Source organism: Acinetobacter sp. 226, assembly GCF_048147925.1.
Classification (GTDB): Bacteria; Pseudomonadota; Gammaproteobacteria; order Pseudomonadales; family Moraxellaceae; genus Acinetobacter; species Acinetobacter pecorum.
The window spans coordinates 1-56,858 of record NZ_JAYWYX010000024.1 but is presented as its reverse complement, the minus strand read 5'-3'; the positions used below and the strand labels follow the sequence as shown (position 1 = coordinate 56,858).

Genomic DNA, 56,858 nt, shown 5'->3' with positions numbered 1-56,858 from the left:
TTCTATTGGGGATGTACAGGTTGGTATTTTAATAATAAACAGGTTCGTTTATGTGAATATCGTGAAAATTTATCTCAGCAAGACTTAGCTTTAATGACAGATACATCCGCACCTGAATTTAGTCTTTCAGCTCAAGACTTTAATATTATTCTTCAGGATCAGAGTACTTCAGAAAGTATTATAGAGCGTATGGATGATTTACAATCTGATCTAAGAAATAAAAAGCAAGGTATTAACATTGTTTGTTGTCCAATTCATGCCGAACCGATGACTTTGCAAAAGAAAAAGAATGGTATTGGGTTACTGGATCAATATTATCTAAGATGTCCACATTGGGCACCTAATGACCAAGGTTGCCCTTATACAGAGAAGCTAAAATCAGGTTCACAATTGGCAGCTTTATTAAAGCATCAGACAGGTACAGGTATACTCTAACAATTCATGGAAATTTATCTAAGAGTTAATTTTCTGAGGTGTCCATGTAAAATAAGAACGGGTGTTCAGCTTCAAATAAGAATATCTGTCCATTTAATAAGAATATGCAATTAATGCAATTTTGAAAAATCTAATTATAAAAGCCAATTATTTCAGCGAGATAATTGGCTTAAGTAAAGAGTCGTATTATTTGGTTATCCGCTGATCATCCCAATAACACGGTACTACAATCAAATTGTTTTCATGTAATCGTGACCATAATCGGATACCTAAATCTCGCTGCATATTTTGGACTGTGAAATTGGAAATCAGAAGGGTAGATTTCATGTTGTCATAACGACTATACAAAACCTTATGTACCATCTCCAGGCGTTTTTCATGCCGGTCATGCAGGCCATATTCATCAATCACTAATAAATCAAAGCTGGAGAAATGGTCGATGACTTCCTTTTCAGAGCGTGAAGCATCTGACCAAGTGTCCATCATTTTTTGAGCAATTTCTGCACTGGTATAGTAGCGTGCAGATTTTGTACTGTTATGCAGAATGTTACGAATAATTGATGCACTCAGATGGGTTTTACCTGTACCTGGTGTACCAATCATCAACATGTTCGGGTTGTGGTCAGAAATAATCTGCTGTGCAAAGGCCTGACATAGTTTGATGGTATTGTTTTGTGCAGGGCATGCAACTACATAATTCTTGAAGCCCCGATCCAGGTAGCGTTTATTGAGCCCTGAATTTTTAATTTTCTGTTTTAGCAATCGCTGTTGCAGTTCATTCTCATAGGCTGCATGTGAGTGTTGGACGGTTTCTTTGGCACACAATTTACAGAGCCTGTGACCGGCGATTTCCATCAGGGGTATATGATGGGTAGGGCAAAGTGTTTCCGTTGTTTCTGCGCGAAACTGGAGCGTTTTAAGCATGGTATTCATGATTATTCTCCTAAATCCATTTGGAATTTTCTAAAAAATCCTCATTTTTTTCTTCAAAATTTGAAGATGAAGATGAAGATGAAGATGAAGATGAAGATGAAGATGAAGATGAAGATGAAGATGAAGATGAAGATGAAGGGCATGGTTCAAGCATGGCTTGAGTAATACTCGAGCTCTTCTCAGGAGCTGCTTGAGCATTTACTTTTCGTTGCTTGGTTGATGCTTGAGCATTACTAGCAGATTTCCCCCAACGTGCTTGAGCTGCATTTTTAGCTTTATCAGATTTCATTTGCTGATTTTGTAATGCCTGGCTTTTTAAACTGCTTAAGAAATTTGAATGAATCTGCTCAGACTCGACTTCAAACAATTCCAGGGCTATCAGCGTATTTAACAAAGTTTTAGCCTTGGTGTGCTGCGGTAATTTCGTAATGCTACATAAAGTAGCTAGGTCATGAGGAATGGCACCATTTTTCCAGAAATCCATCATTAACAGCAGTGCCGCACCAATTTGTTCTGCTGTCATTCGTGCAAATTTTGCCTGTAGGTCGCCAATATAGAGTGGCATCCAAATTGAAATATCTTTATGCATGTGTTCACCTTTTTATAGGTATAGAGGGGCTAAGGTCATCGATTTGATGACCTTTTATGTTTGTTTTATTAGTGAGCTAGGCTCATTAAGCGGAGACGGGCCTGTTGAGCCAAGTCATCGTAATGAGCTTGTCCTTCATCCAGCATTCGCTGTAGCCAGAGTCTTAATGCTTGGTGATCATCGAAGCATTTATTGATTTCCAGCAAAAAGGCCAGATTGTGCAGTTTGGGAATATGTAACTCGTGAATGAGTTCACGCGCGACCATATCTGCTTCTGGACTAACGACTACGCCGCCAAAGAAAGCTTTACTGTTCATGGGCAAGCTCCTCTGTATTAAGTCTCTCCAGCATGGCTTCAAAAGCGCTACCATCGCGACGTGTAACATTCGGAATGTAGCGGCTATAGACCCTAAACAGCATTTCAGTGGTTGAATGTCCCAGCTGGCGTGCGATCCATTCCGGATTCTCGCCTGCCGACAACCATAGTGTTGCTGCGGTATGACGTGTTTGATAAGCACGACGGGGCTTTAGCCCTAAAAAGCGTAGCAGGGGATGCCAGACACGCTTGTTTACCAGACGATAATCGAGAGGTCCACCATCACGATTGCAGAATACAAACTCTGATTTACCATTATTTAAGCTTTTCTGTTGCAGAAAGGCCTGATAAACCCGATCACTCATTTGGATGGTACGGTCAGAACCATAAGTTTTGGTTCCACCCAAAACACCATTCACTAACGCTTCTCTGATATGGATTTCACGACGTTGTAAGTCGATATTTTCCCATTGCAGGCCATCGATCTCACTGGTGCGCATACCTGTAAAAAAGCGAACAGTGTAATAAGGCTTAAAATCATCACGAACAGTGGTAAGAATTTTATGTACCTCTTCCAGAGAAAAGGGAGTGACTTCAATCTTACTTTCTTTCAGATTGTTAATATTTTTATAAGGCGACTCAAACTCGTATCGTTCAGCCGCATCATTGAGTATCATACGTAAAGGCGTCATGATTTGATTGATTCTCGATGCTTTCAGACTTGTCTGATCTTTTCCGTGTGTCACTTTGGCGAGAGAGGCACGGAAGTTCAGCAAGTCTGACTTCTTGATTTTCGAGAGAACCTGATTACCAAAAGCAGGAATCAAGTAATTTTTGATAATAATTGAAACCTTGTGTTGATAGGATGTTCTCCACTCAATCTGTTTCTGTTTAAACCACAGTGCAGTAAACTCTTTAAAAAGAGGTACTTTGGTTTGTACAGCAATTTGCTGACTTCTTTTTTCCTTAAACTCCTCAACACGGTTACTTTTTGGAAAGTACTTTTCGTATTCAAAAGTTCCCAAAGTAATTTCAGCTTCAAGCTGCTCGAGACGTTTTTTCAAAATGCGTCGGTTATAAGCATTGTCTTCAAGATTGGTTGTTTCTCTGCAACGGATGCCCATGTAGCGAAAGTCTGCAATCAGTTTGCCACTTCGTTCCCGGATGGTAGCCATGAGTTAAACCTCCTAAGCCTTATTGCAAGGCATCCATGCTTAAACCAGTGAATTTAAGCATTTCAGTTTCAATGCGTTCCCAAACAAAAAGAATTTTGCGACCACCGAAAGGACGGATGTAGTGAACACCTTCGATAAAGACACTGTCCTTTAGCTGGTTGCGAATAGTACGAGCGTCGTACTGGATTTTTTCAGCCAGTTGCTGGGCTGTGAGATAGGTATATGACATAATTGTATTCCTAGCGTAATTCATCGGATGCAATGAATTTTTCATCCTTAGATCTAAAATAACCTCAAATTTAATTAAATGCAATTAAATTTTCATTGTATTAGAGGAAAAATTAATGGTTATTTGTAAACTACCAATATTGTTGGCTGAAAGAAAAATGCGTGTAGCTGACTTAATTCGTGGCACAGGCATTAACAAGACAACTTTGCATAAGCTTTATAATGGCGAATTGACTCGAATTGATTTAGAGACTATCGATCGTATTTGCGATTATTTGGATGTGCAGGTAGGAGATTTATTTGTTTTTGAAAAAGACAATAAAGAACAATATGTTAATGAATAGTTTGGTCACAAATGGTCACACCAAAAAGTGAAATGGTCACAAATTATTGAACGATTGGTAAAAAACACTGTACTTTGAAAAGAGTTTGGTGTTTTTTTTACAGCCAAAAAAGCTCTGAGGGGGGCTAAAAAGTAGTGATGAAATGAGAGCATTTGAGATCAATTAAGACCATTTTTATTGTCGTGGGCACGCCATGGTCACATCTTGGTCACAAAATACAAATTACATTAAGAATATTTTTTATTGAATTGAATTACAAAGGAAGGCGGAATTTTAAAAAATATAATAAAATCAACAAGAAAAAAGCCCTACTCTTTCGACCAGGGCCTTTTAAATTTGGAGCGGGAAACGAGACTCGAACTCGCGACCCCAACCTTGGCAAGGTTATGCTCTACCAACTGAGCTATTCCCGCGGAGTCTATAAAGTTTTTTAAATGAAAAAACTAAATGAAAAAATTTTGAGCGGGAAAGGAGACTCGAACTCCCGACCCCAACCTTGGCAAGGTTATGCTCTACCAACTGAGCTATTCCCGCATGCCGTGTATAATACAGCATGCAAAAATCAGGTCAACACCTTTGTTAAAAATCTTGCATCAATTGAATAAAATAAACTCAAAATCCTTTAGATTAGACATTAAATAGCCAATATTCATCTGGTAGTTTATAAAACTTAGCTACATTCAACGGATTGCACCCATATAGACTGCCAAAATACTTCGCAGAACAAGGTATACTGAAACCATATTTTTCAAAATTGGAGTCCGGCCATGAGCTTGGAACAACAACTGAAAGACCGTTTGGCACAATTATCCCCAACCCATCTGGAAGTAGTCAATGAGTCCTCGGGCCATGGCGGTTATTTCCCGGGAAAAGAATCGCATTTTAAAACCGTCATTGTCAGTCAGGCTTTTGCCGGTTTGCGCCCCGTCCAGCGTCATCAGAAAGTTTATGCTGCTGCGGGTGATCTGCTGTCGAAAGACAAGATTCATGCGCTGGCGATTCATGCATTTTTACCTGAAGAATGGACAGGACAGGATACGAGCAGTCCTGCTTGTGCCCATGCACCAAAAAACTAAGAGGAAATGATGGAAACCCAACTTTTAGTCAAGATTATCCATATGTCGGTAGCAGGACTGGCAATTGTCGCCATTCTTGCCCGTGCCTTGACCTTGTTTGTCGGCACACAGGGAAATATGCCTAATCCGGTAGCACGCACCGTGTTAGTGGCTTTGCAGCATTTCGCCATCACGGTGATTGTACTGACCGGTATCGTGTCGCTTTTCCTTAAAGATTTTGATGTGCAGCCCTGGTTCTATGCCAAAGTTATTTTATTTTTGGTACTGGTGTCCTCGCTAGGCAAAGCCTATAAAAAAGATGATTCGATTTTGCTGGTACAGCGTCGGGCTGGCTTATTTATTGCTGTGGTTTCATTGGTGTCTATTCTGGCTCTGGTGATGATCAAGCCGAATTTTGGCTAAAAACAGACTGGCTATGACGATCAGCATAGCCATTACATCTGAATAATTAAAAAGTACAAATGTAGTAAAAGTAATTAAAAATTGACAGGAGGGGACATGCGTACACGTGTGGTATTTAATCAAAAAGGTGGGGTAGGCAAGTCGAGTATTACCGTCAATCTGGCAGCGATCAGCGCACATCAGGGCTTAAGAACCTTGTTGATCGACCTGGATCCGCAGGCTAACTCCAGCCAGTATGTGCTAGGCGATGATGCGACGTATTCCAGTGACAAGCCTGCACTCGAACCGAATATCGAAAACTATTTTGAAGATGTACTCGGCAATCAGCAAAGTAAGGGGCTGCTCGGCAATGCCATTGGCTCGATTTTAAAAAGTCGTAGCAAAGGTCTGGAAAGCTATGTGCATCAATCCTCTTTTAAGCATCTGGATGTTATTCCGGCCAGCCCGACACTTGGGACATTGGCTCATGCCCTGGAATCCAAGCACAAGATTTACAAGTTAAGAGATGCCTTGCAACAACTGTCGGGACATTATGACCGGGTGTTTATTGATACACCGCCTGCATTCAATTTCTTTACCCTCTCCGCACTCATTGCAGCAGATCGCGTGCTGATTCCTTTCGACTGTGACGTATTTTCTAAACGCGCCCTGCAGACCCTGATTGAAAATGTGATTGAAACCCAAGATGACCATAATGAAAATTTGGAAATTGAAGGCATTGTCGTCAACCAGTTTCAGGCACAGGCCAAATTACCGCGTGAAGTGGTACAGCAGCTCAAAGATGAAGGCTTACCGGTGCTTGACAGTATGTTGCCACCGTCGATCTTGATGAAAGAATCTCATCATAAAAATCTGCCTTTGATTCATTTGGCTACTGATCATAAATTGACTCAGGCCTATCAATCGTTGTTCAATGAGATAGAACAGAATTAAGATCGAGTTAGCTATGAAACTTGTGAAAATCGGCCTGAGTATTGCTGCACTTGCATTACTCAGTGCTTGTGCAACGACGGTAAAACCGACTTATGTGTCGCCAACCCTGTATCAGACTTTGGGTTGCTCGCAACTACAGGGTGAATATAACCGTATTCAGCAGTATATTGATAATGGTGTCGAACCACCGAAACGTACTGGCATGGGTGTAGGTGTGGGTCTTGGCGGTGGTTGGGGCAGTCACGGTGGTTGGGGTATTGGTCCGAGTATCTCAGTCAATATGGGACAGTCATCTGATACCAAAAGAACCGAACTGGCACGACTTTTAGGCGAGCAGGAAGCGATTGTCCAGGCTGCACGTTATAAGAACTGCCCGATGATCGTGCGGCAGGCGATACCTAAATAAATCATTCTATATTAAAAGGATGAATGCTGACTTCGGGTCGGCATTTTTTATTGCTTTCACCAAGAATAGAGCGGTTTAAATTAAGATAAAACTCACGTGAAATTGACCGGCCTGTATAGAAGTCTGAAATTTTTAAGCTTGTCATGATATTCGCATATTGATTAAGCTAGAACATAGGCCCGGAATAGTTCATCGCGATGATTGAAAATTGGTTATTTGTTTTAGGACTTATTGCTGTGCTGATGGTTCCAGGGCCGGCCAATGCCCTGGTGGCCAGTTCCGCTTATCAGCAGGGACGGCCCAAAACCAGTCTTTATCTTCCTGCCATTCTGATGGGCTATTTTTATGCCATTAATGTCTGGGCTTTGTTGATTCATCTGGCTTCACCGATCTGGCCAAATTTTAAAGGTGTGGTCTATGTACTGAGTACCATCTGTGTGGGCTGGATGACCTTGCATTTATATAAGGCCCAACAGTTAGAGCGCTATAATAAGAACCATCCTCAGATTCGTCCTTGGCAAATGTTTAGGGCCACCTTAAAAAATCCTAAAGCAGCCCTGTTGGCCTCAGGAATTTTACCCATGGAAACCTGGCAAAGTCCGACCAACTTCGTGCTGGTTTTTGCTGCCTTTAGCTTGAGTACCATTCCTGTAGGGGTTTTCTGGATGATTTTTGGTCAGGCAATTTTGAGCAGTCATTCTGAAAAAATAAAAGCCGGCCTCATTTATAAAGGCGCGGCTCTGTTTGTCCTGCTTTGTCTGATCCCACTCCTGATCAAGCTGTGGGATTAAATGCGCAGGCTATAAAAAATATTAAGCTGTTGTGCTTTTTTTAAGCTTTTGTTGAATAAAGCCAATCACACCTGGCAATACACTTAAAATAATGATGCCGAAAATCAGATAGGTAAAATTGTCTTTAACAATCGGCATATTGCCAAACATATAACCCAAGATTACAAATGAGCTAATCCAGGCAAATGCCCCGACCACATTATAGGTCAGGAAATATTTGTAATTCATGCTGCCAGCACCGGCTACAAAGGGTGCAAAGGTACGGGCAAAAGGAATAAAACGCGCAAAAATAATGGTTTTACCCCCATGTCTGGCAAAGAATTGCTGAGTCGCCAATAAATGTTTTTGATTGATAAAGCGTGATTCAATCTCGAACACCCGAGGTCCAATATATTTACCAATGTGATAATTCAGGGTATCACCCAGCACTGCCGCAACAAATAGGAGCGGAATCAGCACCCAGGGATCCATCGCACCTGTAGACGCTGCCAAAGCACCTGCTGCAAATAACAAGCTGTCACCAGGCAGGAACGGCATGACCACCAAACCTGTTTCCACAAAGATAATCAGGAAAAGAATGGCATAAATCCAGATCCCGTAATTGGTGATAAATTCAAGCAAGTGATCATCAACATGCAAGATAAAATCAATCAGTTCCATGAGCCCAGTACAAGCAAAAGTGTGCTCAAATCCTAACAGCGATCACCTCTAAAGTCAGTAATAAAAGTCGACTATTTTGCGGCTTATTTTTCTGCTTTCAGGCTAATCCTGTCATTTTAAAAATGGATGTATCAGCGTATTTACAGATTTTTATTGGAGCTTTCTGAGCAGACTACACAAGGTCATCATGGTGTTACATAACTTCTGCAGCGTCTGCTCCAGATTTCTGTTTAGATCATGGAATCATCATAAAAATAGCAGGTCAAAACATATGAAAAAATATATTCTTGTGATACTAGTTCTGGCAGCTGTCAGTCCGGCACTTTGGGCTAAATCCGATCAGGCTGTTCTGGCAGAAGCCAAAAAGAATGTAGTCAGTATTGCTCAGGCACACAAAATGAAAGATGAAACCGGCGTGACCTTAACAGGCCAGATCGTCAAACAGCGTGCAGGGCAAAGTGATGAATTTGAATTAAAAGATAAAACCGGCAGCATCATGATTGATGTGGATGATGACCACTGGAAAAGATTAAAACTCAAAGCAGGCGACCGGGTGAAAGTCTGGGGCGAGGTCGATACGCACCGCAATAAACCCACCGATATTGAAGTGATTCAGATTGAACACCTGAAATAAACCATTCATTTGGCTGGTTCACAGGAAAGCAGCGGAAGTCTGCTCTCCTGTGAACCAGCCAAAAATGAAGCCACTAATTTCTATAATTTCTTAACTGTTTAATATTTAAACGCTTTGGAATAGTGTGCTTAAATGCAAGAAAAATGCTAGAATACGGCGCTTATCTTTCGTTTGCCTTTCATAGTTGTTCGTCATGACTACCAATACTCAAATTACTGAAGATCGTATCCTGATTCTGGATTTCGGTTCTCAATATAGTCAGCTCATCGCACGTCGTGTTCGTGAAGCTGGTGTATATTCTGAAATGTATGCCTATGATATGTCTGAAGAAGACATTCGTGCATTTAATCCAAACGGGATCATCTTGTCTGGTGGACCTGAGAGTGTTCACCTTGAAGGCAGCCCACGTGCGCCGCAAGTGGTATTCGAACTGGGTGTGCCGGTATTGGGTATTTGTTATGGCCTGCAAACCATGTGCGAACAGCTTGGCGGTAAAGTTGAGCCGGGTCATGTACACGAATTTGGCTATGCAGAAGTAGATATTGTCGTACGTGACAAGCTGATCGGTAATTTACAGGACCGTGAAAACCAGTTGCATGTCTGGATGAGCCATGGTGACAAGGTTGCCCGTATTCCAGAAGGCTTCCAGATCACTGCACAAACTCCAAGCTGTCCAATTGCGATGGTTTCTGACGAAACTCGCGGTTTCTATGGCATTCAGTTCCATCCTGAAGTAACACATACTTCTAAAGGCGCAGAATTACTGTCGAACTTCGTTCATCAAATTTGTGGTTGTCGCGGTCTGTGGACGCCAGAACACATTATTGATCTACGTGTAGAACAGCTTCGCCAACAGATTGGTGATGAAAAAGTATTACTTGGTCTTTCTGGCGGTGTGGATTCATCTGTAGTGGCAGCACTGTTGCATAAAGCAATTGGTGATCAGCTGACTTGTGTGTTTGTAGATAATGGTCTGCTTCGTTTGAACGAAGGCGATCAAGTGATGCAAATGTTTGCAGATAACATGGGTATCCGCGTGATTCGTGCTGATGCAGAGGAACGTTTCCTGACTGCACTGGCTGGCGAAGTTGATCCAGAGAAAAAACGTAAGATTATTGGCCGTGAATTTATTGCAGTCTTCGCTGAAGAAGCCCGTAAATTAGATGGCGTAAAATTCCTGGCTCAAGGTACGATTTATCCGGACGTGATTGAATCTGCCGCAAGCAAGCAGGGCAAGGCGCATGTGATTAAATCGCATCACAATGTGGGTGGGTTGCCGGCAGACCTGGCGTTTGAACTGGTTGAACCGTTACGTGACCTGTTTAAAGATGAAGTACGTAAATTGGGTACGACTTTAGGTTTGCCACACAGCATGATCTATCGTCATCCATTCCCGGGCCCAGGTCTTGGTGTGCGTATCCTGGGTGAAGTGAAAAAAGAATATGCAGACATTTTACGTCTTGCGGATGACATTTTCATGCAGGAATTGCGTGCCAGCGGTTGGTATGATAAAACGGCTCAAGCCTTTGCAGTATTCCAGCCAGTGAAATCGGTGGGTGTAGTCGGTGATGGCCGTCGTTATGCATGGGTGATTGCACTGCGTGCGGTAGAAACCGTGGACTTTATGACGGCTCGTTTCGCGCATCTTCCTTATGATTTAGTCGATAAAATCTCGACCCGTATCATGAACGAAATTGCTGAAGTTTCTCGTGTTGTGTATGACGTATCGTCTAAACCACCTGCAACGATTGAATGGGAGTAATTTAGGGGTTTCGGACAGCACTGCTGTCCGTCTAAATTACGCCAAGCGCTATGCTCGCGGCAGTTTAGGAATCTAAACTTTCCAAATTAAAGAAGAGTGCTTAGGCGCTCTTTTTTATACTTTTTTAAATAGATAAGAGACTTAAGTCGGCTTAACCTGCCAGTTTTGCAGCTCTCCATCTAAACTCTGATCTGGATCATAAGCCTCAACCCGATTCCGACCATTGGCTTTAGCCTGATATAAGGCGATATCAGCCTGTTTAATCAGGGTCAGTAAATCGGTTTCACAGCTTTCCAGAATGGCAGCACCAATAGAAATACTAAAACTGAAACGATGTTGACTGTCTAGGTCGATCACGATATTTTCAATTTTATGCCTTAAACGTTCAGCAATTTTTAAAGCATCATCGAGAGAAGTTTCAGGTAAAAAAGCAATAAATTCCTCGCCTCCATAGCGCGCCAGAATATCATGCTGCCGCATTTCACTATGGGTGCTTAGTGCTATCGTTTGTAAGACCTGATCTCCAATATCATGCCCATAACGGTCATTAATCTGCTTGAAATGATCAACATCAAATACCAGTAAGCTCATGGGTGCAGGTCGCGCAAGATTCTGCTGTACCAGCTGTTGGGCCAGATATTCAAAACATCGACGGTTGTTCAGGCCAGTGAGTGAGTCAGTATGTGCCATATTTTCAAAGGCCTGACGATTATATTCATTCAGGGTATATTGCAGGAATACAATGCGTGATTTTAAGGTCGAGTTCCAGCTGATATAAAGACTGAAGGTTAATACCGGCAGATAAATCAAGGAAAATAAAAATATCTGATACGGGTCAGCATGGGTATTGAAATATACACCAAGATAAATAACCAGAGTAATCAGGCCTGAAGTAATCAAAGACGGCCAGAAACGGATCTGTACACACAAATTGGCCAACACAATAAAGACCAGGGATGCATATTGATAAATAAGGACAGAGGCACTTTCGGACTGATTCAGGTTAAAGAACCAGATGGCACTTGCACCAATAACTGAAGTGGGCAAGAGCAGATCAAAGACAGGCAGATTGCGGTAAGAATGATACATCCAGATCGTCACCATGACGATCAGAAGGGTATAGCTGATTTTGGTCAAAATGAGCAAAGTAAGGATATCGTTGAGTACCACAATATCGGCAAGGGTATAGGATGCATAGGCCAGCTGTGCAAATAAATTAACCTGTAATAGGTATTTTAAAGTAAGTTGTTTTTGATGAGCATAATAAGCTGGTTTTAAGGGTGCAGGAATACGAACAAGCGGCTCTTGAAGAGCCTCCTGAATCAAGCTACGAGATTCTTTTTCATAATCATGAGGCATGCAGCCTTCCCAACTTAAAATTTATAAAAATGAATAAGATGAAATTTATATATAGTTGTATAAAAAATATTCTATTCTTTTGTTAAATTTTTTAAAAGTGAAGAAACAAATTTATTTGATCAGGTGAAAATATCTGATTAATACTTCTCAGGATGAGCTTGGCTTGTTATAACAAACCAATCTGGGTTCAACTTTAATTTGTGGCTGATTGAACTGGCTGAGTGCTCGATTTAAATACATTCCAGGGATTGTCTGTTGCAGGCTTGGCCTGATCCAGTATGTCAGGATGATAGACTTCAATCCGGTTGCGTCCAGTTTTTTTGGCCTGATATAAAGCAATATCCGCTTGTTTGATCAGGTCTTCCAGAGTTTGGGTATGTGATTCCAGTTCTGCTATCCCGATCGAAATAGTAAATCGGATGGCATGATTAGGTTTGACATAAATGTACTGCTTTTGAATAGCACAACGAATTCGCTCTGCAATCACCAGGCTGTCTTGTAGCTGAGTATCCTCCAGAAGGGCGATAAATTCTTCCCCGCCAAAACGTGCCAGTACATCGCTATGTCGCATTTCTTTACGGGTCACTTCAGCAATGAGTTGCAATACCCGATCACCAACATCATGTCCATAGCTATCATTAATATTCTTAAAATGATCAACATCAAACATCAGCAGGCAGCTACTGGCATGTCTAGGCCATTGATGAATTGAACGTTCAGCCATATCGACAAAATGGCGACGGTTATATAGCTGGGTCAAATCATCGGTATGTGCGAGATTTTTTAAGGTTTGATAGTTCCATTCGTCAAGTAGGGAACGCAGAAACGAACGCCGAACATTTAGAATATTATTCCAGTTAATATAGATACTAAAAAACCAGAGAGGACTAAAAACTACTGCAAAAATAAAAGCTTGAGATGTACTCATTAACTGGTTGGCCCCCAGCATGATAAACAGGGCAATCAAGATGGAACAATAGACCGCGACTTTAAACTGGGTCTGTATACAGAGATTGGCGACAAGAATAAAAATCGCAGAGGCATAAATATAGGTGGCCACATGAGGACTACTTGAAAGTACCAGTAAGCCAATCCAGGCCGCTGCGGCCACAGTCGTACCTATAGGCACGATTCTATCCAGAACCTGAATGTTTTTATATTTTTTAAACAGGTAATAACAGCAAAACAGTGCGCCCAGAACCAGAACCACACGTATCAGCCCGGACATAAAAAACATGTCCGGAATAATCAGGATATCAGCAAAAAAATACAGAAGAAATGCTATTTGTGCCAGATAGTTAATTTGACGCAAATTTTGATGACTATGGGTATAGACGTAATCATAAAAATATTGCTGAAACGGAGCAGGAATACGGGCATGCGGATCTGTCAGCGCCTGTTCAATCAGCTGACGGTTTTTCAGATCACATTCAGATAGTTTTAGTGATTTATCAGTCGTCGAATTTTGAAAAGATATATTCGTCGTTGAATATATATTCTCATTCTTAGCAGACATGTCCTGGTCCAGTATTATTTTTATAGGTGCCTATTATGCCGTGATTGAATAAAAAATAACCTCCTAAAAATTGGGTATCCGGAAGGATTTTGCATTTAAAACGTAACAAAATTTGTGTTTTCAATTATGGAAGTAGTTGAAATACATGAAAAATCATCTTATTTTCCAAAATTTTAAAATACTATTCATTCGTTTCACGTGAAACATGGCTGCTCAATACTTCTTTGTATACACCCCATATCATCTCCTTAAGCCAGGTAGCTGCATCAAAAATTTTTAAGCTAACTCAAGTATTTGTATTTACAATACAAATCGTATCAGCTGTTCAGATTTTAAATAGGGTAGCCATTAGAATACTTAATACGTATCTAAATATTTCTAGAGATAGATTTTGAATCTAGACCCTGTACATTGTCCTGAGCAAGGGGCATTTTGGATCAGTCTAATGTGAATGTCTCACCCACTCCGGAACTAGAATGAAAATGCCGAGGTAAACTCAGCCATGTCGACCAATAGTGATATTGAACTGTCCAATTCTGATGATTGTGAAAAGTATGTAAACCGGTTTATTCAGGAATCTCCTTTACGCCGCGCAGAAATCGGGCAGGGTACCGTGATTAAACGTGCCTTGCCAAGCAGACACAAGCGCATGATAGGTGCCTGGTGTTTTCTCGATCACGCCGGTCCTGCCATTTTCCCGCAAGGAGATGGCCTAGATATCGGACCACATCCGCATATCGGGCTGCAGACTTTTACCTGGATGATCGAAGGCAGCATGATGCACAATGACAGTCTGGGAAATCAGCAATTGATTCGTCCCAAGCAGGTCAATCTGATGACCTCGGGCTATGGTATCTCACATACTGAAGTCTCTCCGGAAAGTGAGACCCATATGCATGCAGCACAGTTGTGGATTGCCTTGCCGGATGACAAGATCAATATGGCACCGGGGTTTGACCATTATCCTGAATTACCGGTGGTCAATGAGCAGGGTATCGAGTTTACCGTGCTGGTTGGAGAGTATTTAAATACCAGATCACCGGTTAAAGTGCATAGTGAATTGCTGGGCGTGGATCTGTATGCAGATGAAAGTAGCAGTATGCGTTTGCCACTGAATCCGAAATTTGAATATGGCTTTATGGTACTTGAAGGTACGGCCAGTATAAATGGACATGAACTGACAGAGGATAATATGCTGATCCTGGAGCCGGGGTTGCAACAGGTCAATGCTGAAATTCATGCCAGAAGCCGGGTGTTATTGATTGGAGGAGAGCCATTTGAAAGCCCGATTTTATTATGGTGGAATCTGGTCGGGCGTACGGTAGAGGACCTTAAAATTGCACGGGAACAATGGATAGAAGGGCATGAACGTTTTGGTTCTATTCCAGCCTATGATGGGCTACGTTTAGAAGCTCCTGCATTTCCAGAGCGGATGCGTGCTTCACGATAAATGCTAAAATGATGGGAATATAAAGCGCTGGCTGAATTGAACTCAAAGAGTGAATCTGCAACATGGGATACATATCATTACAGTCATCAAAAAATGAGCTGGAGTCGGCTGCTTTTTGCTATGCTCAATGAGCAAGAACAATAAAATCATGAGTCTAATATGCGTGTTTTACATCATCTCGAACAATCACGGTCATTTCGTATCCTGTGGGCCATGGAAGAGTTAGGACTGGATTACGAGGTTAAATACTATAAGCGTCAGCCCAATCTTTCTGCGCCACCGGCCTTAAAACAGATCCATCCATTGGGCAAAGCTCCGATTCTGGTCGATCAGGGTCAGGTACTGGCGGAATCTGCAGCGATCCTGGAATATTTACAGGAAACCTATGACGAACAGCAGCAGTTTCGTCCCGAAGATCCTGCCGACAAGGCCCAGTACCGTTACTGGATGCATTATGCGGAAGGTTCGTTAATGCCGCTGCTGGTGATGCAACTGGTGATGACCACTGTACCAAAACATACCCCGTTGCTGATTCGGCCTGTAGCCAAGAAAATCTGTGATGGAGTGAAGAAACAGTTTGTACAGAGCCGCTTAAAAGATCATATCCAGTTTCTGGAAAGCTATTTGAGCGAGCATGATTATTTTGCCGGACATTTCAGTTTTGCCGATATTCAGATGAGTTTTCCGTTGGAAGCGATGCAGAGCCGGACAGGCCAAAGTTATCCGGCCATTCAGGCCTATCTGAAACGGGTCTCGCAACGTGCAGCCTATGCGCGTGCACTGAGCAGGGAAAAACAGATCAGCTCTTAAATGCTTAAAAGAAAAGGTGCCGATGGCACCTTTTTGATTTTGTGAGATTAGTCCGGGAAGCTGAGACGTTCTTTGGGGAAAACCACCTTAAACGTGGAACCTTGGTTTTCTTTGGACTCGATTTCCAGATGTGCCTGATGCTGCATCAATACATGTTTGACGATGGCAAGTCCCAAACCGGTACCACCAGTACGGCGACTGCGGTCTGAATCGATTCGGTAAAAACGCTCGGTCAGACGTGGCAGATGCTTGGGATCAATGCCGATACCGTTATCTTGCACCACAAAATAGGCCGATTCACCATCATCATGCCAGCCGATAGTGATGGTGCCGCCTTTAGGCGTATATTTGATGGCATTGGTGATCAGATTGCTAAAAGCGCTGGCCAGTTCCATGTCTGAACCGATCAGATCGCAATGGCTGTCAATGTCCAGATTCAGGGTATGACCATAATCCATATTATAGGCCTGGGCATCATCGAACAGCTGGTTCATCAGACTCGGCATTTCAATGATCTGATTTTTGGCAATATTCTTGTCATTTTCCAGACGCGATAGTAACAGCAGGTCATTGACCAGTGCATTCATGCGTCGGGTCTGCGACTGCATCTGATCAAAGGCACGTTTCCAGCGTGGATTGATGTCTTCCTGATCGGTAAAGGTTTCAATATAGCCACTGAGTACGGTCAACGGGGTTCGCAGCTCGTGCGAAATATTATCGACGAAATCTTTACGCATCTGTTCCAGATTATGCATCCGGGTTACATCATAAGCGACCAGTACTCGGCTTTCTCCGCCAAAACGTGTCATTTTGACCTGTACATAGTGGTCTTCAAACAGTGAAGAGCGCATTTTCAGGCCGTCCGGAGATTCATCAATATGATGATAGTATTCAATAAAATTCGGTTGGCGCAGCAAGGTCAGGATATTACGGCCACGGTCATCACTCGAGATTCCGAGCAGACGTTCCGCAGCAGGATTCCACCATTCAATCTGCTGGTTTTCATCAATTAAAACGACAGCTTCTTGCAAGGCTACCAGAGAAGACTGTGCACGATCGATCAGTTCAACCATTTCTGCCTGAACAATCCGTTCCTGACGCTGGGCGCGGTAAACATTGAAAAGCAGTGCACCCCAAATTCCGCCAATATTGGGCGGAACATCATAGGGGCGGTTGGAAATCCATTCATTGACCAGGTATAAAGAACGCATCTGGGTCGCAAAGAACGCCACGAAGGCGATTACGATACAAATCCAGAAATACCCAATCCCAAAACCGATAAAGCTGGCGATAATCAGAAAAAAAGCCAGCAGGCGTAAATCCTGTTTGGCAAAATCCCATAAACTGCTGTAACGGATTCTTTTATGCTCGCGTGCCAGTTCGGGGACAGGGTAGGGTTCATACATAAAACAAGATTTACCTTAAATGATATTTAACCTAAAGCGACATCGGAACGGGTCGAGAAACGATAACCTGTACCACGTACGGTCTGTACATAACGGTCCACGCCATAGGGTTCCAGCACCTTGCGCAGGCGACGGATATGCACATCAATGGTCCGGTCTTCAATATAGACGTTACCGCCCCACACCTGATCCAGCAATTGCGCACGGGTATAGGCACGTTCCGGATGGGTCATGAAGAATGCCAGCAAACGGTATTCGGTGGGTCCCATTTCCAGAATATTATTGCCAAAATTCACCCGCTGGCTGACCGGATCCAGAATCAGGCCATTGGCATCAATGGTTTTTTCACCGCTCAGGGCATTGGCACGGCGCAGTACCGCCTTAATCCGGGAAACCAGTTCCCGGGTCGAGAACGGTTTGGTCATGTAGTCATCGGCACCGGCATCCAGACCTTGTACCTTGTGGTCTTCTTCACCGCGTGCTGTCAGCATGATCACCGGGATTTCAGACAGGCTTTCATCACGTTTCAGACGACGACATAAGTCCACACCGCTGACACCACCTGGCATCATCCAGTCCAGCAAAATCAGTGCCGGACGTTGATCCACAATCATCTGATGCGCCTGCTTGGCATCTTCTGCCTGCAAGCACTGAAAACCGGCCATATCCAGAGAGGTATGGATCATTTCCCGAATCGGGAGCTCGTCATCGACGATTAATATGTAGTCATCTTTCACAACGCAATACCCTATTTCATGTAAACGGTGAGCCGTTTTATATTTATGACAGGCTTATTACAAAGACTAATTATGACAGTATCATTGCAGAAAGGGAAAAACTGCTGAAATTCACAAAGATTTGTGACAAATATAGCGCATAAAATTGTTAAAAAATCATAAATTAATTTTACCTGTTTCCAAGATAAAGCATAAATTCACAACTACACTGGAAAGCTCATAATACCTTTTTAACAAAAGGATTTAACAGCTATTTTTTCTCGGAAAATGACTCTAATAGTGCTAAAAAAACCACACTGCAAGATGATAAAACTTCTTCAAGCGAATGCTTAAAACCGCTCATCACCCAACGAATGGCAATTTGGGTGACATAACCATTTAAACCGGTCGAAACCAGGGAAATTTCCTGCTCGCTACGATTTAACTGCGGCATCATTAACATGACAAAAGCATGAATCATACGGTCAAAACGCGACATGGTTTCATGAATGGTGGCCTGATTATGCAGTTCCTGTACCAGCATGGCATCAATATAAATGATCCTGGCCATACGTGGATTGTCACGCAAGGTGGTGAGTAGGGCTGTCAAACCGGCTTCGATCATTTTTTTCGGATCACTCGATGCCTGCATCATGGCCTGCATCACATTCTGTTGCAGTTCATCAATCAGTTTCAAAAAAATGGTCTGAAACAGATCTTCGCTTTTCTTGAAAGATTCATAAAAATAACGTTCAGTCAGTTTGGCTTCATTGCAGATATCTTTGACCGTGACTGAAAAAAAGCCGTAACTGCCATAGGCTTCAATTCCAGCTTCGATCAACTTTTCACGACGTGCCTGCTGCCGCTCCGCCATCGACAGGCCTTTAAACTGACGTTGTCTGGTTTTGGCGGCTCGTGGTTTCACTGCTGAGTCGATTGAATCGGTCATAAGGCCTGAGTGCTCATCTGTATAAAGATTTTGAATATCTTAGCAATAAATCACGCTTAGACCTACATGAGAAATTCTGTCCCGAAAGTTGGCCTCTAAGGATATGGGATAATTATTGACAATCTGTATTGTCAAAACTATATTGAGGATCTGTGCTAGCTCCTGAAACAACAGAACAAGATCCTGCTGTCATGGAATGGCAGTAGTTTACATAAGGAAATTAAATGAAAAATTTTAACAATAAAGTTGCCGCGATTACCGGGGCCGGTTCAGGTATTGGCCAGCAACTGGCGGTACTACTGGCCCAGCAGGGTTGTCATCTGGCACTGAGTGATATCAATGAACAGGGTCTGGCGCAAACGCTCGAATTGCTCAAAGAGAGTGATGTCCGTGTCACCATTCAGAAAGTAAACGTGGCTGACCTGGACCAGGTGCGTAACTGGGCGGCGCAGGTTGAACAGGATCATGGTAGTGTCAATATGATCTTTAACAATGCCGGTGTTGCACTGGGTTCAACAGTGGAAGGGGCATCTTATGAAGAACTGGAATGGATCGTCGGAATCAATTTCTGGGGTGTGGTGTATGGCACCAAAGAATTTCTGCCACTGATCAAGAAAACTGGCGATGGCTATATTATCAATATTTCCAGCCTGTTTGGTTTAACGGCTCAACCGACCCAGTCTGCTTATAATGCGACCAAGTTTGCAGTACGTGGCTTTACTGAATCCCTGCGTCAGGAACTGGACATGGAAAATTGCGGAGTCAGTGCGCTCTGTGTGCATCCGGGCGGGATCCGTACCAATATTGCCAATGCAGCAAAAATGAATAACAGCCTGCTGACTTTAGGTATGAATCCGGAAAAATCGGCCCGTAATTTTAATAAATTATTGCGTTGTCCACCTGCAGAAGCTGCTCGTCAAATTCTGGAGGCGGTACAAAAAGACAAGCGCCGTCTACTCATCGGCAATGATGCCAAAGCGATAGACCTGATTCAGCGAATCTTGCCGACCGGTTATCAGCATATCACTGCATTGGCGACCCAATTTGGTAAAAGAAAGAAAAAGTCTGCTTAAGAAATTATAAAACAGACCCGCGAAAGCGGGTTTTCTTTTATGGCGATAATCCTAATTTGACTCTTTAGCAGGTCAGTATTTGAGGTGGTGTATGGCTTTTGAGTTATAAAATTTTTATCTATATCAAGGTCTCAATGGTCTTTTTCTTCCAGACAAACTGATAATACAGTCCCTGCAAAATACACATGCTGACAAAGGCCAATGCATAGGCATACCAGATACCTTCCAGGCCCCACCACCGGCTAAACAGATAAGCGGCGGGAACTTCAATACATAGAATGGCGAAAATATTAATCAGCATTGGCATGGTCACCGTACCACTTGAACGCATGATCGAAGCAAAAATGGCACTGGCGCCAAAAAACAGAATTGCCCACAAAACAATGAACAGCAGTTTTTGACCGAGTACCACCACCTGGGGATCGGTAATAAACAGCGCCATCAGATATTTGGAAAACAGGTAAGCCAGAATCACCAGACCACCGGTGAACAGGATATTCATAATGAGTGCAGTACGGGTAACTTTATTCAGCAAATCCGATTTGCCTGCACCAATGGCTTGAGCAGCAAATACAGATGCAGCTATCGCAATCGATAAGGCGGGGAACTGAATATAATTTAAGACCTGATTGACTGCGCCATAAGCGGCTGTTGCTTCTGCACCATAACGGTTAACCAGTCCGACAATTACCAGTCCGGCCAGGGATGTGGTGACCATCTGTACCCCGGTCGGAACCCCCAGCCTGAGGATCATTTTACTCAACTGTGGCTGATGACGAATATTTTTTAATAAAGCCCAGTCGAGCTTGAGCGGATGCTGCTTGCGCTTCAGATACAAAATCAAAAATACCAGAACTGCGAGATTTCCCAGAATGGTAGCAAGTGCCGGTGAAATAATGCCCATTTTAGGAAAGCCAAAATAACCACCAATCAGGACCGGTGTCACCACCAGACCCACCCCAATGGTGATAACGGAAGCAAATAGGGGTGTGGTACTGTCTCCGACACCACGCAGAATAGAGGTATAAACAATATAGATAAAAATTAAGGGGCTACCCACCAGCATCCACTGCACATAAGGCAGGGACAAATGCATCACATCAGGATCTGTGCCGAGTGCCAAGAGAATATTTTCAGCAAAAATCACCCCAAAAAGTGCAATCAAACTGCCGCCAATCAAGGTCATAAATAAAGTTGAACCAACCACACAGCGGACTTTTTCTATATTTTTCCCGCCCCAGGCCTGGCCAATCAGTACGGTAGAACCGGCGGATAAGCCAATCACAAAAGCCATCAGGCAAAACAGGATTGGAAAAAATACTGCAACAGCAGCAATGGCGTTAACGCCTAGCATTTGTCCCACAAATATTGTATTGACCGTGCCAGAAAGACTTTGCAGGATATTCGTCACAATCAATGGCACCAGAAAAACCAGAAAGGCTTTCCATAAATTCTCTTGGTGAATCAATGCTTGCTGTGCCATGCGACATCCTGTGATTGGATTATTATCTACTTATTTATTGCTGTAACTATTATTGGCTAGAGTATAGAAAAAAGCCTTAGCTTTTAGGTAACTAAGGTACTTATTTTATAAGGTTTTTAGTTAAAAGATGAGTTAAACCTTTGAAAGGATTTGACCTGCCTGGATCAGAGTTTGTTCTTTTTTTGCAAAGCAGAACCTGAGTAGACGTAAATCGGCAGGAGGGTGCTGGTAGAACGCGGAGACTGGAATCGCGACAATCCCATGTTGTTCTGCCAGAAAATGGCACATGGACAAATCATCGAGCTCAGGCCGAATCTCTGAATAATCTAAGTTCTGGAAATAAGTTCCTTGAGAGGGTGTCCACTTAAAGCGTGACATTTCAATGGATGAGTTAAATAAATCCCGTTTGTTTTGATAGAAAGAGGATAGTTCAGGTATATGCTCAGGATGCAGTTGCATATATTCCGCCAAGGCAACCTGAACGGGCGTCACACCGCAGAAACTGGCAAACTGATAAATCTGTCTGAACATTTTCATGAGTGCCGGTGCAGCAATACAAAATCCGGTTTTCCAGCCCGTGACATGGAAGGTTTTACCAAAAGAACCAATCACGAAGCTACGCTCGCGAAGTTCTGGAAATGACCACGCCGAATGGTGCTGAACGCCGTCAAAAACCAGATGTTCATAGACTTCATCGGACAGCACCACAATATTGCGCTCGCGAATCAGCTCGATCAGTTGCTGCCAGTCTGCCTTGGACCAGACACTCCCACTCGGATTATGCGGAGTATTCACCACAATCATGCGGGTACGATCATTAATGGCATCTTTGACCTGATTCCAGTCCACAGAAAAATCAGGATGCTGCAAAGCAATATGCACTGGTTTTGCCCCGACCAGTTGTACCGCAGGTCCATAACTGTCGTAGCTTGGATCGAAAATAATTACTTCTTCCCCGGCGCGTACCGTGGCTTGAATGGCACAAAAAATCGCAATCGTGGCCCCAGGCGTAATCGTGATTTCCTCGACAGGATCAATAATCAGTTGATCACGCTGCTGATAGAGATCTGCCACCAGACTTCGCAAGACTGGCAGACCATCTCCCGGAGCGTACTGGTTAAATCCATTCTGGCTAGCCCGATTTAAAGCTTCAATCAAGGCAGGAGGCGCTGCAAAGTCCGGAAATCCTTGAGAAAGATTCAAGGCCCCGAGTTTTTGTGCCAAGGCCGACATGGTACTAAAAATGGTCACGCCCAAATCAGGTAATTTAGAAGGGAGTTCCAGCATGTCCTTGGCCTTGAAGAATGAGATCTGAATAAGTGTAGCAGCAAGTTCCGTATTGGATAATCAGAAAAATATGGAATGTTGGGCAATAGTTTAAATTAAGATGTACCACATGCGATTTAAGATTTTTAATTGAAGGTCCATAAATTAAAGGCCTAATTATGTGAAATGCATCGTAAACTGGACGAAATAGATAACTTTTCCTAAAATCTGCCGCACAATAATAAAGCTTAAAATGATAACTATAAAATGCCAAAACCTATCCATATGCTGCTGGAGCAGCTCGGGCTTAAGCGACAGCATCGTGCGCTACATTTACAGTTTTCACATCCTCCTTTAAATCATCAGGTTTTGATTCAGCGGATTGAGGGTCAGCATCAGATCAATCAAGGCTTGCAGGCTGAACTGATCTGTCTTTCCACTCATGCTCATATTGCCTTGAAACAGTTTATCGGCTGTCGGGTGGCCATTGATCAGGTCACAGACCGGGGTGAACTTTTCCGGACTACGGGCATTATTACTGCAGCCAGCCAAGGACAAGATGATGGAGCTTTGACCCTGTATAAATTGACGCTAAATGACCCGACTGCACTCTGGCAGAAGCGCCGTAACAGTCGGGTTTTTATGAACAAGACGGTGCGCGAGATCAGTGAAATCCTGTTCAGTGAATGGCAAAACAGAAGTGCATTATTCGCTGCCAGTCTCAGCCTGGATTTGACAGGACTCAGCCGAGACTATGATGTCCGGCCTTTTGTGATGCAGTCGAATGAATCGGATTATGATTTTCTGACCCGTTTATGGCGTAGCGAAGGAATTAACTGGCTGATTGATGAAAAGCAATTAACTGTGCCTGTATCAGCCAGCGAGATTCAAGCTCAGCTTTTAAAACTGGTAGATCATTCCCAATATTTTTCAGCTTTAAAACGCCGCTCCATCCGGTTTCATCGCAGTCATGCCACCGAACAGCTCGACACGCTGAACAGTCTGATTGCGGTACGTCAGCTCAATCCGAATAGTACCCAGACCCAGCGTTGGCATGCCCAGCAACTTGCCCAGGATCAAAGCCAGCCTTTATTCAGTAATCATCAGCAAAGTGATATCCATGCAAATGCCACTCTTCAGCTTGAAGATGCGTGGAACATCAGTCCGGCCTGGACCGGCGACTTAAATCATGAGGATCAGGTGACAGCATCTGGTATAGCCCAACTGGATCGACTCAATCAGCAGCTCATTGACTATCATGCTTTGCAGTCCAAATATTTTAAAGCCAGTAGCAGCGTACGAGATGCTCAGGTTGGATACTGGTTTGAACTGCAACAGCATCCTGAAATTGATCAGCATCCTGCCCATCAACGTGAATTTCTGATTTTGGCTAAGCAGTTTTATAACCAGAACAATTTACCCAAAGATATCTTATCTCAGCTGGACAGTTTGCTTGAGAAGAGTGGTTGGCAGATGACACAGGAGGAACGACAGGCTAATGAACTACAGATTGTGCGCCGCGAAATCCCGGTTGTTCCTGAGTATCAGCCTTTTATTCATCGGCCTGCTGCATATCCGCAACGGGCTCGAGTGGTCGGACCTGAAGGTGAAACTATTCATGTCGATGCATGGGGACGGGTGAAAGTTCGTTTTCTATTTACCCGGAGTGAGGATCATCAGCATGATGGCGGTGCAGGCAGCAATGACAATGATAGCGATTCTGCCTGGGTGGATGTTTTGACCCCTTGGGCGGGTGAAGGCTATGGCATCAGGTTGCATCCGCGAATTGGCGAAATTGTGGTGATTGATTTCTTTGAAGGTGATATCGACCGGCCCTTTGTGGTGGGGAGAATTCATGAAGCAGAGCGGCATCCGACCATGTTTGATGCGAAGGGAGAACTACCTGCGACCAAAAAACTCAGTGGCATCCGTTCTCAGGAGGTCGATGGTGAGGGCTTTAACCAGTTGCGTTTCGATGATACTCATGAACAGATTAGTGTGCAGCTGCAAAGTAGTCATGCAGCCAGCCAGCTCAATCTGGGAAATCTAAGTCACCCCAAAGAAAGTGAAAGCAGTGAAGGGCGAGGAGAAGGGTTTGAACTAAGGACGGACCATTGGGGTGCCATACGTGCAGGGAAAGGCTTGCTGATTTCCACTTATCGGCAAGAGTCAGCCGCAGGCAATCACTTGGAGGCTGACTCAGCCAAAGAACAGCTTGAATCGAATCTCAATCATAGTAAAGCCTTGAGTGATATTGCTGAACAACAGCAGACTGATCCGCTGCAATTTTTTGATAGTTTAAAACAGTTTCTGAATCAGATTGAAGCTGAAGATCAAGCCAAGGCTGCCGCATTTAAACAGGCGGTGATGCTGTTAACTGCCCCCCAATCGATTGCACTGAGTACAAAGGAAAATATCCATTTATCCGCTGATCAGCAAATCAATCAGAGTGCCGGGGACAATATTCATTTTTCAACCCAGAAATCTTTAGTTGCTCATGCACAGGACAAGATCAGTTTATTTGCTGCTCAAGAGGGTGCAAGTCTCTATGCTGCTAAAGGCAAAATTGAGCTACAAGCCCAAGATGATGCAATTGAAGCGATCGCCCGCAAGGTAATCAAACTTATTTCGACTGAAGACAAGATCGAAATCACCAGTCCGAAGGAGATCGTACTGACCGCTGGAGGGTCTCAAATTAAGATCAATGGTGGTGGAGTAGTGGTCACAACTGGTGGGAAATTTGAGTGTAAGGCAGGGCAGCATAGTTTTATGGAAGGGGCTAAAGTCTCTTATGAAATACCTCAGCTTCCGAATAATGCTTTATATAGCAATAGGCTGGATATATATGATCTATTTTGGCAGTCCGATTTCAGTTCAATAAATTATAAAGCTTTTATTCCTGATACTAATTCGTATATTTCAGGTCAGCTTGATACGCATGGTCGTACTGGAAAAATTACTACAGTTGATCCCTCTAAAGTAGAAATTTTGGTAGGGCTCAATGATGAATGGGGATTAAGTGTCCAAGGTTATGATGTTGATGACCTGATTGAGCAGAATAATAAATAGGATATAAAAATAAAAATGAAAAATAAGTCTTTAGCAACCATACAAATTCTAGATTTGTTAGGTAATCCAATTCCTAAAGTTCAATATGAAGTCAAAAATAGTAAGACAGGTCAACATGTAGTACAGGGTTCCACCAATTCCAAGGGGTGCCTTTATGAAATTCAAAGAGACAAAGGAACGGTTTTAGATATATATGTCAAAAGCCTTTTGGGTGGAGATATGAAAAAAGTTCAGACCTTCATAATGGTAAAAGACCGTATGCTGGTTACGGTTATAAGTCCTAAAATTCTCTTGGATTTAAAAACAGTAGAAAATAATGGAAATAAAGGAAGTTATAAACGTAAAACACATAAAGTTAAAAAAGGTGAAACTTTATCATCTATTGCACAACAGTATCACACCACAATCCGAGTGCTCGAAAGGCTGAATGGGATAAAAGATGTCAATAAAATCAGCATAGGACAAGTAATTAAACTTCCAATTAATATGCCTGCTACAGGAAATAATACAAGTATTGATAGAAAGCCAAACCCTCAAAAAAACGCTTCTCAAAATAATAATTCTCAATCAGCAGAGAAAAGTAAAAAAGAGACTAAACAGGCTGATAAAGGAATTGTGAATATAGTTGAAGAGTATGAGAAGAAAGCATTAGAGCAGCTTAATGAATGGTATGAGGAAGGTAAGAAAGCTTTATCGGATGCAATAAAAATTGATATGAAAGAGGTTCGCAGTCAGGATGGCGGAACACCGAAAACTGATACTTCCAATTTATGTAAAACTAATCCTCAATGTATATCTCAAGGCAAAAGTGAACTTATTAGAGAGGTTAATATCAGGCTAGCAGGCTTTGGTGGCGCATTACCTACAGATGAATTTACTCCTTTAACAGAGGAATGTATAAAACAATTTCAACGGGATTATATGGGGGTTCCTGAAACTGGAAAAATATGCGGAAGTTTTTTAGCAGCTTTAGATAAGTTTTATTATGAATATCCAATTGAAAATTTTATGACTAAAGCTAGTTGTCCCTGTGGTCAGTGTTCAGGTTATGGTAATAATAGAAGAGGTATTAAATCTGGTTTGAATGCTGCTAATGAATATCCAGGGTTGCATAGATCTTTAATATGGATATTAAAAGCATTAAATTTTTATTTAAAAAATGAATTTAAATATAAAGGTCTTGAAGTGGCTTATATAGAATCTGCTTATAGATGTATAGATGATAATAAGAAAAAAGGCAGAACTACAGTAAATCATATGGGTTTAGCATTAGATATACATATTAATAAAAATGGGAAGAGGACTAAGGTTATAGAAGATATAGATTTTATTAGAAAAAAAATTATGACTATAAAAATGAGAGCAAGTGAAGAAAGGGCTTCTGATAAAATATATTTAGAACCAAAAAAATTTAAGAGTGGAGCAAATGGAGCAACTACTTGGGTTCATTTTGATGTGACAAGATTCTCGAGTATTTACTTTAATGATGAATACTTCAAAAAAGAAATTAAAGATCTCAATGGAAATCCGGTAGTTGAGATTATTAAATCACTAAATATGAATTCTATTTTAAATTGTGCAGGAATAATCGTAAATACTTACACTATTTCTAAAATACCAGATCAAACTATTGATGATCTGGTAAAAGAATTAGGGGATGCGATTGCTAGTGGTGAAGGTAGCTATGAAGCTTGGAATGCAGGAGCTCCAGAAGGAAAAAGAGTTAAATACGGAAAAATGAATGACTTGCCAGGTACAATCACTGGAAAAACTATTGATGAAATTTTAGACGCTGCGAAAAAATATAGATGGGATGACAATAGAAGAAGATTTGCCACTGGAAAATATCAAACAATTCCTTCTACTTTAGCAGCAGCTAAAGCGAGACTAAATTTGAGTGGTAATGAATTATATGATCCTTCTATGCAAGAAAGAGTCTTTAAGGAGTATTTATTAAGAGGTCGTTCATCTATCTACAGTTTGATTATTAAAGGTGATAAAACTGTAGAGCAGGCCATGGTTGATGCTTCGAAAGAGTGGGCTTCAATTGCTTTACCGAAGGGAGAAAAGAATAAATATGGAATTATTTCTGATGGTAGTATCGGTTATCATGAATCTAACACAAATAAAGCAAATAAACATTCTACCGAAAAAGTTAAAGTTATATTTGAAAAAATACATGCTTATCATTCAAATAAATAGGTTTTAAATATGAAATCCAAATTAATTTTATTATTGTTTTTTAATGGTTTATTATTTTCAAGTTGTACATACCCAAAAGAAAATATATTAATAACCTCAAATAATGTGTCAAGATGTTATTTTGAAAGTGAAGTTGTTGATTTTTGTTCTAAGGATAAGATTGAAATCTATAATCAACATATTAAAGATTTACCTAATTTTTCAAATGATAAAATATTATTAATTTTAAATCATAATAGAAATACAGGCAAAGGTGAAAGTAGAGTTGTTAAACTGATAGTTATATTAGATCCTCTAGCAAAAAAAGTAATTCCTATGCCGCAGATGGTAGGTAATTTTGTTGATGATAATTTAAGAGAAATTAGTGATGATCCTGCTATTATAAAATATAATAAAAAAGATAATAAAATTTGTTTATCAGGAACTACCTTTTTTTTAAAAAACAATAATATTAATATTGAAAATGAATGTTATAAGTTTGAGAAAGGGCGTGTAAATAAAATAGAGGGCTTAATATTAAATGGCATTGAAGAATTTTCTAAATTGCCCTATTCATCTGATATTCATTTTAAGTGTATAAATAATATTAGGTTAAATCAATGTAATAACTTGAGATTAATGTCTTCTCAAAAAATATTAAATAAGTATAATTTTATTAACCCTCAAGATGGAATGAGTATTTTTCTGAAAGGAGAAAAAGATTTCTTTTTAATAGTATCTCCGTTTTTTGATGAAGAGGGAGCTAATTTAAGGATTATGAAAGTTAAAAATTTTAATTTAATTTCAGAAAAATATATTTATGCAGGAAAAAATGTAAATATTGATAGGAATTTAAACATAAAATATTTTGAAGGAAATAATAAAAAAGAATTCTCATTCTAAGAATAATTAATTTAAAAAGCCGACTCACGCCGGCTTTTTTATTCTTACCCTTCCAAAACCTCTTCCAGCAACTCCTCACTCGGTGCAAAGTAATAGGCACCATCCAGAGGTGTTACGAAATGCAGTAGACGGTCATGAATCCCATCGCCAGAGGTACCGAACATACGTTCTAACATAGCATCAATAATTTTCAGGTCTTTGGTGTAGGCAATAAAGAATAGCCCCTGGTCACCACGTCCGTCTCCATAAGGCAGAGAATGACGCAGGATTTCCATTTCTTCGCCTTCTTCATCTTCAACTACAGTACGTGCCACGTGCGCATTTTCAGGTTTGACCTCATCATCCAATTCAATTGATTCAAGTTTGGTACGGCCCATAACCTGTTCCTGAGTATCGACTTTTAGCTTTTTCCATTTTTCCAGGTTATGCGCATAACGCTGGGCAAAAATAAACGAACCATCTTGGAAAATACCTGAATCTTCACCTAATAATGCGACTTCAGCACGATCATCCGGGAATTGTGGATTTTCAGTACCATCAATAAATCCGGTTATGTCACGACCATCAAAATAGCGGAAGCAAACCCGTTCATCCAGCACCTGAACTTGGTCCTGAATTCCTTCAAAAAAAGCCTGACTGAGCGCAAAACAGATATCAGCACGGGCACTGGCTATATGAATGATCATATCTGCTGGAACCACAGGCATTTCAAATGAACCATGAATGGGTTCAAGCTGTTTAAACCCTGCAGGACTTTGTGAGTACAGACGTGACCAGAGCTCAGGCCCAAAGGCTACCGCCGTTTTAATTTGTGCTTGAGGATGTTGCGTGATCAGCCGATCACGTGAACTAAACAGATGTTCAAGTTGTTCTTTTAATTTTTCAATACTTAAATCTTTAATACGTAAAACAATAAAGCGGGCATGATCTGAAGGAAGTGGCAAGATTACCGATTGGGCTGTCATTCATGGCTCCTGTAAGAATAAGTCCTGTTTTCTAATTTCTATATTGTGCCTGAAGCCACACAGAGTGAATAGTCCGATGCTTTATATTTAAGCAGGTTTTTAGCCTGATTTTATTGGAATATTCATATAATATTAGGTGGGTTTTGCTGAGTGAAATGTTCATGTCCTATCAAATATGGTTTGCCTATATGCTGGCCTGCTGGGTGATTAGTGTGTCCCCGGGCGCAGGAGCAATTGCATCAATGTCGAGTGGGCTCAACTATGGTTTTCGGCATGGTTACTGGAATGCGCTGGGTTTGCAACTGGCGTTATTGGTGCAGATTGCAGTGGTTGCGGCAGGTGTGGGAGTTTTGTTTGCAACCACACCATGGGCATTTTTGGCGGTGAAATGGTTTGGCGTGGCTTATTTGTTGTATTTGGCATATTTACAGTGGAAAGCACCCGCACAATCTATCGAAATTAAACACGAATTGGCACGTAAATCGGCAGGGAAACTGGTATTACATGGTTTCTTGGTCAATATGAGTAATCCCAAAGCCATCGTATTTTTACTGGCAGTCCTGCCACAATTTCTGGACTTGTCCAAGCCGCAATGGATTCAATATCTGATTATGGCAGCAACGATGGTGACAATTGATCTGATTGTGATGGCCGGTTATACCGGACTGGCGGCTAAAGTTTTAAGGCTACTTAGATCACCGAAACAACAAAAAGTCATGAACCGGACTTTTGCCGGTTTATTTGCTGGCGCAGCATTTTTATTGAGTTTGGTGCATCAATAGAGATTGTTTGCTCTCTCCTTTGGAGAGAGGCTGAATGGGTCAAGAGAAAATAAAAAGTATATGAAAGTTATAATGATGCGAAAGAAAGATTAACTCAGCTTTTTAAACTTCTGGATACAAAAAATTAATGCAAATAGGGTGGCCATGGTCAGGACAATGGTTAGACCTGTTGAAGTGTTGAGGCCTGCACTTGACCAGAGACCTACGGTCACCCCAATTTGTGCAATCACAAAGGCCCAGATCACCATTTGACGAGGGGAGTTTGCCAGTAATCGGGCAGTCAGGGCAGGGATCACCAGTAATGCACCCATCAAGAGTGAACCGACTGCTTTTAGGGCGAGCACGGTAAAGAGTGCTAACAACAACATGAAAATCAGGCGTTGCCATTTGGCATTGACGCCTTCACTGACCGCCATGTCCGGATCAATTGCAATTTGGATCTGCGCTTGCCAACTTTTATAGAGGACGGCTAAGGCCAGACTAATGACAATGGCAAAAGTCGGTAAGTCAGTCCAGGAAATCGTGAGTAAGTCACCAAATAAATAGCTGAGCAGTTCAGGTCTTAAGCTGGGTAAATGCTGAATAAATAACAGGCCTGAGCAAAGCAGCGTCGCCGAGCACAGTGCCAGCAAAGCATCATTTGGCAGACGCGGATCATGCAGCACCCACAAAATTGCCACCAATAATAAGGCAATAAAAGTTACACCCATCCACAGCGGTAAACTTAAAGCGCCAGCAAGCGCTACACCCAATAAAGTGCCGTGTGCCATGGTGTCGGCAAAAAAGGACATACGACGCCACAGCATGAGACAGCCCAGTGGGGCAGTCAGAAATACCAATAGCGTACCCATGATCCATGCAGGTAAAAGGAGTTGTAACCAATCCATCATGGTTTAAGCTTCCGGCTCTGGGTGGATATGAGGGCGTGAATCATGCTGACAGGGGGTCGCAGAGTCTCCATGAGCACAGTGGTCATGATGATGTTGGTAAAACACCCGGTTGGTACCAAAAATAGCCTGGTATTCCGGATGTTGCTGCACGCTTTCTGGCAGGCCACTACAACAGATATGCTTGTTCAGACAAACGACACGATGTGTACCCTGCATCACCCATTGCAGGTCATGTGAAACCATGAGAATGGCACAGCCATATTTTTCTGGCAGGCTGCGGACATATTCATAGAGTTCCGCTTCGGACTGGATGTCCAGACCCTGCATCGGTTCATCGAGAACTAGAATATCCGGCTGGCGCAACAAGGCGCGAGCCAGTAGCACCCGTTGACGTTCGCCACCAGACAACTGCTGAACTTTGGAGTCTTGTAGGTTATTAATGCCGGTATCGCGAATAATCTCGGTTTTAATTTTGGCGGGGCACTTTTCTAGTGCCAGTAAATCCTTTACCCGGAGCGGCAAGCTATGTGAAGGATTGAATTTCTGTGGCACATAAGAGAATTTAAGCTTGCGCGCAGTCGTGATTTCACCTGATTGCGGTTTCAGAATGCCGAGCATGACTTTAATTAAGGTTGACTTACCCGCACCGTTTGGACCAATCAGTGTGACAATTTCTTTCTCTTGCAGCGAGAAATCAATGGCTTTTAGAATATCGCGCTCATCGATTTTGACCCAGATCTTGGAAAGCTGAATCAGGGGAGGAGCACTTAAGCTTTGTTGCGGCACTGCTGACAAATTCCTGAAATTTCAATAATACTATGATGTGCAGTGAAGTCGTCCGAGCTTGCCAGTGCATCGAGTTGATCCAGTAGACCCTGCGCTGAAGCTTCTTTGACGGCTTTACATCGGGTACAGATTAAAAAAGCAGCCTGATGTCCTTCACGCGGATGGCAACAAGGAATATAGGCATTGATCGAGGTCAGGCGATGAATCAGACCTTTGCTTAATAAAAAATCCAGGGTACGGTAAACGGTTGGGGGTGCCGCAGGGCGATCACTGGCATTTTTCATTTGTGCCAACAGATCATAGGCACCCATTGGACCATGCGCATTCAGAATGAGTTCCAGCACTTCTTTACGTAAAGGTGTCAGACGTGCACCGCTTGCTGCACAAAGACTTTCAGCTTCGACAAGACGTTGTGCGACATTCGGATGGTCGTGCACGCCGTGCAATGCGTTGTGGTGTTCGTGCGAACAGGAACCCATAGTTCACCTCAAGTGCGAAACTGAAAATTAATAGATTTCAAATCTTAGCATGAAGCGTTCTGAGTTTCGATTGGGCATAGGTATTTTTGTATTTTTGTTATATTATAACACTCACTGATTTTATCGTTTTTTAAGTGATTCCTGCCCATGTTCCGTCTCCTTGCAATCAGTCTGCTGGCCTTGTTCAGCACACTCAGTTGGTCACAAAGTCTGGTGGTGTCTACTCAGCCGATCTATCTGATCGCCAAGAAAGTTACCCAAGGCGTGGAACAGCCGACCTTATTGCTGGCCAATCAGAGCGGACATGATGTGAGTCTTACCCCGGCACATCGTAAAACCATTCAGGATGCCGGTCTGGTGATCTGGCTGGGTCAGGCGCATGAGGCACCGCTGGCCAAAGTGCTGACTGAAAGTAATAAAGGTATTGCACTTTTAGACTCCGGGATCTTGACTACCTTGCCGATGCGTAATCCGCGTGGCGAGGCCTTAAAAAATACGGTAGATACGCATGTCTGGCTTGATCCCAACAATGCAGTGCGGATTGGTTTCTTTATTGCTGCATTGCGTTCGCAGCAATTGCCGGAGCATCGCGAACGCTATTGGAAAAATGCCCGTGACTTTGCACAAAACATGTTTGCTACGGCCCAGCGTTATGGTTCAAGCAGTAAAGCCCAGCCCTATTGGTCTTATCACGATGCCTATCAGTATCTGGAACGCCCACTGAATTTAAAATTCATGGGGGCATTAACAGATGATCCGCATGTCTCGCCAACTGTGGCACAAATCAAGTTTCTGCAGGATCATCGTCCACAACGTAAAATGTGTCTGCTGGCCGAAGGTCATGCCAGTGAAAATCAGTACCGAAAACTCAAACCGGTGGTGTTCCAGGATGTAGATGAAAGCATGAGCGGTGCAGGGGACTTCGTAGAAGCGTGGCAGCAATTGGCGGCAAAAACTCAAAAATGTGTGATAAATGCGCGCTAATGATTTAAAAAATGCACAGATTTTGATTAGTTTAGCAGCATTGACCCGATTTAAAAAAACGCGACTAAGGTCGGGAAAAGATTGCATGTTCAGGGGTGTAACTCTATAATGCCTGCGATTAAAAATAATCACCTGTTAAACTTGTCAAGCATGATTGCTGTGAGTGAATAAATAATGAGCCGAACTAGTCGCTTGATTGACCGACGATTAGCGAAAGCTTTGGTCCTCCTGCAAGCCTGTATGATCCCTGTTTCAGCCTTGATCGGCTGGGTCGTGAAAGACTCAACCGCAGCCTTGAGTGCAGCATTAGGTGCGCTCGTATGTTGGCTCGCGACTTGTTATTTTTCGTGGCAATCGTTTCGAGCAGCAGGAGCCCGCGCGTCTAAACAAGTTCTGTCGAACATGTATAAAGGCTTAATGGGAAAGTTTGCAATTGTGATTGTTGGTTTCATTTTAATTTTAAGCAATGTCGAACCGTTGTCAGCGGTGGCGTTGTTTTGTGGTTTTATACTTGTTCAAGCCATGTCGTGGGTCGCTCCGTTTTGGGCGTCACGTCTACAAAAATGAGTATAGACACAACAAGAAATTGAAAAGTTTTTCAGGAGCAGGCGAGATATCAAGCAGCACGCGATATTCGTTTGTTCTATTAGTTTTTTGACATTGACCAGGTGTGATTTATGGCTGCTGAAGAACATGCCCTTACTTCGACCGAGTATATCAAGCATCACTTGACCAACATGACCTATGGCAAAATGCCAGATGGTACATGGAAATTGGCCGAGAGCGGTGCTGAAGCTCAACAGATGGGGTTCACTGCTATTCACTTGGATTCAATGGGTTGGTCTATCGGACTGGGTCTGATTTTCTGTTTGTTATTCTGGTTGGTTGCGAAAGCGGCTAATGCTGGTGTTCCTACCAAGTTCCAGTCTGCAATTGAAATGATTATCGAGTTTGTAGATTCAAGTGTACGTGATACCTTCCACGGGAAGTCTCGATTAATTGCACCCTTAGCTTTAACCATTTTCGTGTGGATTTTCCTCATGAACTTGATGGATTTGATCCCTGTTGACTTTATTCCTTATGTAGCTCAACACGCGATTGCTTCTATGCTGGGTGTAGACCCTCATCAGGTTTACTTTAAAATTGTTCCGACTACAGATCCAAACGTTACCCTCGGTATGTCTATTTCTGTATTCTTCTTGATCATTTTCTATAGTATTCGTGAGAAAGGTGTTGGCGGCTTCGTTGGTGAGTTAGCACTTAACCCATTTAACCCAAGTAACCCAGTTGCTAAAGTGCTTTTGATTCCATTCAACTTATTGTTGGAATTGACCACTTTCTTGGCGCGACCAGTTTCATTGGCTCTACGACTGTTCGGTAACATGTATGCGGGTGAGTTAATCTTCATTCTTATCGCGTTATTACCGTTCTGGATCCAGTGGGCGTTGTCTGTGCCTTGGGCGATTTTCCACATTTTGATTATTACGCTACAAGCATTCATTTTCATGATGTTGACTATCGTGTACATGAGTATGGCAAGCGAAAAGCATTAATGGTATTGCCTAACTGTCAACGGATGGTTGGGCACACAATTTTTTAACTTAATTTGGTATAAAACCTAACCTCTGAGGAATTATCATGGAACTCACTTTAGGTCTAGTTGCAATTGCATCTGCTATCTTGATCGCTTTCGGTGCTTTAGGTACTGCGATTGGTTTTGGTCTTCTAGGCGGCCGTTTCCTTGAAGCTGTAGCTCGTCAACCAGAATTGGCTCCACAACTTCAAACTCGTATGTTCTTAATCGCGGGTCTTCTTGATGCTGTGCCTATGATCGGTGTTGGTATTGGCTTGTTCTTCATCTTCGCTAATCCATTTGTAGGTTAATCAGCTTAATTCCGAAATTCACTATTTGAGGAATTTGCAATGAATATCAACCTCACATTGTTTGGCCAAGCGATTGCATTTGCGATTTTCGTCGCATTCTGCATGAAGTTTGTATGGCCACCACTAATCAATGCGATTAGTGAACGTCAGCGTCGTATCGCTGATGGCTTAAATGCTGCTGAAAAAGCGAAGGCTGACCTTGCAGATGCGCAAGCACAAGTGAAAGCTGAACTGGACGCGGCAAAAGCACAAGCGGCTCAATTGATCGAACAAGCGAACCGTCGTGGTGCACAATTGATCGAAGAAGCGCGTAACCAGGCTGCGGCTGAAGGTGAGCGTATTCGTCAACAGGCTAAAGAAGCTGTTGATACTGAAATCAATTCTGCTCGCGAAGAATTGCGTCAACAAGTGGCTGCTCTTGCAGTGACTGGTGCTGAGAAAATTCTTAGCCAGCAAGTTGATGCAGAAGCTCACAATGCCATGCTGACTCAGCTGGCTGCTAAACTTTAAGAGAGGCGGATTATGGCTGAACTCTTGACGTTGGCACGCCCTTACGCTAAAGCAGCATTTGCTTACGCTTCTGAGCAGGGTGCAACTGACTCTTGGTCGACTGCACTTGAATTGCTCAGTGCTGCGGTGCAAGACGAAGCATTTTCAGCTTATCTAAATCGCCCAGAGCTTACACCTGCTGAGCAGGTGTCTCTTTTTGCTAAAGTTTTAGGTGAAGACCAAACTGCAGCAGTGTCTAACTTCTTGACATTGCTTGCTGAAAACAACCGTTTGGAACTTCTTCCTGAAATCGCTGCAGAATATGAACAGCTCAAATCACAGAATAACAATACTGTGGATGTTGTGATTGAATCAGCATTCCCATTGACTTCTGTCCAAGAACAATTGCTTGCAGATGCGTTGAAAAAACGCTTTAACGCAGCAGTGAATGTTTCTGTGGAAGTGAAACCAGAGCTTATTGCTGGTGTAGTTATTCGTGCAGGCGACCAAGTGATAGATGATTCTGCGCTTAATAAGCTTGAAAAAATGCGTACTCGTCTTCTTGCTTAATAAATAAGAAGACTGAACTTTAAAAAGATTGAGGTATAGCGCAATGCAACAACTGAATCCATCCGAGATCAGTGCGCTCATTAAACAGCGTATCGGCGATCTGGACACCAGCGCAACCGCTAAGAACGAAGGGACCATTGTTATGGTTTCCGACGGTATTGTGCGTATTCACGGCTTAGCTGACGCTATGTACGGTGAAATGATCGAATTCGACGGCGGCCTTTACGGTATGGCACTGAACCTAGAACAGGATTCAGTGGGCGTCGTTGTTTTAGGTAACTACTTGAACCTTCAAGAAGGTCAAAAAGCGCGTTGCACAGGTCGTGTATTAGAAGTTCCGGTTGGTCCAGAACTTTTAGGCCGTGTAGTAGATGCTTTGGGTAACCCGATTGATGGTAAAGGCCCGATCGATGCTAAATTAACTGATGCTGTTGAAAAAGTAGCACCAGGCGTAATTTGGCGTCAGTCAGTGGATCAACCTGTACAAACTGGTTATAAATCAGTAGATACAATGATCCCTGTAGGCCGTGGTCAGCGTGAGTTGATCATTGGTGACCGTCAAACTGGTAAAACAGCAATGGCGATCGACGCGATCATCGCTCAGAAAAACTCTGGCATTAAATGTGTATACGTAGCAATTGGTCAAAAACAATCGACTATCGCTAACGTAGTACGCAAGCTGGAAGAAACTGGCGCTATGGCGTATACCACTGTTGTCGCAGCAGGTGCATCTGATCCAGCAGCAATGCTGTATTTGGCTCCGTACTCTGGCTGTACAATGGGTGAATACTACCGTGACCGTGGTGAAGATGCGTTAATCATTTATGATGACTTGTCTAAGCAAGCTGTTGCGTATCGTCAAATTTCATTGCTTTTACGCCGTCCACCAGGTCGTGAAGCTTATCCAGGTGACGTGTTCTATCTACATTCACGTCTACTTGAACGTGCTTCTCGTGTATCTGCTGACTACGTTGAGAAATTCACTAACGGTGAAGTTAAAGGCCAAACTGGTTCATTAACTGCATTGCCGATTATTGAAACTCAAGCGGGTGACGTATCTGCATTCGTACCAACCAACGTAATTTCGATTACTGATGGTCAGATCTTCCTTGAAACATCATTATTCAACGCAGGTATTCGTCCTGCTGTGAACGCGGGTATCTCTGTATCTCGTGTTGGTGGTTCAGCGCAAACCAAGATCATCAAGAAATTGTCTGGTGGTATCCGTACTGCTTTGGCGCAATACCGTGAATTGGCAGCATTTGCTCAGTTCGCTTCTGATCTTGACGAAGCAACTCGTAAGCAACTTGAACATGGTCAACGTGTAACTGAGTTAATGAAGCAAAAACAATATGCTCCATACTCAATTGCTGACCAGGCTGTTTCAATTTATGCATCTAACGAAGGCTACATGGCTGACGTAGACGTTAAGAAAATCGTAGACTTTGATGCTGCGTTGATTTCTTACTTCCGTTCAGAACATGCTGCGTTAATGCAACAAATCGATGCCTCTGGTGATTACAACAAAGACATCGAAGCTGCAATCAAAGCAGGTATTGAAAGCTTTAAAGCGACTCAAACTTACTAATTTAGCAACTTGCTAGATTAGTGTTGGTTTGGTTCACGGAATCAACCTTCGGAAGCTCGCAAGGGCTTTCGAATACTAGGTTAAGCGTATGGCAAATTTAAAAGAAATTCGCGCCAAAGTAGCTAGTATCAAGAGCACGCAAAAGATTACTCGAGCGATGCAAATGGTAGCAGCTTCTAAGATGCGTCGTGCGCAAGAGCGCATGGCTCAAGGCCGTCCGTATGCCGAAAATATGCACCGTGTAATTGCTCATTTGGTTCAAGCGAATCCTGAATACAAACACCGTTATATGGTTGAACGCCCGGTTAAGCGCGTTGGCTATATTATTGTGTCATCAGATCGCGGCCTTGCTGGTGGTTTGAACATTAACCTGTTCAAAAAAGTGGTTAAACACGTTCAACAGCAACAAGAGCAGTCAATTGAAGTTCAATTTGCTTTAATTGGTCAAAAAGCGGTTTCGTTTTTTAAAAACTACGGCGGTAAAGTGCTTGGGGCGACGACGCAAGTCGGTGATACTCCAAGTCTTGAGCAGTTATCTGGTTCTGTACAGGTGATGTTGGATGCTTATGATAAAGGTGAGTTAGATCGTATTTATCTAGTGTCAAACGGCTTTGTCAATGCCATGACTCAAAATCAAAAGATCGAACAACTTGTTCCTTTGGCTGCTGCTGAAGAAGACAAGACTCTTAACCGTCAATACGGTTGGGATTATATCTACGAGCCTGAAGCTGAAGAGCTTTTAAATGGCTTGTTGGTTCGCTATATCGAGTCTGTGGTGTATCAAGGTGTGATTGAAAACATCGCATGTGAGCAGTCTGCACGTATGGTCGCTATGAAAGCAGCGACAGACAACGCAGGCGAGATCATTAAGAGCCTGCAACTTATTTATAACAAGCTGCGTCAAGCCGCGATTACTCAGGAAATTTCTGAGATCGTTGGTGGTGCCGCTGCCGTTTAACATTATTTTGAATTGAGGAGACAGCAATGAATAGCGGTCGTATCATTCAGATCATCGGCGCGGTTATCGACGTCGAGTTTGAACGCAACAGCGTTCCTAAGATCTATGACGCTCTCCAAGTAGATGGTACTGAAACTACTTTAGAAGTTCAGCAACAGCTTGGTGATGGCGTAGTTCGTACTATTGCAATGGGTTCTACTGAAGGCCTTAAGCGTGGTTTGAACGTAGTTAACACTGGCGCGCCGATTTCTGTACCAGTAGGTACAGCGACTCTAGGCCGTATCATGGACGTTCTTGGTCGCCCGATCGACGAAGCTGGTCCTGTTGCGACTGAAGCGCGTTTACCAATTCACCGCTCTGCACCTTCTTATGCAGAACAAGCAGCTTCTACTGACCTTCTAGAAACTGGTATTAAAGTCATCGACTTGCTATGCCCGTTCGCTAAAGGTGGTAAAGTTGGTCTGTTCGGTGGTGCCGGTGTTGGTAAAACTGTAAACATGATGGAATTGATCAACAACATCGCGAAAGCTCACTCAGGTTTATCTGTGTTTGCTGGTGTTGGTGAGCGTACTCGTGAAGGTAATGACTTCTATCACGAAATGAAAGATTCTAACGTTCTAGACAAAGTAGCAATGGTCTACGGTCAGATGAACGAGCCACCGGGTAACCGTTTACGCGTAGCGTTGACTGGTTTGACCATGGCTGAATATTTCCGTGACGAGAAAGACGAAAACGGTAAAGGCCGTGACGTACTATTGTTCGTAGATAACATCTATCGTTATACACTAGCGGGTACTGAAGTATCAGCACTTCTAGGTCGTATGCCATCTGCAGTAGGTTACCAGCCTACACTTGCAGAAGAGATGGGTGTTCTTCAAGAACGTATTACATCGACTAAGTCTGGTTCTATTACGTCAATCCAAGCGGTATACGTACCTGCCGATGACTTGACAGATCCATCGCCTGCTACAACGTTTGCTCACTTAGACGCAACTGTTGTATTGAGCCGTGACATCGCATCTTCTGGTATTTACCCAGCGATCGATCCACTAGACTCAACTTCACGCCAGTTAGATCCGTTAGTTGTTGGTCAAGAGCATTATGAAATTGCACGTTCTGTACAGAACGTATTGCAACGTTATAAAGAGCTTAAAGACATCATCGCGATTCTTGGTATGGACGAGCTTGCTGAAGAAGATAAACTGGTTGTTTACCGTGCGCGTAAAATCCAGCGTTTCTTCTCTCAACCGTTCCACGTAGCTGAAGTATTTACTGGTGCTCCTGGTAAATTAGTATCTCTTAAAGAAACGATTCGTGGCTTTAAAGGTCTTCTAGCTGGTGAATACGATCACATCCCAGAACAGGCGTTCTACATGGTTGGTGGTATTGACGAAGTGATTGCTAAAGCTGAGAAACTTTAATTAGTTCCCTAATTTAGGAGATTCTCATGGCGACTATGCAATGTGATGTTGTAAGTGTTCAGGAGTCTTTGTACTCAGGCACTGTAACTATGCTAATTGCTAAAGGTGCTGGCGGTGAGTTAGGTATTATGCCTGGTCACGCTCCGCTGGTAACTTTGCTCCAACCTGGCGCGATCCGCGTTATTTTGGAAAACGGTACAGAAGAATTAATCTATGTATCTGGTGGTGTTCTAGAAGTTCAACCGCATGTTGTTACGGTTCTTGCAGATACTGCAGTCCGTGCAGAAAACTTAGATGAAGCTGCAATTATTGAAGCGCGTAAACACGCTGAACAATTGCTAGCAAATCAAAAGGGCGATTTGGACGCTGCTGCTGCTTTGGCTGCTCTTGCAGAAACTGCTGCTCAGCTGGAAACGATCCGCAAAATCAAAAACCGCGCTCAATAAGAGACGGTTTGAGATTGAAGAAACCACCCGAAAGGGTGGTTTTTTTATGACCAATTTTTTTGGAAATTTGCACCTTCAGAGTTTGGCTTTATCGTTGGTTTTTTAATATTAATTGTTAGGGGAATAGGAAAATCATTTCCAATGATGACAGCTTCGCCAGGTTGTAAGCTTGGAAGGAAGTCAGAAGCTGCTTTATCAATTTCACCACATGCTCTTTCTACAATCTCACGATCTCGATCGTTTGTGAGACGATGAACAATTAAAGTTCCAAGTTGGCTAAGAACACCTTCCGTAATATCTCGAGGTCTTTGAGTTGCTAAGCAGATATTTAAACCAAATTTTCGACCTTCTTTTGCAATAAGCTCAAAAGCATCAAGTTTTGCTAAGGTATCTTCATTACCAATTGTTTTTCCTATGAAGTTATGTGCTTCATCTAGGAAAATAACTAGTGGTTTCTCTATAAAAGATAATTCTCGTGCTTTATTTAATAGTAATCGACCAATGACATTAGAAATAACTTCTCGAGCCTTAAATTCGAAACCAATTGCACTCATATCTATTCGTAAAAGTTTTTTACTAGAGTCGCTATAGAAAATATTCAATTCATCTAAAAGAGATGAATTTTGGTTTTGTTCGAAAACAAATCTAAAAGTATGTGAATTAATTAGACCGTTAATTCGAGTTAGTAATGATAAGCAGTGATTAAAATTGAAATCGTCTGCTATATAATTTGTACCTCTTAAGGTTACATACTCTTCTTTGATTTGTGCACATAATTTTGTGGGGTCAAAAGGGGTATGGGGTATTTCTAACAAGTACCGATCGCGAATTGATCTTATGGCAATCTTATAATTTTCTTCAGGTTGTCCAATTTTTATGAAAACTCCATTTTGAATCATTTCAGAATGCAGAGAATTCTGTTCAAGAAGCTTAACGAGCCTTAGACTTCTAATAGCTTCTCTAAACTTTGGACCTTGGGATTTTCCTGCTGGTTCGAACAAAGCTATAAAATCACTTTCTTCAAAGCAATCAGGTGGTATTTTTATGGCAGTAGAGCTTTCGGCAGGATTAGTTGGACTACCTAAGTGAACATTAGTTACTGAATTATCCTCAAATTTACTATATTCACCAGTTGGGTCTAATAAGATGATTTTGGAGTTAAATCTTAAACATTCTTCTAAGATTCGAGCTGTCGTATAGCTTTTTCCTCCGCCCGTTGCACCTAAAATACCTAAATGACGTCCAAATAGTTTTTCCGGTGTTATAGAAATTCCACAACTGTCATTTAAAATTGATCCAATATGTAAATTTATATTTGGATCTCCTTTTTGCATTTTCTGAGGAATTTTTGCAATAAATTCATGCGGTGCTGAATAAATTAAATCATTTATACTTGGATAGTAATCCACACCTGCTGATACTCTTAGATCATCCATTTGGATTGTTCCAAGAAGTTGTACACGGCCTACGATATCCAAATTTGACTTCGCTAAATCATCTTTCTTTATTTCTATGATACGTCCTAAAACTAAGTTGACTTGGCTTTCAATAATAACAAATTCACCAACTTCACCTTTGCCATAACGATTTCCACCAAAATATGTAGGTTCATGATTGTCATTGATGTATTTGAATTGAATACTGCTAGCATTAATTGAATTTACTTTTCCAAACATCAGTTCAGGTTGTAAAATTCCATTAAACATGATGACCTCCAAATGCTTTTTGGAGATTCTCGTAAAGATTTTCAGCAGGTGATAATGCTGTTAAATCAGGAATAATTTCTGATAGTTTTCCAAAATCACTATTTATAAAGATTATTTCATCATTTTTTCGAGTGTCTGCAACATGTTTTAATCTCTCCCAATACGGTGAAGTGGAGTTGGCATCTTTTAGAAAGTCATTTTTTAGAGTTGGTGTGCAAATAATAACTTTAAGATGTGGATTTGAATAAATGGCAGAAAGGATAGGTTCAGATAGATGATCGTCGTCAAAGCCAAATCCAACAATAATTAAACACGTATTAGGCTCTCGTAGCGCATGGTTAAATCTAGAGATTAGTTCTAGGTGTGGCTGTACATATGATTGCTGGTATTTACCTTTAGCTGGAAAAATCATACAACTTTGTTCAGCTTCTACCTTATCAACCTGTTGGACTGGGTAGCCATTTTCTCTTTTCCAATTAACAGATCCATGCAACTTGTATAGCTGAAACACGCCTTCAAGATATTGAGGATTGTTTAAGTTTATTGTCGGACTTCTTTTGATGATATCTAGATCAAAGAACTTCGGATCATATATACGAGGAAATGAAAAAGAAAAACCATCTATAACAGTAATCCCTAATTTACTAGCAGCTGTTTCAAAACATGTATCGTAGTTTGTTGTAAATAACTTAATACGAGGGTCTTTTGATTTTCTTCGGGACAATTTCCTAATAAATTCACGATGTTTAGTCAATTGTTCTTGTTCATTCGTAATAAATTGGCAGGCTTCTAAAATCTTTTTTTTACAACTTAGGACAAATTCTCTTGTTGATATGCAGTCGTCTTCTTTTGTGATTTGAATAAAAGATTCACAATGGGAAAGACATTCTTCAATATTTTTATATTTTTCTTCAACTACATAAGTATCATACTTACTCTCGCTAAAAGCTTTATTACTTAGTTCATGCATGTCATCTTTGGTGCATCGCTCCCATAAATTCCACATCGATGGACCATTTATAGGTGAACCTAAAGAAGTACCACTACCTGCAAGTACCATAATATTGGGCATTTGAATTGCTGTTTTTAATTTTTGAGAAAGCAGTTCTTTAGTATTTCTTTGGCTTTCTAATCGAGTTTTCTCATCTGCAATTTCTTTTTCTGTGGTTGGTGGTGGAGACAGAGGTGGTGCAGATTCTCCTTCTTCAAGAATAAATTTATCATTATCAAATCTATTCCATAGCCCTGTCTGAAAGTCATAAAGCTCAAAAGTACTTATTTTCATAATTGTAGATAGTTGAAATTTATATTATTTGAATAATATTTAATCTTTTATGTTATTTCAAAGGAATATTACTTCTTTCTACGTATTAAGCAAAAATTATAAATTCATACTAAGTAAAATCTAATTTTGTACCACTCGATATCACTTTTACCCCTTCTCAGTAATGTTTTGAACCAATCTGTAAACCTGCACACGCCATAAAAAAATCAATGATAAGTTAAATGATTCGAACAGATTTCGCTTGTTATAGCTGAATGCGATAGAAGTGTAGAACAGGCAAAACTTATAATTGAAAAAAGGGAAAACCATGGCTTATCAATCTATTAATCCATTTACCAATCAAAAATTGAAAGACTACCCAACGCATAGCGATCAAGATATTCAACATGCACTCGATACTGCAGAAAAAATCCTAAAGTCAGAATGGTCACAGCAGGTCGATACCCGTATTGAGGTACTGCGTAAATTGGCTACCAACATGCGAGCGCAAAAATCCGAACTGGCCAAGCTTATGACCCAGGATATGGGAAAACTGATTAAGCAGAGTGAAGGTGAAATCGAAACCTGCGCCAAAATTGCAGAATACTATGCCGATCATGCCAAAGAATTTTTAGCGCCAGTGTCTTATCAGACCGATCTGGGTGAAGCCTGGGTCGAGCATCATCCATTGGGTATTATCATGGCAGTTGAACCGTGGAATTTCCCATTTTATCAACTGATGCGGGTATTTGCGCCGAACTGTGCCATTGGTAATCCGGTTCTGGCAAAACATGCTGGCATTGTACCGCAATGTGCGGAAGCCTTTGAACAACTGATTTTGGATGCAGGTGCACCCAAAGGTGTCTGGACCAATCTGTTTATCAGTAGTGATCAGGTCGCTGAAGTAATTGCAGACAAGCGTGTGCGTGGTGTAGCACTCACAGGTTCAGAAGGTGCGGGCAGTGCTGTCGCTGAACAGGCCGGAAAACATCTTAAAAAATCAACGCTGGAACTGGGCGGTAATGATGTCTTTATTGTGCTGGATGATGCTGATCTGGAAAAGGCCATCAAGATAGGCTGCCAAGCACGGGTGAACAATACCGGTCAAGTCTGTACAGCAGCCAAACGCTTTATCCTGCATGAAAAAATTGCAGAAGAATTTAAGGCTGGCATGATCAAGGTATTTGAAGGGTTAAAAATTGGCGATCCGCTTGATCCTGAAACCACACTGGGTCCACTGTCTTCCGCTGATGCTTTGGAAAAGCTGACCGAACAGGTCGATAAGGCGGTAGAATATGGTGCGAAAGTGGTCACTGGGGGCAAGCCGTATGAGCATGCAGGCAATTTCTATCAGCCGACGATTTTGGAAAATATCAGCCGAGATAATCCGGCTTGGTATGAAGAATTCTTTGGTCCGGTTGCCCAGATTTATGTGGCCAAGGATGAGGATGAGATTGTTTCGATTGCCAATGATTCCAATTATGGTCTGGGTGGCGTGATTCATTCACAAGATATCGAGCGGGCGAAAAAGCTGGCTTCACGTGTCGAAACGGGCATGATCTGGATTAACTGGTATACCGATACTGCGCCAGAACTGCCATTTGGCGGAATCAAGAACTCGGGTTATGGTCATGAACTCTCCATTGACGGTTTCAGAGAATTTGTACAGAAAAAACTGGTCGTCGTGAAAAGCCCAAAAAATAAGCCCAACACCAAACTAGAAAGCCACTGCTGAAGTGGCTTTCTTTTAATTAGTATTGATTAAATTCCTTTCGAATATGACTAATTATCACCTTATTATAAAGATACGGGCTTAAGAAGATGTAGTCTAAAATTTGAAGCTATCTTATTTGGATAAAAATATTATATCTGCTGATAGTGAATTTAATTAAATCATTATTATTCTTATATTTATGTGTAAATAAAAATATTTGTTTGGAGATAGTCGAGCATAATTTAAAAATAACAGCCAAAAAAATTTTAAGAATTTTTAAAGAATAGCGGAGAAATACAATTCTATAGTTGTTGCAGTTTTTCTATTGTCTATAATTAAGGAGATTATTCAAAAATAATCTGAAATTATAATAATAGAAGAGAGAATTAATATGCCAACAACAATGAAAGCAGCGGTCGTAACTGCATTTAACCAACCCTTAGAAATCCAAGAACTCAACATCCCTCAAGTTCGTCCAGGCAAAGTCCTGGTCAAGATCATTGCCACAGGTGTTTGTCATACCGATCTGCATGCCATGCATGGCGACTGGCCGGTGCAACCGAGCTTACCTTTTATTCCCGGGCATGAGGGAGTAGGAGAAGTGATTGAAATAGGTGAAGGCATTGACCATTTAAAAATAGGAGATATTGTCGGTATTCCATGGCTGTATTCGGCTTGTGGCCATTGTGAACATTGTTATGCGGGCTGGGAAACCCTGTGTAGAAAACAGCAAAATTCGGGGTATTCGGTCAACGGCAGCTTTGCTGAATATTGTCTGGCCGATGGAGATTATGTAGGAGTAATTCCAGAGGGAGTGGATTTACTTGAAATAGCACCTATTCTCTGTGCAGGCGTCACTGTCTATAAAGGTCTGAAAATGGCTGATGCTAAAACAGGAGACTGGATGGCAATTTCGGGCATTGGCGGTCTGGGTCATATTGCTGTTCAATATGCCAAAATCATGGGATTTAATGTTATTGCCATAGATGTGGATGACTCAAAACTGGAACTGGCCAAAAATCTGGGTGCTGATGTGGGCATAAATGCACTGAAATCTGATGTAAAAGAAGAAGTGATGAAAGCCACCGGAGAAGGTTGTCATGGGGTATTGGTAACAGCAGTCTCTCCCAAAGCTTTTGAACAGGCTGTCTCGATCGTGCGTCGGGGGGGAACTATGGTGCTAAATGGTTTACCACCAGGCAAGTTTGACTTGTCGATTTTTGATATGGTACTTGACGGCATTACGGTGCGCGGCTCGATAGTGGGTACACGACTGGATCTCAATGAAGCATTGGATATTGCTGCCCGGGGTAAGGTTAAGGCACATATTAATGTTGAGCCGCTGCAAAATATCAATGATATTTTTCAGCGTATGGAACAAGGGAAAATTGATGGCCGGATCGTGATCGATATGCGACTTTAATTCCTCATTGAGGGAAAATAAAAGCCAATCTGGTTCTTGCCGGATTGGTTTTTTGATGAAAGGGATTGAATGAGTTTTAACCTTGTTTCTGCTCGGGATTCTGGATCAGCAAGCCGGCCAGTTTGATCATTTCGGCTTGAACATTGACCATCTGCGATTCAATCTTTTTCAAGTCCACTTGGCTAAAATCCACCTGACCATTCAAGAGGGGAGAAGCCAGCACTTGCTGGTTTGCAGACATCATATTATTACGAATCTGGTCAATTTCCTGACTTTTTAAGTTCAGGTTACCCAGCACCTGATTAAAACTGCTGAGTTGCTGTTGAAGCTGGGTCGCAGTGGATTGCAGCTGCTGGGTATCTTTGGCTTCGACCGCCGTTTGCAGTTCGGTCTGGGTCTGTTTTAACTGTTCCACATAACTGCCGGCCTTGAGCTGCAAGTCGGCGACATCCCGAACCATATAAAACATATTGCCAGATTTAAGTTCAGTTGGTGTTGCCGAGCCTTGTTGCTGAGAGGTTGGTTCCAGATCTGACGTTGTTGTATCTGCCTGTTCAGTAGGTGTTTCGACAGCCTGTTCGCAGCCCATCAGTAAAATTCCCGAGCTAAATAATGCGAAAGGAAGGACAGCATTGGCAAGAATTTTGGACATGGAATCAGGGTCTCGATACAGGTGATAGAATTTGGATAGTATTTAATATAAGGACAAACTATGGAGATAAAAAAGATTGTTGCAAACTCATAACAATTCTTCTGGATTTTAAATAATTAGCCAGACAGAAGTGAGAAAAATCTAATAAAAATGAATAAGTAAATATTTTATTTTAAGCGGGGCGGCTCGTTTGGCCGGCGATTAACTTGAAGACTTTATTGTGTGGAATTTCATTCGACTATTATTTTCCTGCGTCCTAAGCAATTGCTGATTGTGCACGGATTGGTTGAGTCTTTACAAATGTAGGTGAATATCAACTTAGTGAAATAAGAGTTTTAAATAGAAATAAGTACCCATTATGAAAACAGATACTTATTTTAATCTTAATGCTTATTGGGAGAGCAGAGCGTTATTTTGCCAGTTCTGCATTCACCGCATCTACAATCCGTGGATCATCTGCAGTGATGTCTGGTGCAAAACGTGCCACCACTTCGCCATTTTTATTGATCAGGAATTTTTCAAAGTTCCAGAGTACTTCTGGTGGTTGGTTTGGGGTCAGGCCATAATCGACCAGATCTTTCCACCAAGGTCCCTCGCCGATACGTTCCGGTACAGCCTGTGTAAGAGTGGTATATAAAGGATGCTTGTCTTCGCCCGCCACAGAGATTTTTGCGAATAACGGAAAGTCGACTTTATAATTCACCGAACAGAATTCCTGAATCTCGGCTTCACTGCCTGGTTCCTGCTCCAAAAAGTTGTTGGCAGGAAAGCCCAGAATTTCCAGACCTTCAGCTTTTTTGTCATCATACAGTTTTTGTAAACCTTCATATTGCGGCGTCAGGCCACATTTAGAAGCGACGTTGACTACCAGCAAAACCTTACCCTGGTATTGGTTTAAAGTGGTTTCTGTTCCGTCAATGGTTTTGACCGGAATGTCATATACAGAGCGAGTCATTAGATTTCCTGTTTATTGCGACTGAATCGGTATTTGTTTTAACGGGTATTCAGATTTAGTACAAGTACAAACAGGTGAGCTGATTTACTCAAGGCAGTAAAATTGCTGCAATATTATGTGAAAAATCTATTATGCTAGGGTGCGAATAGGAATAGCTTAATACAAGACCAGCGACTCATGGATGACAGTATGATACAACAACAAAAAGCAGCCTGGTGGGCCATGGCCTTACCCCTGGCCGCAGTTTTGATTTGGTCTCTGAATATGACGGTTACCCGTTATGTGGCAGATTATATTTCTCCCATCAGTATCAGTTTTTACCGCTGGGCCTTGGCTTTGCTAATTTTAACTCCCTTTATGTTGCCCAGAGTCAAAGCAGCCTGGCCAGAAATCCGTCCACATCTCGGACATTTTGCCATTTTGAGTGCGTTGGGAATGGTACTGTATCAGGGACTGGCTTATAGCTCGGCACACTACACTACTGCCACCAACATGGGCCTGATCAATGCCTTTATTCCTATTTTTACCATTATCGTGGGTATTTTTGTTTTAAGGATTCGCCCGACGCAGGCTGCAGTGCTGGGAAGCCTTTTGTCGTTTATTGGCCTGATGTATGTCATGGCGCAAGGGCAGGGCCTGCAGTTTTTAAGCGTGGGTGAAAGTTATATTGGCGATCTGCTGATGTTGATCGCGGTATTTTTCTATTCCTGTTATGGCGTATTGCTGAAGAAATGGAAGATTCAGATTCCACTACTACTGAGTCTGTATATCCAGATTTTTATGGCTTTTCTTTACCATATTCCTTTGATACTGTTTTTAGGTCTGGACAGCATCAATAGCGCGAATGCAGCTAGCATTGTCTATGCCGGAATTTTTCCTTCCATTGCCGCGCCCTTATTCTGGATGATGGCTGTGCAGCAGCTTGGTCCAAATCGTAGCAGTATTTTTATGAACCTGATGCCTGTCTTTACCGCAGTAGTCGCATATTTGTGGTTAGGCGAAGCTTGGACGATGTATCACACTATTGGCGGCAGTATTATTTTATTGGGGGTTTTATGGGCGCAATACCCTGGGAAAAGCCAAGTCATAAGGAAGTAGGCCAGTTTTTAAAATCCTTAATCGTTTAAATATTGATCATTCAGGCATGTTTTTTTAAGAGAATTCATTTGTTAAATACTGATTTCTGAATGCAAAAATAAATAGAAAATTAGCACTTTATTTTAAAATCGGAATGGAATGAGCGAGATATTTTGAATTTTTAATAAAAGTTCTACTTTGTTAATAGAAAAAATGTATTAATTGAGTTTTTTATTGTACTTGTTGTTGTGACTAATTTCTCGCATAATGCGCCCATCGAGAATGATCAGGCAAAAAAAACCTTGTTTTATCAGGCTCCCAGAGATTTTCTGAACCCTCTGGATGTGATTTATGCACATCCTTTTTTATGCTCAGCCATCCCTATATGGTTGAGCTTTTTTTTGTCTTAAAACTTTAGTCGGGTTTGAATATCCCGACTAAATCCGCTAAGTCTCAGTCACGAATAACCGCGCCAGTGAGTGCATCAATAATCCGGCTCGGTTGCTGACTTAAACCAAGGTCGCCATTCAGATAATTCAGGTTCTGGTCAAAATAGCGGAGGGCATCCTGAAGTGAGCGGGCAGGTTCCATGCCGGCAGGATTGGCGCTGGTCGAAACGATAAAACCACCAAAGGCCTGACACAGTGCCACGCAGAGCGGGTGAGTGGTTACACGTACGGCCACTTGAGTATGTTGACCTTTAATCCAGTCAGGAATCTCTTTATTTGCAGGAAGCAGCCAGGTGGTCGCACGCTCTGCAGGCCTGTCATGGTTCCAGGATTCAATCACTTTGTCACGCATTTCTTCGCTTAAATCCTGTAGCAGATGTTCTACCTGTGAAAGATGAGCTGCCAGCAGAATCACACCTTTCTCAATCGGGCGCTGCTTCAATTCTAAAATCTGATGAAATGCCTGTTCATTATAGGGGTCGCAACCCAAGCCCCAAACAGCCTCTGTAGGATATGCCAAGACTTGTCCGTCTTTAAGCCATGCTGCTGCTTCGGCAACAGAGGTAGTGATCATGTGAATACCTTTATCAAACAACAAAGCGCTATTGTGAACCTTATTTGAGAATCCGACAACGTAGATACAGGCCGGCTTGCTGGGTGCAAAAACCGAGTAACTCCAGTTCCATCAGTTGACTGGTCAAAGCAGATACCTCTTGCTGAACCTGCGTTCCCAGTTGATCCAGACTCTGTCCCACCCAGTCCAGCTGGTTGTACAGACTGAGCAGATGTGGCGGGATCTGTTGTGATTCTGCTGCAGCGACTTCCAGTTTGGGGGTATTTTCCAAAGCCTGCCATTGCGTCGCCAGTGCCAGTTCTTCGATTACCTGCTGTGGATGGTCAATCAGAATCGCACCCTCACGAATCAGTTGGTGACAGCCCTGATGATGCTCACTGTAAATATGTCCCGGAATGGCAAACACGGTTTTGCCTTGCTCGGCTGCCAATTTAGCCGTAATCAGAGAACCACTTTTTAATGCAGCCTCTGCCACAATCACGCCTAGACTTAAACCACTGACTATTCGGTTGCGCCGTGGAAAATGATGCTGCAAAGGCAGTGTATCTGGCAGAAACTCACTGATGACGGCACCGCCATGCTCAATGATTTGCTGGCGTAATGATTGATGTTGTGCTGGATAGGTTTGATCCAGTCCGGTGGCCATTACCGCAATCGTCCCCTGATGTTGTAGGGCAGCCCGATGTGCTGCTTCATCAATACCATGTGCCAGACCGCTATTGATATAAAAACCCTGTTCACTCAGGTAAAAAGCAAAATCATAAGCTACTTGCCGGCCGTGTGGACTGGGTTTGCGGCTGCCCACAATGGCAATTTGTGCCTGAAGCAGAGTATCGGGTCTACCCTGACCAAAAATGATTGGGGGTTTATCTATATAAGGATGCAACTGCTGCGGATAATGCGGATCGCCATGCAATAAAACAAAGTCACTATCCTGCTGGATCTGCTGCAGACAACGCTGAAATTTCTGCTGGGCTTCGGGAAGAGAAAATTCTTTTAAGCGCTGTACATGATTGGCATGAATACCCAGTGCCTGCCAGACAGGGGCTTGATCCGGCTGAAGGGCATGGGTCAGTTCGGCATAGTGTTGACTGATTTTATGGAAACTCGAAAGAGAATGCTGAACCAGATACCATAACGTAATTGTTTCCAGTTGCGCGCGCGATAACGGGTTCAGCATATTGAGACCTATAGGGTTGTCTTCTTGTTATTAAGTTTTTTTATTTAGACAAATATTTATTCATCTAAAAGAGGCGCTTGAATTCCTGCACCAACCTTGATTGGTAATTCGCTCTCCAGCACATAGGCATAGCTCAACTGATCGAAGGTTTTAAATACCATGATCTGGCCAATACGCTCGCCTGGCAGTTGCACACGTTCTTTAGTCTTCGGATCAGTCACGACTTCACCTTTCTGGTTGACACTAAAGACATGACCCGTCTGAACCCCATGTGCCGTACCACGGTCAATGGTGACAACACTATGACGTGCTGCGGTACCAATTGATCCCAATACGCGAACAATCTGGCCGCCGGCAGCAATATTTTCCGCGCTGGTCGGATAGAACAGGGTTGGTAACATTGGATCATATTCAGGGAGTACACGGTCACCGCGACGTACTTCAGCATTGTAACTGTCCGTCAGTTCAAGTGTGGTGACATCACCTTCGTTACGTACTGCAATACCAGACGCCACCTGTTGCAGCTCAAGTGCAGCAGTATATTTCTTGCCGTTTGCATCCGTAAATACATACGGTTCCGCTTCACGATAAACGGCATAGCGTTGACCAACTTCCAGACCGTTGCCACGTGCATAAACTTTCTGGCCTTTGCCTGCCAGTACGCGCTGATCTGCAGTTCCGAGAATATAGGGCGTACCTTGAACTGAATCAGGCGCCATCAGGGTATAACGCTCTAGCCATTGCCTGATATGTTCTAGTGGAATCACGGGAATGGTGTTATTTAAAGATTCAACCCGAATCTGGGGTTGCAGGGTAGTGCTGCCCAGATAGCGGCTGATAATACCCTCACAACCATCCCCTTCGTCTTTACCAATAATCGGGCGGCCCTGGTAATCACACATGAGCAGGCGGTCACCCGGGAAAATCCAGTGCGGATTTTTCACGTGTTTATTGCTGGCCCAGATTTCCGGCCAACGTACCGGATTTTTCAGGAAGCGTTTTGAGATATCCCAAAGCGTATCGCCTTTTTTCACCACATAAACGTTTGGTGCATTGGCTTTTAATGCCGGTGGATTAACGTTGCGTGCAGGTGCTGCCTCAGCAGAATGAATGGTCCCCATACTGACGCCAACACAGACGGCAAGTGCCAGCATCTGATTTTTAAACCCCAAGGCACTAAAAAATGGCATGCCTTTCAAAACCTTTTTCATTATCATAATTCCTAAAATTATGTGCGTAGTTGCGTTATAATAACGATCTTACACACATTTTTTTGATGAAGCATTCCCTTCATTTGGTTTTTTTGATCAATGGCATAATTGAGGACGCAGTATGGCCTTATTACCTATTTTAAGTTTCCCGGATCCCCGTCTTCGTACCATTGCACAACCTGTCGAAGAAGTGACTGATGAAATTCGTCAGCTCGCTGCGGATATGTTTGAAACCATGTATGAAGCACCAGGTATCGGACTTGCCGCGACTCAGGTGGATCGTCATATTCAGCTGATTGTTATGGATCTGTCTGAAAATAAAGATCAACCGATGGTGTTCATTAACCCCAAAATCACACCATTGACTGAAGAAACGCAGCCCTACGAAGAAGGCTGTCTATCAGTCCCTCAAATATACGATAAAGTTGATCGTCCGTCACGCGTAAAAATTGAGGCGATTAATCTGGAAGGTCAAGCATTTGAGCTCGATGCTGACGGACTTCTCGCTGTGTGTATCCAACATGAAATGGATCACTTAAATGGCAAGTTATTTGTTGATTATTTATCGCCATTAAAACGCCAGCGTGCCCGTGAAAAAGTGGAAAAACTGGTACGCCAGCGGAATAAAGACAAAGTAGCCGTGAAACGTTAGGATAATTTCAAAGTCTATTTTAATGGCCAAACCAGCCCAATTCTGATTGGGCTTTGCTATACTTGGCCTAGATAAATTTAAGGGCTTGCCTATGGTCCTGCGGGGCGGTCTGCTACTTTCCTTGGTAGCAGTGTTTTTACAGATTGCGGTATTTTTACAGCCTTTATTGCCAAAGCAATATCAGGTTGCTCCGGTCTGTGAAACCATCACGCATGCACTTTTAGACAAATCCTCTGTTGATCATTCTCATCATGCCGAGCAGCACGCTCAGCATTCTGTCACAGCACAGCATATTCCTGCTGATGTCCATGAGCATGATGCCAGCCATCAATGCCAGTACTGTACCGTCTATGGCAACCTGATCTTGCCGCCTGAACTGGACATTAAAGAAGTTCTGGATCGAATCCAGGTCAGACTGCTGGCTTTTGAAAAAACCTTTAAGCATGTCTGGTTTGCTCTGCAGCGGCTGTTCCTGTTACCGCAGGGCAGAGCTCCACCACTGCTTGCATAAATCCACGTTGTTTTTCGTCTGGGTCTTGAGTGACTTAGACCGTGTTCAATTTATGTATTCAGTGAGATAGAAAATGGCTCAGCCTAAGTTTTTTCTACAGCCACTTGCGGCTGCGATTTGTATTGCCTGTTATTCAGCTTCGGTAATGGCCAATGAAGCCATGCCTGTACAAACCATGGCGCCGATTGTGGTGACCTCGACTGCAGGTAATGATGCCAATGGACTGGTTGTCCATGCCGATCCTAAACAGCCGATCCAGCCTGTTCCTGCCACAGATGGCGCAGATTATCTGCAAAGCATTGTGGGTTTTAGTTCAGTCAATAGTGGTGCAGGAACCAATGGGGATGTCACTTTCCGCGGTATGTTCGGTTCACGAATTAAAATTTTAACGGATGGCACGGAAAATCTGGGGGCCTGTCCAAGCCGGATGGATTCGCCCACCTCCTATATTTCCCCGGAAAGCTATGACCAGATTTCGGTCATTAAAGGTCCGCAGACGGTGCAATATGCCAATACCGGTTCAGCCGCAACCGTCATTTTTGAGCGTTCACCTGAACAGTTTGATGCAGACAATCACTATCGCGGTCAGGCCAGTGTCCTGCTGGGCTCCTTCGGACGTCTTGACCATAATGTCGAAGTTGCAGCAGGTGATGCACAGAAATATATTCGCCTGAATACCAGCCGCTCTGTTTCAGACAGTTATAAAGATGGTAATGGCACGACCGTTCCTTCCGATTGGGAGCGCTGGAATGCCGACGTTGCATTAGGCTGGACACCGGATAGTGATACCTGGGTAGAGCTGACCGGGGGCAAGGCGGATGGTGAAGCTGTGTATGCCAGCCGTGCAATGGATGGCTCCAAGTTTGCCCGTGAAAGTCTGGGTTTGCGTGTTGAAAAGAGAAATGTCAGCGATGTGATCAAGAAAATTGAAGCACAGGTAAACTACAATTTTAATGATCATGTCATGGATAACTATAGTCTGCGCGAGTTCAAGCCTGGCGGTATGATGAGTATGCCTATGGCCACTAATGTGGCGCGTAAGACATTGAATGCGCGTATGGCAATGACCAGTGAATGGGATAATTTACAGCTGATTACAGGTATCGATAGCCAGAATAATCAGCATAGCAAACGTAACGGAAATCTGATGACAGCGTATCAGAATAAGCCACGTATTAAAGATATGGAATTCCAGTCGATCGGTGGTTTCGGTGAGCTCAGTTATGAGGTTAGTGATAATCATAAGCTGGTGAGTGGCCTGCGTCTGGATCAGGTCAAAGTAGAAGCAGTGGAGTCAAACCAAGAGCGTAAAGAAACTTTACCAAGTACTTTTTTGCGTTTTGAGAATCAGCATCCAGACCATGATGATGGCAAGACTTATATTGGTATTGGCTATGTCGAACGTATGCCGGATTACTGGGAGCTGTTCAGTCCAAAATCAGGCAATGGTCATCCTAATACCTTTAAGAACATTGATACTGAAAAAACTTTACAGCTGGATATTGGCTACCAGCATGAACATGGTAATTTCAGTTCATGGGCATCGGCATATGCAGGTGTGATCAATGATTACATCCTCACGACTTACTTGCCAACAGGTAATATGGGAATGTTAGAAGCGCATAGCCGAAATGTAGATGCAACGGTGGCAGGTGCAGAAGTCGGAATCGGATATCAGTTTACTGATGCGATTCAGGCTGACCTGAGTGCGATGTATGCCTGGGGTGAAAATACCAGTGACAATACGCCGTTGCCACAGATTTCACCTTTGGAGGCTCGGGTAAATTTACGTTATATCCAGGATAACTATACTTTGGGTGCCTACTGGCGCCTGGTCAATCGCCAGAACCGGATTAGTGAGCGTGAAGGCAATATTGTCGGCTATGATCTAAAGCAAAGTGCTGGTTTTGGCACTCTCTCTTTAAATGGTACATATCATGTAAATGACAACATGGATCTTTCTGTGGGCATCGATAATGTACTGGACCGTACCTATGCCGAGCATTTGAACAAGATGGGCAGTTCCGGTTTCGGATTTGCTGCCAATGAGCAATTTAATAATATCGGACGGAATTACTGGGCAAGAATCAGTATGAAATTCTAATTTGAACTGAAAATAAACAAAAAGCAGGAGTTTTTTCCTGCTTTTTGTTGAGGGTGGTAATTTAAATTCATATTTATCAGTAGGTTGGTATTATTTGGTTTTGTATTAAATAATAACTCAAACTTTTATTAAAATAATTTTTATAAATAAAACAGTAATTTATGGATTTTATGGATTATAAAATAAACATGCGTTTGTAAAGTTTAAAAAATGGGGTTGCAAGGGATGTGAAATGCTGTAGAATGCACATCCATCGGCGGTGATGAAGATTAAAACTTC

General features: G+C 42.5%; 56 protein-coding genes and 2 tRNA genes (1 of these 58 running past the window's edge). 32 read left to right on the top strand and 26 right to left on the bottom strand.

The window, feature by feature from the left end; genetic code table 11:
* A protein-coding gene (locus VXP95_RS12045; protein ID WP_416712107.1) for a hypothetical protein crosses the window boundary here: on the top strand, positions 1-435 show its 3' portion. It extends 42 nt beyond the left edge of the window; 435 of the gene's 477 nt are visible here — the last part of the coding sequence; its start codon lies beyond the left edge, outside the window; it ends in the stop codon at positions 433-435.
* Between the two features lie 186 nt (positions 436-621).
* Here VXP95_RS12045 and VXP95_RS12040 read toward each other — a convergent pair whose 3' ends face one another.
* The 5 genes from VXP95_RS12040 to VXP95_RS12020 all read right to left on the bottom strand — a co-directional run bounded on the left by VXP95_RS12040 (position 622) and on the right by VXP95_RS12020 (position 3,677).
* Positions 622-1,368, bottom strand: a complete 747-nt coding sequence (locus VXP95_RS12040; protein ID WP_416712106.1) for an ATP-binding protein — start codon at positions 1,366-1,368, stop codon at positions 622-624.
* A 10-nt stretch (positions 1,369-1,378) separates the two neighbouring features.
* Positions 1,379-1,957 (bottom strand): DUF1376 domain-containing protein, encoded by a 579-nt coding sequence (locus tag VXP95_RS12035; protein WP_416712105.1) that lies wholly within the window; start codon positions 1,955-1,957, stop codon positions 1,379-1,381.
* A gap of 68 nt (positions 1,958-2,025) precedes the next feature.
* The gene (locus VXP95_RS12030; RefSeq protein WP_004895356.1) at positions 2,026-2,274 is read right to left on the bottom strand and encodes a hypothetical protein; all 249 of its coding nucleotides are present in this window, start codon (positions 2,272-2,274) and stop codon (positions 2,026-2,028) included.
* A complete protein-coding gene (locus VXP95_RS12025) occupies positions 2,264-3,448 on the bottom strand; it encodes an Arm DNA-binding domain-containing protein (RefSeq protein ID WP_416712104.1) in 1,185 nt (394 codons plus the stop codon). Before VXP95_RS12025 ends, VXP95_RS12030 begins: the two co-directional genes overlap by 11 nt.
* Positions 3,449-3,467: 19 nt before the next feature.
* Complete coding sequence (locus tag VXP95_RS12020; RefSeq protein ID WP_000122748.1) at positions 3,468-3,677, bottom strand: hypothetical protein; 210 nt, start codon at positions 3,675-3,677, stop codon at positions 3,468-3,470.
* 115 nt (positions 3,678-3,792) lie between these two features.
* Between VXP95_RS12020 and VXP95_RS12015 the strand changes: the two genes are divergently transcribed.
* Positions 3,793-4,020, top strand: a complete 228-nt coding sequence (locus VXP95_RS12015; protein ID WP_237812687.1) for a helix-turn-helix domain-containing protein — start codon at positions 3,793-3,795, stop codon at positions 4,018-4,020.
* 337 nt (positions 4,021-4,357) lie between these two features.
* Here the strand turns inward: VXP95_RS12015 and VXP95_RS12010 are convergent.
* Both VXP95_RS12010 and VXP95_RS12005 read right to left on the bottom strand, forming a co-directional pair.
* Positions 4,358-4,433 (bottom strand) — tRNA-Gly (locus VXP95_RS12010).
* Positions 4,434-4,481: 48 nt separating this feature from the next.
* Positions 4,482-4,554, bottom strand: a tRNA-Gly gene (locus VXP95_RS12005).
* A 233-nt stretch (positions 4,555-4,787) separates the two neighbouring features.
* Here VXP95_RS12005 and VXP95_RS12000 point away from each other — a divergent pair.
* The 5 genes from VXP95_RS12000 to VXP95_RS11980 all read left to right on the top strand — a co-directional run bounded on the left by VXP95_RS12000 (position 4,788) and on the right by VXP95_RS11980 (position 7,628).
* Positions 4,788-5,096 (top strand): BolA family protein, encoded by a 309-nt coding sequence (locus tag VXP95_RS12000; protein WP_416680978.1) that lies wholly within the window; start codon positions 4,788-4,790, stop codon positions 5,094-5,096.
* Positions 5,097-5,105: 9 nt separating this feature from the next.
* Entirely contained in the window at positions 5,106-5,498 is a 393-nt protein-coding gene (locus VXP95_RS11995) for a SirB2 family protein (RefSeq protein WP_064096928.1), read from the top strand.
* Positions 5,499-5,594: 96 nt separating this feature from the next.
* Positions 5,595-6,431, top strand: a complete 837-nt coding sequence (locus VXP95_RS11990) for a ParA family protein (protein ID WP_416712103.1) — start codon at positions 5,595-5,597, stop codon at positions 6,429-6,431.
* A 13-nt stretch (positions 6,432-6,444) separates the two neighbouring features.
* Positions 6,445-6,837, top strand: coding sequence for a hypothetical protein (locus tag VXP95_RS11985; protein WP_064101705.1), 393 nt, complete (start codon positions 6,445-6,447; stop codon positions 6,835-6,837).
* A 197-nt stretch (positions 6,838-7,034) separates the two neighbouring features.
* The gene (locus tag VXP95_RS11980) at positions 7,035-7,628 is read left to right on the top strand and encodes a hypothetical protein (protein ID WP_064096931.1); all 594 of its coding nucleotides are present in this window, start codon (positions 7,035-7,037) and stop codon (positions 7,626-7,628) included.
* Between the two features lie 21 nt (positions 7,629-7,649).
* Here the strand turns inward: VXP95_RS11980 and VXP95_RS11975 are convergent, their stop codons facing one another.
* A complete protein-coding gene (locus tag VXP95_RS11975) occupies positions 7,650-8,288 on the bottom strand; it encodes a DedA family protein (protein ID WP_064101706.1) in 639 nt (212 codons plus the stop codon).
* 271 nt (positions 8,289-8,559) lie between these two features.
* Here VXP95_RS11975 and VXP95_RS11970 point away from each other — a divergent pair, with 271 nt between their 5' ends.
* Together VXP95_RS11970 and guaA are read left to right on the top strand one after the other, a co-directional pair.
* The gene (locus VXP95_RS11970; RefSeq protein ID WP_416712102.1) at positions 8,560-8,922 is read left to right on the top strand and encodes a NirD/YgiW/YdeI family stress tolerance protein; all 363 of its coding nucleotides are present in this window, start codon (positions 8,560-8,562) and stop codon (positions 8,920-8,922) included.
* A gap of 193 nt (positions 8,923-9,115) precedes the next feature.
* Positions 9,116-10,684, top strand: a complete 1,569-nt coding sequence (gene guaA / locus VXP95_RS11965) for a glutamine-hydrolyzing GMP synthase (protein WP_064096934.1) — start codon at positions 9,116-9,118, stop codon at positions 10,682-10,684.
* Positions 10,685-10,825: 141 nt separating this feature from the next.
* On the opposite strand, the gene VXP95_RS11960 is transcribed toward guaA, so the two are convergent.
* Positions 10,826-12,043 carry a GGDEF domain-containing protein gene (locus tag VXP95_RS11960; RefSeq protein ID WP_416712101.1) on the bottom strand — a complete coding sequence of 406 codons (1,218 nt, stop codon included), beginning with the start codon at positions 12,041-12,043 and terminating at the stop codon, positions 10,826-10,828.
* A 193-nt stretch (positions 12,044-12,236) separates the two neighbouring features.
* Positions 12,237-13,559: a GGDEF domain-containing protein gene (locus tag VXP95_RS11955; protein WP_064096935.1), complete on the bottom strand. Its 1,323-nt coding sequence runs from the start codon at positions 13,557-13,559 to the stop codon at positions 12,237-12,239.
* Positions 13,560-14,061: 502 nt separating this feature from the next.
* Between VXP95_RS11955 and VXP95_RS11950 the strand changes: the two genes are divergently transcribed.
* Positions 14,062-15,009, top strand: a complete 948-nt coding sequence (locus VXP95_RS11950; RefSeq protein ID WP_416712100.1) for a pirin family protein — start codon at positions 14,062-14,064, stop codon at positions 15,007-15,009.
* A 159-nt stretch (positions 15,010-15,168) separates the two neighbouring features.
* Positions 15,169-15,819, top strand: coding sequence for a glutathione S-transferase family protein (locus VXP95_RS11945; protein WP_416680973.1), 651 nt, complete (start codon positions 15,169-15,171; stop codon positions 15,817-15,819).
* A 47-nt stretch (positions 15,820-15,866) separates the two neighbouring features.
* Here VXP95_RS11945 and phoR read toward each other — a convergent pair whose 3' ends face one another.
* The 3 genes from phoR to VXP95_RS11930 all read right to left on the bottom strand — a co-directional run bounded on the left by phoR (position 15,867) and on the right by VXP95_RS11930 (position 18,890).
* On the bottom strand, positions 15,867-17,225 hold the full coding sequence (gene phoR, locus VXP95_RS11940) for a phosphate regulon sensor histidine kinase PhoR (protein WP_064096937.1): 1,359 nt from the start codon (positions 17,223-17,225) through the stop codon (positions 15,867-15,869).
* A 26-nt stretch (positions 17,226-17,251) separates the two neighbouring features.
* A complete protein-coding gene (gene phoB / locus VXP95_RS11935; protein ID WP_064096938.1) occupies positions 17,252-17,962 on the bottom strand; it encodes a phosphate regulon transcriptional regulator PhoB in 711 nt (236 codons plus the stop codon).
* A gap of 250 nt (positions 17,963-18,212) precedes the next feature.
* The gene (locus VXP95_RS11930) at positions 18,213-18,890 is read right to left on the bottom strand and encodes a TetR/AcrR family transcriptional regulator (RefSeq protein WP_064096939.1); all 678 of its coding nucleotides are present in this window, start codon (positions 18,888-18,890) and stop codon (positions 18,213-18,215) included.
* Between the two features lie 224 nt (positions 18,891-19,114).
* On the opposite strand from VXP95_RS11930, the gene VXP95_RS11925 reads away from it, so the two are divergent.
* Positions 19,115-19,963 (top strand): SDR family NAD(P)-dependent oxidoreductase, encoded by an 849-nt coding sequence (locus VXP95_RS11925; protein WP_416712099.1) that lies wholly within the window; start codon positions 19,115-19,117, stop codon positions 19,961-19,963.
* Positions 19,964-20,081: 118 nt separating this feature from the next.
* On the opposite strand, the gene VXP95_RS11920 is transcribed toward VXP95_RS11925, so the two are convergent.
* Positions 20,082-21,446: an MATE family efflux transporter gene (locus VXP95_RS11920; protein ID WP_416712098.1), complete on the bottom strand. Its 1,365-nt coding sequence runs from the start codon at positions 21,444-21,446 to the stop codon at positions 20,082-20,084.
* Positions 21,447-21,578: 132 nt separating this feature from the next.
* Complete coding sequence (locus VXP95_RS11915; RefSeq protein ID WP_416712097.1) at positions 21,579-22,733, bottom strand: methionine aminotransferase; 1,155 nt, start codon at positions 22,731-22,733, stop codon at positions 21,579-21,581.
* A 246-nt stretch (positions 22,734-22,979) separates the two neighbouring features.
* Between VXP95_RS11915 and VXP95_RS11910 the strand changes: the two genes are divergently transcribed.
* Genes VXP95_RS11910 through VXP95_RS11900 form a run of 3 tightly spaced genes read left to right on the top strand, consistent with a single transcriptional unit; the run spans position 22,980 to position 28,865 of the window.
* On the top strand, positions 22,980-25,781 hold the full coding sequence (locus tag VXP95_RS11910; RefSeq protein WP_416712096.1) for a type VI secretion system Vgr family protein: 2,802 nt from the start codon (positions 22,980-22,982) through the stop codon (positions 25,779-25,781).
* A gap of 15 nt (positions 25,782-25,796) precedes the next feature.
* On the top strand, positions 25,797-27,983 hold the full coding sequence (locus VXP95_RS11905; protein WP_416712095.1) for a LysM peptidoglycan-binding domain-containing protein: 2,187 nt from the start codon (positions 25,797-25,799) through the stop codon (positions 27,981-27,983).
* Positions 27,984-27,992: 9 nt separating this feature from the next.
* Positions 27,993-28,865: a hypothetical protein gene (locus VXP95_RS11900; RefSeq protein WP_416712094.1), complete on the top strand. Its 873-nt coding sequence runs from the start codon at positions 27,993-27,995 to the stop codon at positions 28,863-28,865.
* A gap of 44 nt (positions 28,866-28,909) precedes the next feature.
* On the opposite strand, the gene VXP95_RS11895 is transcribed toward VXP95_RS11900, so the two are convergent.
* Entirely contained in the window at positions 28,910-29,830 is a 921-nt protein-coding gene (locus VXP95_RS11895; protein ID WP_064101718.1) for a Dyp-type peroxidase, read from the bottom strand.
* A 161-nt stretch (positions 29,831-29,991) separates the two neighbouring features.
* Between VXP95_RS11895 and VXP95_RS11890 the strand changes: the two genes are divergently transcribed.
* Positions 29,992-30,612, top strand: coding sequence for a LysE family transporter (locus VXP95_RS11890; RefSeq protein WP_064101719.1), 621 nt, complete (start codon positions 29,992-29,994; stop codon positions 30,610-30,612).
* Positions 30,613-30,701: 89 nt separating this feature from the next.
* On the opposite strand, the gene znuB is transcribed toward VXP95_RS11890, so the two are convergent.
* The 3 genes from znuB to VXP95_RS11875 are packed head-to-tail and all read right to left on the bottom strand — an operon-like array spanning position 30,702 to position 32,767.
* Positions 30,702-31,502, bottom strand: a complete 801-nt coding sequence (gene znuB, locus VXP95_RS11885) for a zinc ABC transporter permease subunit ZnuB (RefSeq protein ID WP_416712093.1) — start codon at positions 31,500-31,502, stop codon at positions 30,702-30,704.
* 3 nt (positions 31,503-31,505) lie between these two features.
* Entirely contained in the window at positions 31,506-32,288 is a 783-nt protein-coding gene (gene znuC, locus VXP95_RS11880; RefSeq protein ID WP_064096949.1) for a zinc ABC transporter ATP-binding protein ZnuC, read from the bottom strand.
* The gene (locus VXP95_RS11875; protein ID WP_064096950.1) at positions 32,270-32,767 is read right to left on the bottom strand and encodes a transcriptional repressor; all 498 of its coding nucleotides are present in this window, start codon (positions 32,765-32,767) and stop codon (positions 32,270-32,272) included. Before VXP95_RS11875 ends, znuC begins: the two co-directional genes overlap by 19 nt.
* A 147-nt stretch (positions 32,768-32,914) precedes the next feature.
* On the opposite strand from VXP95_RS11875, the gene VXP95_RS11870 reads away from it, so the two are divergent.
* The 10 genes from VXP95_RS11870 to VXP95_RS11825 all read left to right on the top strand — a co-directional run bounded on the left by VXP95_RS11870 (position 32,915) and on the right by VXP95_RS11825 (position 41,107).
* Positions 32,915-33,751 (top strand): metal ABC transporter solute-binding protein, Zn/Mn family, encoded by an 837-nt coding sequence (locus VXP95_RS11870; RefSeq protein WP_416712092.1) that lies wholly within the window; start codon positions 32,915-32,917, stop codon positions 33,749-33,751.
* A 174-nt stretch (positions 33,752-33,925) separates the two neighbouring features.
* Positions 33,926-34,318, top strand: a complete 393-nt coding sequence (locus VXP95_RS11865) for an ATP synthase subunit I (protein ID WP_005173819.1) — start codon at positions 33,926-33,928, stop codon at positions 34,316-34,318.
* Positions 34,319-34,428: 110 nt separating this feature from the next.
* Entirely contained in the window at positions 34,429-35,304 is an 876-nt protein-coding gene (gene atpB, locus VXP95_RS11860; RefSeq protein WP_005094552.1) for a F0F1 ATP synthase subunit A, read from the top strand.
* A gap of 85 nt (positions 35,305-35,389) precedes the next feature.
* Positions 35,390-35,635, top strand: coding sequence for a F0F1 ATP synthase subunit C (gene atpE / locus VXP95_RS11855; RefSeq protein ID WP_000424060.1), 246 nt, complete (start codon positions 35,390-35,392; stop codon positions 35,633-35,635).
* A gap of 39 nt (positions 35,636-35,674) precedes the next feature.
* A complete protein-coding gene (locus VXP95_RS11850) occupies positions 35,675-36,145 on the top strand; it encodes a F0F1 ATP synthase subunit B (protein WP_064096954.1) in 471 nt (156 codons plus the stop codon).
* A gap of 12 nt (positions 36,146-36,157) precedes the next feature.
* Positions 36,158-36,694 carry a F0F1 ATP synthase subunit delta gene (locus VXP95_RS11845; protein WP_005094549.1) on the top strand — a complete coding sequence of 179 codons (537 nt, stop codon included), beginning with the start codon at positions 36,158-36,160 and terminating at the stop codon, positions 36,692-36,694.
* A gap of 43 nt (positions 36,695-36,737) precedes the next feature.
* Positions 36,738-38,282, top strand: a complete 1,545-nt coding sequence (gene atpA, locus VXP95_RS11840; protein WP_005094547.1) for a F0F1 ATP synthase subunit alpha — start codon at positions 36,738-36,740, stop codon at positions 38,280-38,282.
* 88 nt (positions 38,283-38,370) lie between these two features.
* A complete protein-coding gene (atpG, locus tag VXP95_RS11835; protein ID WP_004280996.1) occupies positions 38,371-39,240 on the top strand; it encodes a F0F1 ATP synthase subunit gamma in 870 nt (289 codons plus the stop codon).
* Positions 39,241-39,266: 26 nt separating this feature from the next.
* Positions 39,267-40,661 carry a F0F1 ATP synthase subunit beta gene (atpD, locus tag VXP95_RS11830; protein ID WP_004280997.1) on the top strand — a complete coding sequence of 465 codons (1,395 nt, stop codon included), beginning with the start codon at positions 39,267-39,269 and terminating at the stop codon, positions 40,659-40,661.
* Positions 40,662-40,687: 26 nt separating this feature from the next.
* The gene (locus tag VXP95_RS11825; protein ID WP_064096955.1) at positions 40,688-41,107 is read left to right on the top strand and encodes a F0F1 ATP synthase subunit epsilon; all 420 of its coding nucleotides are present in this window, start codon (positions 40,688-40,690) and stop codon (positions 41,105-41,107) included.
* Between the two features lie 44 nt (positions 41,108-41,151).
* Here VXP95_RS11825 and VXP95_RS11820 read toward each other — a convergent pair whose 3' ends face one another.
* A complete protein-coding gene (locus tag VXP95_RS11820) occupies positions 41,152-42,813 on the bottom strand; it encodes an ATP-binding protein (RefSeq protein WP_416712091.1) in 1,662 nt (553 codons plus the stop codon).
* Positions 42,806-44,098 carry an SIR2 family protein gene (locus VXP95_RS11815; RefSeq protein ID WP_416712090.1) on the bottom strand — a complete coding sequence of 431 codons (1,293 nt, stop codon included), beginning with the start codon at positions 44,096-44,098 and terminating at the stop codon, positions 42,806-42,808. The genes VXP95_RS11820 and VXP95_RS11815 overlap by 8 nt, the downstream gene beginning before the upstream one ends.
* Before the next feature lie 307 nt (positions 44,099-44,405).
* Between VXP95_RS11815 and VXP95_RS11810 the strand changes: the two genes are divergently transcribed.
* Together VXP95_RS11810 and adhP are read left to right on the top strand one after the other, a co-directional pair.
* Entirely contained in the window at positions 44,406-45,812 is a 1,407-nt protein-coding gene (locus tag VXP95_RS11810; RefSeq protein ID WP_416712089.1) for an NAD-dependent succinate-semialdehyde dehydrogenase, read from the top strand.
* 370 nt (positions 45,813-46,182) lie between these two features.
* Positions 46,183-47,214: an alcohol dehydrogenase AdhP gene (gene adhP, locus VXP95_RS11805; protein WP_416712088.1), complete on the top strand. Its 1,032-nt coding sequence runs from the start codon at positions 46,183-46,185 to the stop codon at positions 47,212-47,214.
* 76 nt (positions 47,215-47,290) lie between these two features.
* Here adhP and VXP95_RS11800 read toward each other — a convergent pair whose 3' ends face one another.
* Positions 47,291-47,866 carry a hypothetical protein gene (locus VXP95_RS11800; RefSeq protein ID WP_179992710.1) on the bottom strand — a complete coding sequence of 192 codons (576 nt, stop codon included), beginning with the start codon at positions 47,864-47,866 and terminating at the stop codon, positions 47,291-47,293.
* 409 nt (positions 47,867-48,275) lie between these two features.
* The gene (locus VXP95_RS11795; RefSeq protein WP_064096960.1) at positions 48,276-48,821 is read right to left on the bottom strand and encodes a glutathione peroxidase; all 546 of its coding nucleotides are present in this window, start codon (positions 48,819-48,821) and stop codon (positions 48,276-48,278) included.
* Positions 48,822-49,010: 189 nt separating this feature from the next.
* Between VXP95_RS11795 and VXP95_RS11790 the strand changes: the two genes are divergently transcribed.
* Complete coding sequence (locus VXP95_RS11790) at positions 49,011-49,919, top strand: DMT family transporter (protein ID WP_416680957.1); 909 nt, start codon at positions 49,011-49,013, stop codon at positions 49,917-49,919.
* A gap of 432 nt (positions 49,920-50,351) precedes the next feature.
* On the opposite strand, the gene VXP95_RS11785 is transcribed toward VXP95_RS11790, so the two are convergent.
* From VXP95_RS11785 to VXP95_RS11775, 3 genes are read right to left on the bottom strand one after another with little or no spacing between them, the layout of a single operon-like run.
* Positions 50,352-50,921 carry an L-threonylcarbamoyladenylate synthase gene (locus tag VXP95_RS11785; RefSeq protein ID WP_064096961.1) on the bottom strand — a complete coding sequence of 190 codons (570 nt, stop codon included), beginning with the start codon at positions 50,919-50,921 and terminating at the stop codon, positions 50,352-50,354.
* 40 nt (positions 50,922-50,961) lie between these two features.
* Positions 50,962-52,101, bottom strand: a complete 1,140-nt coding sequence (gene dprA, locus VXP95_RS11780) for a DNA-processing protein DprA (RefSeq protein ID WP_416680956.1) — start codon at positions 52,099-52,101, stop codon at positions 50,962-50,964.
* A gap of 56 nt (positions 52,102-52,157) precedes the next feature.
* Positions 52,158-53,312 carry a LysM peptidoglycan-binding domain-containing protein gene (locus VXP95_RS11775; protein WP_064096963.1) on the bottom strand — a complete coding sequence of 385 codons (1,155 nt, stop codon included), beginning with the start codon at positions 53,310-53,312 and terminating at the stop codon, positions 52,158-52,160.
* A gap of 121 nt (positions 53,313-53,433) precedes the next feature.
* Here VXP95_RS11775 and def point away from each other — a divergent pair, with 121 nt between their 5' ends.
* From def to VXP95_RS11760, 3 genes are all read left to right on the top strand, one after another.
* Positions 53,434-53,964 carry a peptide deformylase gene (def, locus tag VXP95_RS11770; protein WP_004644875.1) on the top strand — a complete coding sequence of 177 codons (531 nt, stop codon included), beginning with the start codon at positions 53,434-53,436 and terminating at the stop codon, positions 53,962-53,964.
* Positions 53,965-54,055: 91 nt separating this feature from the next.
* On the top strand, positions 54,056-54,475 hold the full coding sequence (locus VXP95_RS11765) for a DUF2946 family protein (protein WP_064101731.1): 420 nt from the start codon (positions 54,056-54,058) through the stop codon (positions 54,473-54,475).
* Between the two features lie 73 nt (positions 54,476-54,548).
* The gene (locus VXP95_RS11760) at positions 54,549-56,579 is read left to right on the top strand and encodes a TonB-dependent copper receptor (protein ID WP_416712087.1); all 2,031 of its coding nucleotides are present in this window, start codon (positions 54,549-54,551) and stop codon (positions 56,577-56,579) included.
* The last annotated feature ends 279 nt before the right edge of the window (positions 56,580-56,858 follow it).

Coding starts and splice junctions, on each gene's coding strand:
- VXP95_RS11955 (WP_064096935.1), bottom strand. CDS start 13,559: ATGTCTGCTAAGAATGAGAATATATATTCAACGACGAATATATCTTTT.
- VXP95_RS11925 (WP_416712099.1), top strand. CDS start 19,115: ATGAAAAATTTTAACAATAAAGTTGCCGCGATTACCGGGGCCGGTTCA.
- VXP95_RS11785 (WP_064096961.1), bottom strand. CDS start 50,921: ATGATCACTACCTCTGTTGCCGAAGCAGCAGCATGGCTTAAAGACGGA.
- VXP95_RS11945 (WP_416680973.1), top strand. CDS start 15,169: ATGCGTGTTTTACATCATCTCGAACAATCACGGTCATTTCGTATCCTG.
- VXP95_RS11810 (WP_416712089.1), top strand. CDS start 44,406: ATGGCTTATCAATCTATTAATCCATTTACCAATCAAAAATTGAAAGAC.
- VXP95_RS12030 (WP_004895356.1), bottom strand. CDS start 2,274: ATGAACAGTAAAGCTTTCTTTGGCGGCGTAGTCGTTAGTCCAGAAGCA.
- VXP95_RS11870 (WP_416712092.1), top strand. CDS start 32,915: ATGTTCCGTCTCCTTGCAATCAGTCTGCTGGCCTTGTTCAGCACACTC.
- guaA (WP_064096934.1), top strand. CDS start 9,116: ATGACTACCAATACTCAAATTACTGAAGATCGTATCCTGATTCTGGAT.
- VXP95_RS12015 (WP_237812687.1), top strand. CDS start 3,793: ATGGTTATTTGTAAACTACCAATATTGTTGGCTGAAAGAAAAATGCGT.
- VXP95_RS11815 (WP_416712090.1), bottom strand. CDS start 44,098: ATGAAAATAAGTACTTTTGAGCTTTATGACTTTCAGACAGGGCTATGG.
- VXP95_RS11800 (WP_179992710.1), bottom strand. CDS start 47,866: ATGTCCAAAATTCTTGCCAATGCTGTCCTTCCTTTCGCATTATTTAGC.
- atpE (WP_000424060.1), top strand. CDS start 35,390: ATGGAACTCACTTTAGGTCTAGTTGCAATTGCATCTGCTATCTTGATC.
- VXP95_RS11765 (WP_064101731.1), top strand. CDS start 54,056: ATGGTCCTGCGGGGCGGTCTGCTACTTTCCTTGGTAGCAGTGTTTTTA.
- VXP95_RS11980 (WP_064096931.1), top strand. CDS start 7,035: ATGATTGAAAATTGGTTATTTGTTTTAGGACTTATTGCTGTGCTGATG.
- VXP95_RS11950 (WP_416712100.1), top strand. CDS start 14,062: ATGTCGACCAATAGTGATATTGAACTGTCCAATTCTGATGATTGTGAA.
- atpA (WP_005094547.1), top strand. CDS start 36,738: ATGCAACAACTGAATCCATCCGAGATCAGTGCGCTCATTAAACAGCGT.
- adhP (WP_416712088.1), top strand. CDS start 46,183: ATGCCAACAACAATGAAAGCAGCGGTCGTAACTGCATTTAACCAACCC.
- VXP95_RS11790 (WP_416680957.1), top strand. CDS start 49,011: ATGATACAACAACAAAAAGCAGCCTGGTGGGCCATGGCCTTACCCCTG.
- VXP95_RS11890 (WP_064101719.1), top strand. CDS start 29,992: ATGTCCTATCAAATATGGTTTGCCTATATGCTGGCCTGCTGGGTGATT.
- VXP95_RS11975 (WP_064101706.1), bottom strand. CDS start 8,288: ATGGAACTGATTGATTTTATCTTGCATGTTGATGATCACTTGCTTGAA.
- VXP95_RS11930 (WP_064096939.1), bottom strand. CDS start 18,890: ATGACCGATTCAATCGACTCAGCAGTGAAACCACGAGCCGCCAAAACC.
- VXP95_RS11905 (WP_416712095.1), top strand. CDS start 25,797: ATGAAAAATAAGTCTTTAGCAACCATACAAATTCTAGATTTGTTAGGT.
- VXP95_RS11985 (WP_064101705.1), top strand. CDS start 6,445: ATGAAACTTGTGAAAATCGGCCTGAGTATTGCTGCACTTGCATTACTC.
- VXP95_RS11915 (WP_416712097.1), bottom strand. CDS start 22,733: ATGCTGGAACTCCCTTCTAAATTACCTGATTTGGGCGTGACCATTTTT.
- VXP95_RS11900 (WP_416712094.1), top strand. CDS start 27,993: ATGAAATCCAAATTAATTTTATTATTGTTTTTTAATGGTTTATTATTT.
- VXP95_RS11775 (WP_064096963.1), bottom strand. CDS start 53,312: ATGAAAAAGGTTTTGAAAGGCATGCCATTTTTTAGTGCCTTGGGGTTT.
- dprA (WP_416680956.1), bottom strand. CDS start 52,101: ATGCTGAACCCGTTATCGCGCGCGCAACTGGAAACAATTACGTTATGG.
- VXP95_RS11990 (WP_416712103.1), top strand. CDS start 5,595: ATGCGTACACGTGTGGTATTTAATCAAAAAGGTGGGGTAGGCAAGTCG.
- VXP95_RS11920 (WP_416712098.1), bottom strand. CDS start 21,446: ATGGCACAGCAAGCATTGATTCACCAAGAGAATTTATGGAAAGCCTTT.
- VXP95_RS11825 (WP_064096955.1), top strand. CDS start 40,688: ATGGCGACTATGCAATGTGATGTTGTAAGTGTTCAGGAGTCTTTGTAC.
- VXP95_RS11875 (WP_064096950.1), bottom strand. CDS start 32,767: ATGGGTTCCTGTTCGCACGAACACCACAACGCATTGCACGGCGTGCAC.
- VXP95_RS12000 (WP_416680978.1), top strand. CDS start 4,788: ATGAGCTTGGAACAACAACTGAAAGACCGTTTGGCACAATTATCCCCA.
- znuB (WP_416712093.1), bottom strand. CDS start 31,502: ATGATGGATTGGTTACAACTCCTTTTACCTGCATGGATCATGGGTACG.
- VXP95_RS12035 (WP_416712105.1), bottom strand. CDS start 1,957: ATGCATAAAGATATTTCAATTTGGATGCCACTCTATATTGGCGACCTA.
- VXP95_RS11895 (WP_064101718.1), bottom strand. CDS start 29,830: ATGACAGCCCAATCGGTAATCTTGCCACTTCCTTCAGATCATGCCCGC.
- atpD (WP_004280997.1), top strand. CDS start 39,267: ATGAATAGCGGTCGTATCATTCAGATCATCGGCGCGGTTATCGACGTC.
- VXP95_RS11795 (WP_064096960.1), bottom strand. CDS start 48,821: ATGACTCGCTCTGTATATGACATTCCGGTCAAAACCATTGACGGAACA.
- VXP95_RS12040 (WP_416712106.1), bottom strand. CDS start 1,368: ATGAATACCATGCTTAAAACGCTCCAGTTTCGCGCAGAAACAACGGAA.
- VXP95_RS11820 (WP_416712091.1), bottom strand. CDS start 42,813: ATGTTTAATGGAATTTTACAACCTGAACTGATGTTTGGAAAAGTAAAT.
- atpB (WP_005094552.1), top strand. CDS start 34,429: ATGGCTGCTGAAGAACATGCCCTTACTTCGACCGAGTATATCAAGCAT.
- VXP95_RS11850 (WP_064096954.1), top strand. CDS start 35,675: ATGAATATCAACCTCACATTGTTTGGCCAAGCGATTGCATTTGCGATT.
- VXP95_RS11760 (WP_416712087.1), top strand. CDS start 54,549: ATGGCTCAGCCTAAGTTTTTTCTACAGCCACTTGCGGCTGCGATTTGT.
- VXP95_RS11995 (WP_064096928.1), top strand. CDS start 5,106: ATGGAAACCCAACTTTTAGTCAAGATTATCCATATGTCGGTAGCAGGA.
- VXP95_RS11865 (WP_005173819.1), top strand. CDS start 33,926: ATGAGCCGAACTAGTCGCTTGATTGACCGACGATTAGCGAAAGCTTTG.
- atpG (WP_004280996.1), top strand. CDS start 38,371: ATGGCAAATTTAAAAGAAATTCGCGCCAAAGTAGCTAGTATCAAGAGC.
- VXP95_RS11845 (WP_005094549.1), top strand. CDS start 36,158: ATGGCTGAACTCTTGACGTTGGCACGCCCTTACGCTAAAGCAGCATTT.
- VXP95_RS11970 (WP_416712102.1), top strand. CDS start 8,560: ATGAAAAAATATATTCTTGTGATACTAGTTCTGGCAGCTGTCAGTCCG.
- VXP95_RS12020 (WP_000122748.1), bottom strand. CDS start 3,677: ATGTCATATACCTATCTCACAGCCCAGCAACTGGCTGAAAAAATCCAG.
- VXP95_RS11910 (WP_416712096.1), top strand. CDS start 22,980: ATGCCAAAACCTATCCATATGCTGCTGGAGCAGCTCGGGCTTAAGCGA.
- phoR (WP_064096937.1), bottom strand. CDS start 17,225: ATGTATGAACCCTACCCTGTCCCCGAACTGGCACGCGAGCATAAAAGA.
- VXP95_RS12025 (WP_416712104.1), bottom strand. CDS start 3,448: ATGGCTACCATCCGGGAACGAAGTGGCAAACTGATTGCAGACTTTCGC.
- def (WP_004644875.1), top strand. CDS start 53,434: ATGGCCTTATTACCTATTTTAAGTTTCCCGGATCCCCGTCTTCGTACC.
- VXP95_RS11960 (WP_416712101.1), bottom strand. CDS start 12,043: ATGCCTCATGATTATGAAAAAGAATCTCGTAGCTTGATTCAGGAGGCT.